Origin of the sequence: Cloacibacillus sp. An23 (assembly GCF_002159945.1) — a bacterium.
Taxonomy (GTDB): Bacteria; Synergistota; Synergistia; order Synergistales; family Synergistaceae; genus Caccocola.
Genome location: NZ_NFJQ01000006.1, coordinates 171,393 through 213,006, shown reverse-complemented (window position 1 = coordinate 213,006; position 41,614 = coordinate 171,393). Strand labels below are relative to the sequence as shown.

The 41,614-nt window shown below is 53.4% G+C and carries 32 protein-coding genes (1 of these 32 running past the window's edge); 21 read left to right on the top strand and 11 right to left on the bottom strand.

The features are described 5' to 3' along the window. The 10 genes from B5F39_RS14425 to aepY all read left to right on the top strand — a co-directional run. Positions 1–294: glycosyltransferase (locus B5F39_RS14425; RefSeq protein ID WP_143330690.1), on the top strand; the 294-nt coding region annotated here is incomplete at its 5' end. A gap of 29 nt (positions 295–323) precedes the next feature. Beyond that, entirely contained in the window at positions 324–1,313 is a 990-nt protein-coding gene (locus B5F39_RS07710; protein WP_239391169.1) for a glycosyltransferase family 2 protein, read from the top strand. Continuing rightward, positions 1,310–2,734, top strand: coding sequence for an O-antigen polysaccharide polymerase Wzy (gene wzy / locus B5F39_RS07705; RefSeq protein ID WP_087365582.1), 1,425 nt, complete (start codon positions 1,310–1,312; stop codon positions 2,732–2,734). Before B5F39_RS07710 ends, wzy begins: the two co-directional genes overlap by 4 nt. A 27-nt stretch (positions 2,735–2,761) precedes the next feature. Continuing rightward, the gene (locus tag B5F39_RS07700) at positions 2,762–3,772 is read left to right on the top strand and encodes a hypothetical protein (RefSeq protein ID WP_087365581.1); all 1,011 of its coding nucleotides are present in this window, start codon (positions 2,762–2,764) and stop codon (positions 3,770–3,772) included. A 28-nt stretch (positions 3,773–3,800) separates the two neighbouring features. Next, the gene (locus B5F39_RS07695) at positions 3,801–4,982 is read left to right on the top strand and encodes a glycosyltransferase (RefSeq protein WP_087365579.1); all 1,182 of its coding nucleotides are present in this window, start codon (positions 3,801–3,803) and stop codon (positions 4,980–4,982) included. A gap of 68 nt (positions 4,983–5,050) precedes the next feature. After that, positions 5,051–6,079 carry a hypothetical protein gene (locus B5F39_RS14040; RefSeq protein WP_143330689.1) on the top strand — a complete coding sequence of 343 codons (1,029 nt, stop codon included), beginning with the start codon at positions 5,051–5,053 and terminating at the stop codon, positions 6,077–6,079. Between the two features lie 5 nt (positions 6,080–6,084). Then, the gene (locus B5F39_RS07690; protein WP_158095982.1) at positions 6,085–7,515 is read left to right on the top strand and encodes an oligosaccharide flippase family protein; all 1,431 of its coding nucleotides are present in this window, start codon (positions 6,085–6,087) and stop codon (positions 7,513–7,515) included. A gap of 53 nt (positions 7,516–7,568) precedes the next feature. Next, positions 7,569–9,578, top strand: a complete 2,010-nt coding sequence (gene aepX, locus B5F39_RS14590) for a phosphoenolpyruvate mutase (RefSeq protein WP_087365575.1) — start codon at positions 7,569–7,571, stop codon at positions 9,576–9,578. Positions 9,579–9,581: 3 nt separating this feature from the next. Beyond that, positions 9,582–10,697 carry a phosphonoacetaldehyde reductase gene (locus tag B5F39_RS07680; protein WP_087365573.1) on the top strand — a complete coding sequence of 372 codons (1,116 nt, stop codon included), beginning with the start codon at positions 9,582–9,584 and terminating at the stop codon, positions 10,695–10,697. Between the two features lie 3 nt (positions 10,698–10,700). Continuing rightward, positions 10,701–11,810: a phosphonopyruvate decarboxylase gene (gene aepY / locus B5F39_RS07675; protein WP_087365571.1), complete on the top strand. Its 1,110-nt coding sequence runs from the start codon at positions 10,701–10,703 to the stop codon at positions 11,808–11,810. A gap of 505 nt (positions 11,811–12,315) precedes the next feature. Here aepY and B5F39_RS07670 read toward each other — a convergent pair. Further along, entirely contained in the window at positions 12,316–13,593 is a 1,278-nt protein-coding gene (locus tag B5F39_RS07670; RefSeq protein WP_087365569.1) for a DUF4143 domain-containing protein, read from the bottom strand. 561 nt (positions 13,594–14,154) lie between these two features. Then, positions 14,155–14,958, bottom strand: coding sequence for an integrase arm-type DNA-binding domain-containing protein (locus B5F39_RS07660; protein WP_087365565.1), 804 nt, complete (start codon positions 14,956–14,958; stop codon positions 14,155–14,157). Between the two features lie 348 nt (positions 14,959–15,306). Here B5F39_RS07660 and B5F39_RS07655 point away from each other — a divergent pair, with 348 nt between their 5' ends. Next, positions 15,307–15,708 carry a (deoxy)nucleoside triphosphate pyrophosphohydrolase gene (locus tag B5F39_RS07655; RefSeq protein WP_087365564.1) on the top strand — a complete coding sequence of 134 codons (402 nt, stop codon included), beginning with the start codon at positions 15,307–15,309 and terminating at the stop codon, positions 15,706–15,708. A gap of 94 nt (positions 15,709–15,802) precedes the next feature. On the opposite strand, the gene argH is transcribed toward B5F39_RS07655, so the two are convergent. The 4 genes from argH to cls all read right to left on the bottom strand — a co-directional run bounded on the left by argH (position 15,803) and on the right by cls (position 21,811). Then, entirely contained in the window at positions 15,803–17,218 is a 1,416-nt protein-coding gene (argH, locus tag B5F39_RS07650) for an argininosuccinate lyase (RefSeq protein ID WP_087365562.1), read from the bottom strand. A 610-nt stretch (positions 17,219–17,828) separates the two neighbouring features. Then, positions 17,829–19,076, bottom strand: coding sequence for a ribonuclease H-like domain-containing protein (locus tag B5F39_RS07645; RefSeq protein WP_087365560.1), 1,248 nt, complete (start codon positions 19,074–19,076; stop codon positions 17,829–17,831). Next, a complete protein-coding gene (locus B5F39_RS07640) occupies positions 19,057–20,229 on the bottom strand; it encodes a metallophosphoesterase (RefSeq protein ID WP_087365558.1) in 1,173 nt (390 codons plus the stop codon). The genes B5F39_RS07645 and B5F39_RS07640 overlap by 20 nt, the downstream gene beginning before the upstream one ends. Position 20,230: 1 nt before the next feature. Beyond that, entirely contained in the window at positions 20,231–21,811 is a 1,581-nt protein-coding gene (gene cls, locus B5F39_RS07635; protein ID WP_087365557.1) for a cardiolipin synthase, read from the bottom strand. A 244-nt stretch (positions 21,812–22,055) separates the two neighbouring features. Between cls and B5F39_RS07630 the strand changes: the two genes are divergently transcribed. Next, positions 22,056–24,242, top strand: a complete 2,187-nt coding sequence (locus B5F39_RS07630; protein ID WP_087365555.1) for a patatin-like phospholipase family protein — start codon at positions 22,056–22,058, stop codon at positions 24,240–24,242. Positions 24,243–24,285: 43 nt separating this feature from the next. Beyond that, positions 24,286–24,660, top strand: coding sequence for a hypothetical protein (locus tag B5F39_RS07625; protein ID WP_143330688.1), 375 nt, complete (start codon positions 24,286–24,288; stop codon positions 24,658–24,660). 101 nt (positions 24,661–24,761) lie between these two features. Here the strand turns inward: B5F39_RS07625 and B5F39_RS07620 are convergent, their stop codons facing one another. Continuing rightward, the gene (locus B5F39_RS07620; RefSeq protein ID WP_087365552.1) at positions 24,762–25,196 is read right to left on the bottom strand and encodes a hypothetical protein; all 435 of its coding nucleotides are present in this window, start codon (positions 25,194–25,196) and stop codon (positions 24,762–24,764) included. A gap of 166 nt (positions 25,197–25,362) precedes the next feature. Between B5F39_RS07620 and B5F39_RS07615 the strand changes: the two genes are divergently transcribed. The 7 genes from B5F39_RS07615 to B5F39_RS07580 all read left to right on the top strand — a co-directional run bounded on the left by B5F39_RS07615 (position 25,363) and on the right by B5F39_RS07580 (position 32,782). Continuing rightward, positions 25,363–26,274 carry a YitT family protein gene (locus B5F39_RS07615; RefSeq protein ID WP_087365551.1) on the top strand — a complete coding sequence of 304 codons (912 nt, stop codon included), beginning with the start codon at positions 25,363–25,365 and terminating at the stop codon, positions 26,272–26,274. A 276-nt stretch (positions 26,275–26,550) separates the two neighbouring features. Then, the gene (locus B5F39_RS07605; RefSeq protein ID WP_087365548.1) at positions 26,551–27,291 is read left to right on the top strand and encodes a 2-phosphosulfolactate phosphatase; all 741 of its coding nucleotides are present in this window, start codon (positions 26,551–26,553) and stop codon (positions 27,289–27,291) included. Between the two features lie 22 nt (positions 27,292–27,313). Beyond that, positions 27,314–27,997, top strand: coding sequence for a DUF1638 domain-containing protein (locus tag B5F39_RS07600; protein WP_087365546.1), 684 nt, complete (start codon positions 27,314–27,316; stop codon positions 27,995–27,997). A gap of 24 nt (positions 27,998–28,021) precedes the next feature. Then, positions 28,022–29,182, top strand: coding sequence for an iron-containing alcohol dehydrogenase (locus B5F39_RS07595; protein ID WP_158095981.1), 1,161 nt, complete (start codon positions 28,022–28,024; stop codon positions 29,180–29,182). 233 nt (positions 29,183–29,415) lie between these two features. After that, a complete protein-coding gene (locus B5F39_RS07590) occupies positions 29,416–29,736 on the top strand; it encodes a multidrug efflux SMR transporter (protein WP_087365543.1) in 321 nt (106 codons plus the stop codon). Between the two features lie 160 nt (positions 29,737–29,896). Beyond that, positions 29,897–31,267, top strand: a complete 1,371-nt coding sequence (gene rpoN / locus B5F39_RS07585) for an RNA polymerase factor sigma-54 (RefSeq protein ID WP_087365541.1) — start codon at positions 29,897–29,899, stop codon at positions 31,265–31,267. Positions 31,268–31,411: 144 nt separating this feature from the next. Further along, the gene (locus tag B5F39_RS07580; RefSeq protein WP_087365539.1) at positions 31,412–32,782 is read left to right on the top strand and encodes an SAF domain-containing protein; all 1,371 of its coding nucleotides are present in this window, start codon (positions 31,412–31,414) and stop codon (positions 32,780–32,782) included. A gap of 147 nt (positions 32,783–32,929) precedes the next feature. Here B5F39_RS07580 and B5F39_RS07575 read toward each other — a convergent pair whose 3' ends face one another. The 4 genes from B5F39_RS07575 to B5F39_RS07560 form a co-directional block, all read right to left on the bottom strand. Then, positions 32,930–35,575 (bottom strand): Ig-like domain-containing protein, encoded by a 2,646-nt coding sequence (locus tag B5F39_RS07575; RefSeq protein ID WP_158095980.1) that lies wholly within the window; start codon positions 35,573–35,575, stop codon positions 32,930–32,932. A gap of 657 nt (positions 35,576–36,232) precedes the next feature. Further along, entirely contained in the window at positions 36,233–37,222 is a 990-nt protein-coding gene (locus B5F39_RS07570; RefSeq protein ID WP_087365536.1) for a zinc-binding dehydrogenase, read from the bottom strand. A gap of 92 nt (positions 37,223–37,314) precedes the next feature. Next, on the bottom strand, positions 37,315–38,640 hold the full coding sequence (locus B5F39_RS07565; RefSeq protein WP_087365535.1) for an SLC13 family permease: 1,326 nt from the start codon (positions 38,638–38,640) through the stop codon (positions 37,315–37,317). Between the two features lie 78 nt (positions 38,641–38,718). Next, complete coding sequence (locus B5F39_RS07560; RefSeq protein ID WP_087365532.1) at positions 38,719–40,626, bottom strand: sigma 54-interacting transcriptional regulator; 1,908 nt, start codon at positions 40,624–40,626, stop codon at positions 38,719–38,721. 208 nt (positions 40,627–40,834) lie between these two features. Between B5F39_RS07560 and otnK the strand changes: the two genes are divergently transcribed. Further along, on the top strand, positions 40,835–41,614 hold the 5' portion of the coding sequence (gene otnK / locus B5F39_RS07555; protein ID WP_087365530.1) for a 3-oxo-tetronate kinase. It continues 477 nt past the right edge of the window; the window shows 780 of its 1,257 coding nt (coding positions 1–780); its start codon is at positions 40,835–40,837; its stop codon lies beyond the right edge, outside the window.

Below are 41,614 nucleotides of genomic sequence, written 5' to 3'. Positions count from 1 at the left end.
CGCAGAGAAGGATTAGGTCTTGCGGCTTTAGAAGCTATGACTTCTGGCTTGCCTTTAATTACTACATATGTTGGTGGAATCAAAGACTATACACAAGATGGTGTTACCGGATGCTGTTTGAGTAATCCATTAGATGTTAAAGCGATGCTTCTCGCTATATTGAAAATGTACAATGACGTTATTTTTTGTGAGCAATGTGCATGTAAAAACGTCTGTATCGCTGAACGTTTTGATGTACATAAAAGCATTTCTTTAACTATGCAGATATACCAGATAATTGAGTGTCACGCATGAACGGGAATTCCTCATTGTTCAGTGTAATAGTGCCTGTCTATAAAACAGAGAAATATTTAGAGCAATGTGTGCAAAGTATCATAGCACAGAGCTTTAAAGATTTTGAACTTATATTGGTAGACGATGGCTCTCCAGATAATTGCCCGCATATTTGTGATAAATATGCAGAAAGTGACTCTAGGATATATGTTATACACAAAATAAATGGTGGATTAGTCAGTGCAAGGCAAGCTGGTGTTGCAATCGCAACCGGCAAATATGTTGTGTGTGTTGATAGTGATGATTGGATTGATAACAACTATTTAGAAAAATTTGCAGAGATAATATATACATATGGAGTAGATATAGTATGTTGTGGCGCCACTTGGATTTATAACAATAGAAAAGTGCAACGCCCTATACCCATGCAAATAGGATTATATGATCAAACAGATATAGAGAAAAAGATATATCCGCAGTTAATAGAAAGTAAGCGAGGTGTATATTTTGCTCCAAGTTTATGGGCGAAAGCATTTCGCCGGACGATTTATCAGCAGCAGCAGTTATTAGTAGATTCCTATGTAAGCGTAGGAGAAGATCACGCTTGCGTTAAACCGTGTATTTACCGTGCTCAGTCGCTATATATACTACCTGATTGTTTATACAATTATCGCCAAAATATGACTTCGATGACGAAAAATAAAAAACCGTTTGATTGGAATGGACCACGAATTATAGGCCAGCATTTTGAACGACAAATAGATATGAATCAATACGATTTTCAATCACAGGTATATAGAAATGTGGTTCATAATTTATTCAATGTATGTGTGTCACAGTTTAATCGAGATGATAAATATACAATAATTGCGCTGGATATAAGAAAACAAATCAGCAGTCCATATTATAGACATGCTATCATAAAAAGCTCATTCAAGCGTTATTGGAAAGGTACTTTTGTGCGCTTTGTTCTTCTATTTAAAATAACAGAGATAATTTGGTTATATCATAAATATATATGTAAAAGGCATTGCTTATGATCTGCACTTCTTATAATAAGCTCATTATTACTAACATAGTTTGTATAGTTTCATTTATACTAATGATTTTGTGGAAATATCTACATACGTATATGTTTGTTCGCTGGGGAGTCCTTATCACATTGGCTATATTTATATTTGAGATTTATCATATATATAGGGTAACTAATACTATATTTCATCCTATTATAATTTTTCTAATGTCATTTTATTGTTTTCAAAATGGCCAACTATTATTGTTAGCCTTAGATATAAATTTTAATACATTTTACATTAATACTTTCCCATTATTGCAAAAAAAAGTTGTTTTATTCAGTTGTCTTAGTAATATCATTGCTGGGCTTGCAGGAGTATGGTGTGTAAGAAAACATAAACTGCAAACATATCAACCACAATCATGCATAGATAGATATCCTGCCTCAATGGTCTTTATCGCTGTATCTGTTGGTGCGATAATAAGCGGCATTATTACCATACCAATACTCTTAATAAAATTCTTTTATTATGGTTTGACTGGAGGGTACTATGCTGTTAGAGCATTTGAACAAAGTCTACCAGCAATTGTGCCATTATTGGAATATTTTTTTGTTGCATTTTGTTTTTTAACTATTATTTTTTCTTCAACAAGTCATATAAGAACTTTAGTTTATATAGTTCTCTTTTGTTGGTTTGTTATAACAGCATTATGTGGCGATAGGACAACCGGTGCTGCCGGGATACTAGTTCTGATATATATTAAATATACGATGAGATCTCGAAAGAATAAAATCATCTTGCCAGTCATAAGTATATTATTGATTTGTTTTATCAGATTTTCTTATATTTTCAGGAATAAATTAGATTGGATGGTATTATTAACTGGACATAATATATTTATATCTTTTTTAACAGAGCTTGGTTTTAGTTGTTTTCCGCTATTTTTGATGATGGATATTGTTCCACGAACGGAACCCTTTCTAATAGGAACGCAATATTTGTCATCTATTCTGGCTGGAATATTTCCCTCTAGTCTTGATTTCAGTGGCTATATAAAGCGTTTGGTATCCAATTGGAATATATATGATGATTGGATAAAGACATATTATGGACAATATACATTTGGTATTGGTTTTTCTTTAAATGCAGAAGCATATATAAATTTTGGATGGTTTGGTATTTGTGCAATATTTATAATTTGTATAATAGTTATAAAAAATTTAACATATAATACAACATTAAATAAAAACAATAGATATAGTTTTTATAAAGTTGTTATGCTTTTATTTATGTGGATCACTCTTCCACGACGTTGTTCGTATTATATATGGAATGCTTTGTTCTGGTATATTTTTATGATGGGATTCTATATCCATAGTTTTGTATACGTTTTATCTTGTATATATGTGCACAAAAAGAAAATATCGCCATTATTTAGAAAATAAGTGTCTAATAGAAATGAGGATAATGAAATGCGCATAATCACAACAACTGGATATTACGCGACAGGATCGAGTGCGATTACCGACTTTTTGTCTGAATTTGATAATTGCAAATCGCTGACCAATTATGAATTTCGTTTTGTTCAAGACCCAGGCGGAATCTCTGATTTGGAATTTGCCTTAGTAGAAAATCATCATAGGCATAATTCTGGTTATGCTCTAAAGCGCTATAAACAATTAGTCGATTTTCTCGCTGGTAATATGTTTATAAAAAAGTATGAATATTTTTTTCATGGACAATGGAAAAAACTTTCTTATGAATATATAGAAGCTCTGACAGATTTTCGGTTCAGGGGATATTGGGCTTATGATGTAAAAGAACGTGGTCTGCTCTTTTATTACAGAAAAAGATTAATTAGCAAATTATTACAGAAAACATTATATAGAAATAATGAAGAAAGGCATTACAATGAGATGCCCAATGAAATTACCTATTGTAGCCGTCCTACTGAAGAATATTTTCTGGATTGTACTAGAAAGTATATAGATAAGCTGTTTTCTAGTGTGAATGAGAAGCATAAGCCTGATGTTATGGTCGATCAGATCGTGGCTTCTTCAAACGTTAATAGGTATATACGGTATTTTAATGATATCAGGGTTTTTGTTGTAGAACGGGACCCAAGAGATTTGTACCTGTTAGCTAGATATAAATGGCATTTATCCATTTTGCCTACAGATCTTGAATTATTTTGTAAATGGTATAAATATACGCGCGCACATAGAAAGGAAGAAAATTACGATCAACGATTTGTAATGTTTTTGTATTTTGAAGATATGATTTACAAATATCAAGAAACATCTCTTAAGATTATGTCGTTTTTGGATTATTCAAGCGATCATCATATAAAGCCACGAACAATGTTTATCCCTGAAATATCCATTAACGGAACAAGACTTTGGAAGACAGATTTAGGTCACAATCATTATCAAGAAATTGCCTATATTGAAAAAGAACTATCTGAATATCTTTATAGGTATTAATGAAGAATAAGGCAGGTGATAATTCTACATGAAAATAGCTATGGTTTTTGATGGACTAGGTTGGGGCGGCATAGAGCGAGTCGGCATAGATTATTGTAAATTGATGCTGGAACTGGGACATGAGGTGGATGTGTATAACTTAAATCCTAGTTTGAACGCGATGGAAGTTGAAATCTCGTCGCTATGTAATGTCAATCATATAGTGTTTACACAACTAATGTCCCCTGAAGTGTACAGCTATGGTACGAAGAGATGGTGGTGGGGAAAATACGCCTACCCTCTATGTTACATTTGTATATCAATTTTTGATTTTATCTATAGAGCATTTTATCGAAATTCAAAAGTTCAATATGATATTGCGATAGCGTTTTCAGGGCACTTCCCTGATTTAACGTTTATAACTAAAGATTTTATTAAAAGTAAGAAGAAACTTTGTTGGCTACACGGCGCTCTATATAAATATATTATTATGACACAAGGGTATTTAAATTTATATACTAAAATCAAAAATCTTGTTGTTTTGGTATCTGATGGAGAAGAAGAAGTTTTCCATTATAATAAATGGCTGCATTTAAATATTACAAAATTATACAATCCGACGTTTATAGCTCAGCGCATAGTGCATCAACAAAAAGTTTTAGAACTAAGAGAAAAATATGGGAATTTTATCTTGATGGTAGCGAGGTTTTCTTATCCACACAAAGACCATCGCACAGTTATCGATGCTATAAAAATATTAAATGAGCAATACCAAAGAGATATTAATGTCGTGTTCGTTGGGAACGGTGAATCTGAAGACACAATGAAGACATATGCACAGCATCAAGGAATAGCATCTAAGATTGTCTTTGCTGGTGCCCAGAGGGATGTTCAAGATTATTATGCAGCTTCTCATATGCTTGTACACGCGAGTGTAGCTGGTGAAGGGTTGCCAACTGTGATGATAGAAGCAATGGCCTATGGTAAGCCTGTCGTAGCAACAGATTCTAAAGTCGGGCCTAGGGAAATCTTAGGTAACGATGAGTTTGGCTTATTATGTAAAATCAAAGATCCTTATGATATGGCTGAAAAAATCAATAAATTACTATCATCAGAATTATTATATAAACACTACGTTATGCAAGGATATCTTAGGATAAATTCTTTCAAACCAGAAACTATAAAAACTCAATTAGATAAATTATTAATAACTACTATGGATATCGCATAAGCATAAGATGAATTGCCATGTTACGCGTTTGTGACGCATTGTTTATTGTGTGGTAAGAAGGAGACAAAATGATTATTGGAGTGTGCGGTTTTGGGTATACGGGGTCAGGGGCTGTTATTGACTTGCTGAAAGAATATTGCGATGTTCAAGTGTTAGACTACGAAGAATTTGGTATTGCATATAGACCAGATGGTCTTGAAGATTTAAAATACCACTTATTTTCTCCTTCACGTTATATGGCATGTGATGTCGCAATATCACGTTTCCTGCAGTTCATAGATTATACTTTTCGTCCAACATCAAGATATGGTAATGTTTCTACTCAGATACATGAATTAACAAAAGAATATATTGCTTCTATAGTTCAAGTCCAATGGAAAGGATGTTGGTCATGGGATGTCTATAATTCGACTTCTATAGAGAAAATATTTAAATGGCATATATTACCATCAATAGATAAAATACTGAATCACTGTTGTGATACATATATTTCGAAGTTTTTTACTCGGCAAATGTATCTTTCTAGCTGTCCACAATTTTTTGATGAATTAACCAGAAAATATGTGACATCAATTTTAGCTATTTTAGGATATGATGATAAAAAGATGCTTGTTATAAATCAGGCGTTCTCAGCTGATAATCCTTTAAAGAGTTTTGCTTTTTTCGAATCACCGAAGGCCATTGTTGTGGACAAAGATCCACGTGATTTATATTTTTTATGCAAGAAAGAATTAATAGCAGACTGTATGTGGGTGCCAACTGATAATGTTGATGATTTTATTGATTACTATGCTTGTATGCGTCATGATTATTATTATTTAAACGCCCCCAATATCTTATTGATCAATTTTGAGTCTTTAATATATGAGTATGAATCTACAATAAATAAAATAGAATCTTTTATCGGGCTTAAATCGCAACAACATATATTGCCCAAACATTATTTTGTACCTAATATCTCAGAAAACAATACACAGTTGTTTAGAAAATATAAAGACTATAAAAATGATATAGAAAAAATAAAACAGAGGCTTCAGCGATTTCTATATCCATATAACAAATATGCTTCTAAAACGACATGGGGGAAAGCGTTTTAGTTCCAATGAAAGGTCTGTGTATGTTACGCTTTGGCCTTCCTAAGGCAGTCATTGCTTCTTTTGCATTTCTTATAATGCGTGTAATAGAAAAGAGTTTGATATTTATCACAAGCCCTATTTACACGCGTATGCTTTCTCAGGACGAATATGGACAAGTTTCCGTGTTCCTATCTTGGCAAAGTATGCTCGGTATAGTAGCCATGTTTTGTTTATCGTATGGTGTCTTTAATAACGGCATGATAGATTATGAGCAAGATAGAGATGTCTACTCATTTTCCATGCTCATTTTGTCGAACGTTATTACTCTAGTATGTGGGATTATTTTATTCTTAACGTATCCTTATATCCAACCAGTTCTTGGAATAGATATACCACTGCTAAGCTTAATGTTTTTTATATTCCTCACACAGCCTGCCTTTAATTTCTGGATGTCCCGTCAAAGATTTGAGTATAAGTATAAGGCTATGTCTGTAATAGTTATCATGTCGGCGATATTGTCTTCTGTTTCTGCAATTGCGCTCATACAGTATTGGCCTGGGCACGGAGTATATGCACGCTTATTTGGCGGATTCAGTATCTTTATTATAGTATATTGCTTTTTCTATGTTTATATTGCGTTTAAAGCAAAATGGCATCTTAATATTAACTACTGGAAAGGTGCGTTGCTGTTTAATCTTCCCCTTATACCGCACTATCTTTCTGGGCATATACTGAATAACTCAAACCGTATAATTATTGCTTCTCTTGTTGGGAATGCAGCTGCTGCTAAGTACAGTCTTGCATATACTATAGGGCTGGCTGTGACGATCGTATGGAGTTCAATAAATTCCTCTTTGATTCCATATACATATGAAAAATGCAGAAATAGGGACTTTGTTTCATTAGCCTCCACAACAAATGCAATAGTGCTTCTTTACAGCATAGCATGCGGCATCTTGATATTGTTCGCCCCAGAAATGCTTATGATAATGGCTCCATCTAGTTATGCTGAATGCGTTTATATAATTCCTCCAATAGTCGGCGGAGTTTTCTTTATGTCGATGTACTTTATTTTTGCTAACGTAATTTATTATTATAAACGGCCTAAATATGTCATGTATGCCAGCGTTACATCGGCTGTTTTAAATATTTGGCTGAACTATATACTGATACCTCAGTATGGCTATTTCGCTGCCGGTTATACTACGTTAGCCTGCTTTATTCTTCAGTCTGTTCTTGACTATTATGCTATGAGAAAAGTGACCGGCATAAGTATTTACAATATGCGTTTTTTGCTGATGTTAGGTATATGTGTCCTATGTGTCTCCTTACTCTCCAGTTTTCTTTATTACAACGATTTTATGCGATATGCACTGATAGCAGCTTTATGCATTGCATTATGCATATTTAGAAAAAAAGTAATGTCGGTGATATTGAAACTTCGTGTATCGCGTTGATTGGTTCGCCGATCGTAATAACGTAAAAAATAAAATGACAAGGAGCAGATATAATGAAAGCGTTGATATTGAATTCCGGAATAGGTAAGCGCATGGGAATACTCACGAGCGAGCAGCCTAAATGTATGACGGAGATTTCACATACCGAGACTATTCTCAGCCGTCAATTGAAACAACTGGCTGAGATTGGTATAACGGATGTCGTTATGACTACGGGGCCGTACAGCGATGTTCTTATGGAATATTGCCGTTCTCTTGACCTACCGCTGCGGATCAGCTTCATCAACAACCCAGATTATGCTAAAACCAACTATATTTATTCCATTTATTGCGCGAGAAGTTATCTCAAAGACGACGATATACTTCTTATGCATGGCGACCTAGTTTTTGAAAATCATGTGCTGGATATGGTTCTAGACTCTCAGGACAGTTGTATGGCGGTCTCATCTTGTCTTGAACTTCCGGAAAAAGATTTCAAGGCGGTAATCAGCGATGGGCGTATTATGAAGGTGGGGGTTGAATTTTTCGATTCAGCCGTGACAGCGCAGCCTTTATATAAGCTTTTGCATAAAGATTGGATAAAGTGGCTTGATGAGATAGAGCGTTTCTGTGAGAACGGGCAAACTCAATGCTATGCAGAGAATGCTTTGAATGCCGTCTCTGCTGAGTGCCATATTAAACCGGTTGATTTCCGAGATGCCTTATGTGCTGAAATAGATACGCCGGAAGATCTTGCCGTAGTTTCTTCAAGGCTTCATGACGTTGAGAATCGTACTGTGTATATGTGCTTTTCGACCGATATGATTCATAGCGGGCATATATCAATAATACGCAAGGCCCAGCGGCTTGGAAGGCTTATCGTCGGTGTGCTATCTGACGAAGCTGTCGCAAGCTACAAACGTTTCCCGCTGGTGCCATTTGAAGAACGCAAAGCTCTGTTCGAAAATATTGCTGGCGTTTATAAAGTTGTAGAGCAAAAAGCACTCAGTTACGCCGATATCTTAAAGACACTAAGGCCAGCTTACGTAGTTCATGGTGACGACTGGAGGCAAGGCTTTCAAAAACCTATACGTGACGAAGTCGTTTCTATACTTGCAGAATACGGCGGAAGGTTAGTGGAATTTCCATACTCTCAAGATAAACGTTATGCAGAAATAGAACGGGATTTCAGCAACCAGCTAGCTCTGCCAGATATGCGCCGAGCGCGTCTTCGCAGACTTTTAGCGATTAAGCCATTAGTCCGTATCATCGAAGCACACAGCGGCATTACAGGATTGATAGCAGAGAAAACTGTGGTCTATCAGGACGGTAAATCATATCAGTTTGATGGAATGTGGGTTTCGTCCCTTTGTGATTCTACTGCAAAAGGCAAGCCGGATATTGAACTTGTAGACATGTCAAGCCGTCTGCGGACGATAGATGATATTATGGAGGTTACTACTAAGCCCATTATTCTAGATGGAGATACCGGCGGACTTATAGAGCATTTTGTATATAACGTAAGGACTCTGGAAAGAATGGGAGTCTCAGCTGTAATAATAGAAGATAAAACCGGATTGAAGAAGAATTCGCTCTTCGGAACTGAAGTGGAGCAGACGCAAGACAGCATAGAGCATTTTTCTGAGAAAATAGCGGCCGGTAAAAGGGCTCAGAAGACAAAAGATTTTATGATAATTGCTCGCATAGAGAGTCTTATTCTGGAACGCGGAATGGACGACGCATTAACTCGCGCTCATGCGTTTGCTTCTGCCGGAGCCGATGCAATTATGATCCACAGCCGTAAAAAAGATCCTGCCGAAGTCTTTGAATTCTTACAAAAGTTCCGTGCTTCGGATTCAATTACCCCTGTTGTCGTAGTACCGACTTCGTATAATACGGTGACGGAAGATGAATTTGCGGAACGCGGAGCCAATATAGTAATATACGCTAATCAGCTGACAAGAAGCGGTTTCCCTGCAATGCAAAAAGTCGCCCAAACTATACTTGCTAACCACAGGGCTAAAGAAGCCGACGATATGTGTATGCCGATTAAAGAAATATTGACGCTTATACCGGAGGAGTAGACTGTGAAACAGAGGATACTTAACGGTACAGATATTAGGGCACAAATCCCATCTATCTTAGAGGATATTGGCGCTGCAAGGCCGTTACTTATATGCGGACATGTCGCAGATGAGCATGAGCTTGATAAAATATTCTCTGATGCAAACATTCCATTTGCGTATTTTAGAGGTTATACCTCAAATCCGTTATATGAGGATGTTTGTCATGCGGTGGAAGTATTTAATAACGGAGGATTTGATTCGCTCATAGCTGTCGGCGGAGGCAGCGCTATTGATGTGGCGAAATGCATAAAGCTGTTCTGTAAAATGGATAATACGAAAAATTATATCCAGCAAGAATATAAAGAAAACGATCTTCCTCTGATAGCGATTCCTACGACAGCAGGTACTGGCAGCGAGTCTACACGGTTTGCGGTGATTTATTACAATGGAGAAAAACAGTCAATAACACACGATAGTATCCTGCCAAATATAGCTTTACTTGATGCAAGGTTTTTGAAAACGTTACCTGTTTATCAGAAGAAATGCACCATGTTGGACGCACTGTGCCAGGGGATAGAATCATGGTGGTCTGTCAATTCAACTGAAGAAAGCAAGGAATATTCCCGCATCGCTGTAGAGCTGATATTTAGAAATATGAAAGCATATATTGACGGCGGGAATGAGTATGGACATGCAGCCGGACAAATAATGTCGGCGTCAAATTATGCCGGGCGTGCTATCAACATCACGCAGACTACGGCTCCACATGCAATGAGCTATAAATTAACGTCGATTTATAATATTCCCCATGGGCATGCTGTTGCAATATGTCTGCCTAAAGTATGGCGTTATATGTTAGTGAATAAAACTAATACTGTAGATCCAAGAGGTGTGGAGTATCTCAGATCTATATTCAATGACATTGCATCATCTTTAGATTGCGATTCTGCAGAACAGGCAGTTGAATGGTTTGAAGAACTTTTATCATCGCTCAATATAACATATCCGCATGGAGATGAGATGGAAATAGAGGCTCTATCGCAATCAGTAAATCCTGTTAGATTAAAAAATAATCCTGTTGGCATATCTCATAATGCATTTAGAATGTTGTATAAACAAATAGTGAGGGTGAATTAGGAAATGAATTTATCGTTTTTAAAAGACTACGACTTTTTTACAGGCGTCCCAGATTCACAGCTGAAACCGCTTTGCAGTTATCTTATAAATGAATATGGAATATCAGATAAACATATCATTGCGGCAAACGAGGGCAATGCTGTCGGTCTTGCAGCCGGATATTATCTTGCGACTGGCAAAACTCCGGTAGTGTATCTTCAGAACAGCGGAATAGGAAATATAGTGAATCCTGTTGCGTCTTTATTAAATGAAAAAGTATACGGCATTCCATGCATATTCATTATTGGATGGCGTGGGGAACCGGGGGTACATGACGAACCTCAGCATATGTTTCAGGGAGAGATTACGTTAAAGTTATTGTCAGACTTAGGCATATCATCATTTGTTATCAATAAGCATACAACAGAGGATGAACTTATAAGACATATGAAAGAAGTTTTTTCTCCATTGCTCGCTTCCGGTAAAAGCGTTGCGTTTGTTGTAAAAAAGGGTGCGCTGGATTTTGATGGTAAGGCTGAATATAAAAATACAAACACCATGTTGAGAGAAAAAATCATTGAGCATATTGTTAATGCTGCCGGTAATGATTTAATAGTCTCAACAACGGGGAAAGCTTCACGAGAACTGTTCGAAATACGAGAGGCTAAGCACCAGGGGCATGAACATGATTTTCTGACAGTAGGCTCAATGGGACACAGCTCATCCATCGCTCTTGGAATTGCTCTCAAAAGACCAGAAAGAAAAGTTTGGTGTATCGATGGAGATGGCGCTGTACTTATGCATATGGGGGCAATGGCGGTAATAGGGGCAAACAAACCTAACAATATGGTCCATGTCGTCATTAATAATAATGCGCACGAGAGCGTTGGTGGAATGCCTACCGTCGCCGGTGCGATAGATCTGATAAAAATAGCTGAAGGGTGCGGGTATCCATTCTGCAAAATAGTGAGTAGTTATGATGAACTCGATGCTGCACTTGAAGAAGCTAAAAAAGCTGAAAAGTTGGCATTTATAGAGGCTAAGGCTGCTATCGGAGCTCGGGCTGATCTTGGGCGGCCAACGACAAGCCCGGCTGAAAATATGAGGGCTTTTATGCAAAATATCCGATGCTAGCGTCTCGACAAAAATCATCAGCGTAGTAAAAGTTACACACTATACTGCCGCATACTTTTAGATACATGCGAATAGGAAACGGTTTAGAATCATTAATATTACCTATTTTTGCTTATAGCTTCGATGACAGAAAATGGTATATAGTCTTAAAAACGACAAGTCTTTATTAATAAGATTTGTCGTTTTGTGTGCGGATGCCATGGAAAAATGCCGGAACTTGATCTGGCATCGCTTGACGACATCAGAGACCATAATCTGAAATTCCGATAGATTACGGCCTTGTTGCCTCGCATAACGGCATCAAGCAGATATATGTGCTTAAGTGGCTGACCGAACAAGTGTCGCAACAGAGAAACTCGCCGATATTGCGCAATGAAAATGCACTGGATTCGGCAGTATCGGGCATAAAAATAAAAGGTATCATGACTATTGCGTCACGTATGGTGATAAGTCGAATGTGGAGAACATTCAGCGCTCGGCATAGTCAATTGTCAAATTACTACCGCTAATTTTTCAGCGCTGTCGGAGGCGCCACGAACACGCCGTCCGGGCGCTTATATGCGGCGTTTGCCATGCCGCAGATGACGCATAGGACGGACGGCGGCTTGCTGCCCGGAGATTCCGCAGTTTGCTTTTGTATTTTAAGCAGGCTCGCGGCAGCCGCGTCGATTTGGTTGGCGCCAAGTTTGATTTCAAAGGCGCACCAGTTCCCGTCCGGCATTTCTATGACGGCGTCGATCTCGTTGTTTTTATAGTCCTGATAATGGTAGAGACTGCCGCCGAAAGATTCCGCGTAAATGCGCAGGTCGCGCTCACACAGCGCCTCGAATAAAAAGCCCAGAGTTTCAAGGTCGTTCAATAACCCATCCGGCGTCGCTTTCAGCAAAGCACAGGCAAGAGACGGGTCTGCGAGATGTCTTTTTTCGGATTGCTTGACGCGGACTGACGAGCGGATGTTAGACGCGAACGGCGGCTGATTGTCAGTGATGAACAGTCTTTTTAGTATATCGAGATAAGAGGCGACCGTATCGGCGTCTATATCTTCGTCGTCAATCGCTTTTATGTCTCGAACAAGAGTTTTATTGCTTACGGTCGTGCTTTCGTTGCGCGCGAGCGAACGCAGCAGCAAACGCATTTTTGACGTATCCCGCCGCACTCCGTCTATACGATAAACGTCGTCGTCGATTACGGCGTTGAGGTATTCGGATGGAAGCAGCGCAGCCTGCTCCAAAAGCAACCCCAAGCTGCCGGGCCAGCCTCCGCGTATAATCAGCTTTATCAGTTCTCTGAGATCTACAGTTCCCGTCATGGACGGCGTGATTTCGCCGCTGCAAAGCTTTTCAAGCGACACGCATCCACTTGAATCTCCGGATTCGTAAAGCGACATCGGGCGCATTCGCAGCCGTCCGATACGTCCCGCGCCGCTGTGCAAAATCCCCTTGTGGTTTGGCGTGGCTGAGCCTGTGAGGATAAATTGCCCCCTTTGATGCGTTTCGTCGACTTTATAACGAACCGCGTCCCACAGTGGCGGCACCTCCTGCCACTCGTCGATCAGCCTGGGAGTTTCGCCCTCAAGTACCAGCTCGGGCGCGATCTCGGCTAAATGCCGGTTCTGAAAGTTCCCAGCCGGATCGCCGATATAAATCTCACTATTGCAGTGATATGATGACGTCCATGTCTTGCCGCACCATTTCGGCCCTTCGATACAGACGGCTCCAAAAGCTGCGAGGTATTCGTCGACTTTCTTATCGATTATGCGTTCTTTATATTCCTGACGCTTCATTCGGCTCTCACATCCGGCATTTTTTATAATTTCATTCGGTCATATTTTATATCACTAACCTGACATAATTATATATTATATTCCGTTCTTTGGTGAATCACCAATGCGCACAATAAACGACATCTATAAACGCATCATAGGGCGTTCAGCTTATTGGCCGCGTCCTGCAATATATTCTGCGCAAAATGGGCATAGCGTAACGTCATGGATATCGTTTCATGCGTCATAAGCTTCTGGACTTGTTCGAGCGGCACGCCATTCATAACGAGCTGAGAAGCGAAGTCGTGTCTTAGGTCGTGCCACCTGAAGTCCGTTATTTGCGCTCGCCTCAAAACAGAAAGCCAAGATCTTTTTATTTCTGTCAGTGGAGCACCGATTTTGCCATATCTGATGACATAGTCGCTTGGCTTAACGTTTCTCCACTCTTTTTCTGAATATTGTTTCCAGCTTTTCAAGGAGTTTACGACACGATCAGACAACGGAAGATCGTAATCTTTTACAGATTTTGACTACATCGGAGATAAGTGCATCGTCCACTTGCCGTTTGTGTGTTCGGTCAGGTCACCCTATGTCATAAGCCAGCAGGGCGTTCTGACGTATGCCGGTGTAGTTGGAGACGATGACCGCCGTCTTAAGATAGTCGATTCCGCGCTCTTTTTCTCGTTCGTCCAATGCTCGGTACAGTCGTTCGCGCTCTTCGGGAGTAAGATAGCGTACACGTTTTGTGCTGTCCTTTTCTTGCAGCTTATAATTTTCCGGTGGTTGATATCTGTCAGAAATTAGTTTATTTTTTATGCCCCAGTTCCACATGACGCAAAAATGGCGCAGCCTTCCGTTGATCGTTATTTCTCTATTTCTGCGTGCAGATTTAGCGAAAGTGACGTATTGCTGGATAACGGAATAGTCGATCTGAGAAAAATGTTTGTCGAAGAATCCAGTAAAAAGCCGCATCGCGTCAATCTGACCTATTGTTTTCGAACCGTTCTTTAACGGCGGAATGATACTGTCATCATCCGGCATCAGATAAGCTTTATAAGCGTTACGCACATCGCGCACGGTAGGATCTTTCACAACTTCGATTTTCGGGCGGTCATTTGGCCCCGGTTTAAACTTTTTTTGCGGATCGCTCCCTCGCGCGGCCGTACCTTTCCACATTTGCGCCAGCCCTCGTGCTTCTTGCAGCGACGATCCGCCATCCGCTATTTTTATCTCTCTTTTCTTGCCGTTTGGATCCTTGTACAGCAGATAGTACGATTTCACCCCGGAGGGCTGTACGAGCAAATAAAGCCCTCCTTCATCCCACAATTTATATTTCGTATCGCGCGGCTTAGCTTTGTTGACATCGCTTTGTCTTAATTTCGCCATATTACGCCTCTTTTATAATATAATAGACTAGATTTTATATATTCCTTATATAGTTTTATGTCAATTTCAACCCCACTTAAAACCCACCCAAAATTACATTATAGTGTTTGCAAGTTTTTTATAGATTATTTTTGATATGTCTATAAATCAGCTAATATCAACATTTTCGCCGGCTCCAGAAAATACAGACTCCCCGAGAAATGCTTCGGGGAGTTTTTTTGTTACAATAGCTCAGTTCAAACGCCTGTGACGGCGCATATTGGGGGAGTTTCCGATGAAAATCGCGTTACGAGTGGAATTTTATATTTTTGACAAATTTACGGCAAACGCCGAAAGAGGCGCATGGTCATGACCGCAGAGGTGGTCGCGGCGCTCATACGCGACGGGGGCAGATTTATGATATGCAGGCGTCCCGCGCACAAGGCGCGCGGGACGCTGTGGGAGTTTCCCGGCGGCAAGGTCGAGCCCGGCGAGACGAAGGAACAGGCTCTCGCGCGGGAATGCCGCGAGGAGCTCGGCGTCGGCCTCACCGTAGGCACTCTTTTCGCTGAAACGTCGCACAGCTATACAGATCTGACCGTCCATCTTATGCTCTTCAACGCCGAGATAATCAAGGGCGAGCCGCGCGCGCTCGAACACAGCGACATAAAATGGATAACGGCGAAAGAGATATCTCAATACGACTTTTGTCCGGCAGACGTGTCCTTTCTGGAAAAGCTGCGAGACGAAGACGCTTCGCGCGAAGAGTAGACATCCGTTCAGCGCAGGCGCGCAATGACGAGGGCAGCCGCGTTCGGGGATAGACGACTGTCGCGGCTGCCTTTTCGTATTTTTTGTTCCCGCCTTACAGCATATCCGGCAGGCGGTCTTTGTATGCGTTCATCTCGCGCCCGTAGGCGGCGAGTTTTTCTTTCGCGCGGGCTATCTGTCCGCGCACCTGTTCGGGCGAGGCGCCGCCGTAGGTGTTGCGGCGCTCCATAGAGCGGCGCGGCGTCAGCAGCGGGAGGAGGTCTTCGCCTACTTCGGGGATTACGGCCTGCCATTCGGCGAGCGTCAGCTTGTCCATCGGACGGTCGTGCTCGATGCACCAGCGGACGGCGTGGCCGACTTTTTCATGCGCGCTGCGGAAGGGCACGCCGCGCAGCACCAGGTATTCCGCGACGTCGGTGGCGAGGATGAGGCCGTCGGCGAAGCCGCGGTTCGCCTTTTCTTCGTCGATTTCGACGTGGGCGAGAAGCGGCGGCAGCACGGAGAAGATGAGTCCGAGGCATTCGAGCGTGCGGAATAGGCCGCGTTTGTCGTCCTGAAGGTCGCGGTTGTAGGTGAGCGGGATTCCTTTCATCATTGTGAGAAGGTCTACTAGCGCGCCGGTGATCTGTCCCGTTTTGCCGCGCAGCAGCTCGAGCACGTCGGGGTTCTTCTTCTGCGGCATGATGCTCGAGCCGGTGCAGAAGGAGTCCGGCAGCCTGACCCAGCCGAATTCCGTCGTGAAGTATATGATGAGGTCTTCCGACAGGCGGCTTACGTGGTCGCCGAAGACGGCGGCGAAGTAGAGGATGTCGAGGAAGTGGTCGCGGTGCGCTACCGTGTCCATGCTGTTTTCCGTCATGCGCGAGAAGCCCATGTCGCGCATGGTGAATTCGCGGTCGAGCGGCAGCGTGGAGCCGGCGAGCGCGCCGCATCCGAGCGGAGATTCGTCCACGGCGTCGTAGGCCGCGAGCAGGCGCCGCGCGTCGCGCATGAAGGCCTGCGCGTGCGCCGCCCAGAAGTGCCCCATCGAGACCGGCTGCGCCTGCTGGAGGTGGGTGTAGCCCGGGACGACTACGTCCGCGTGTTCCTCGGCTTTCACAAGCAGCACGTTTATCAGAGTTTCGAGCCCTTCCCATATCCCGAGCAGCTCTTTGCGCAGGTAGAGGCGCACGGTCGTGTTGACCTGGTCGTTGCGGCTGCGCCCCATGTGGAGGCGCGCGCCGGTCGCGCCGCATTTTTCTATGAGGCGCGATTCGATGTTCATGTGGACGTCCTCGAGCTCGACCTTCGGTTTGAAAGTCCCGTCCTTTATCTCCTGCGCTATCTCGCGGAGGTTTTTCTCTATCGTCTCGGCTTCGTCGCCTGCGAGCAGCCCCGTGTGCGCGAGCATGCGCACGTGCGCGATGCTGCCGCGTATGTCGGCCTGCGCCATGCGCCAGTCGAGGTCAAGCGACTGAGTAAAACCGAGCACCGCCGCGTCCATGTCCTGCGAGAATCGTCCTTTCCACATTTTATGTTTTCTCCTTTCAACTGATAAGCCGGTATAAATTTTACACATTCGTCGCAATTATAGCATTTTTCTGCGGCGCTCAGCCTTTTTCGAACGTTTTATACAACGGCGGAAAACGCCGCGGCGTCGCGGTTCTTTGTGGCGTCCGCGAAAATTCCGCGTACGTGACGAAACGTGGCCGCCCATGCAAAACCTCAGTTCCCAAAGCCGAGGCCGAACGAAGCGATACGGCGGCGAAGGCGGCTATTGGATACGGGGCGGAGGCCCAGCGGGGGGGCCGCCCGGCTTCGCCGCGCGCCGGACATTCGCGGGACGGCATGATTTTTTTATTCTATTGTACCGTCCAGGCGGTCTAACGGCCGGGACATCCGGCAACACGCTGATACTGAACGGAATTAGCCGCGGCGTCCGATAGGGCGCAAAACGTTTGCGGAACGACGGCGTTTTCTGAAAAAGTCAAAACATTATATAAGTGCGGAGGCGGCGGAACGGCCAGTAAGTTTTGCGCTCTTCCGGCGGCATTTCGGAAGTTTCCGGACAGGGGCGCGGCGGCGCGGCCTTGGGAAAATTTCCAGAAGCCGCTGCGTTTTCCCGCGTTTCGGCGAGCGGCTCAGATTTCCTCGCCGCCTGACAGGATTTCGCCTTGTCTTTCACCCGGGACGCGCGCGGTTTTTCTTTCGAGGCGCTCTATTCTGTGGAGCAGCGAGGCGCGGTCGGCCTCCCAGTTTTTGTCCTTGAATATCCTGTGGCGTTCGAGCCAGCGCAGCGCCTCCCGCGCATGGGCGAGCGCGTCGGCCGGGCGGCGGAAGCGGTGTTCTTCTATCTTCGCCATCGTTTCTAGCGTGCGCACCGGGCGGCGCTCGGTCGCGAGCGATTCTTTGTAGTAGCCGTACGCGGCGCGGTAGTTCCCCGCCGCTCGTTCGGTTTCCGCGAGGCGCAGCAGCGCGGCGTGGCGGTCGCGCGTGAAGCCGAGCGCGGCGCGCCACGTCTCGCGCGCCCTCTCCTCGAAGCCCTTCGCAAGCCACAGGTCGCCCGCGCGCACCATGTCCGCGGCGCAGTCGCAGTCGCCGGAGGCCATAGCCGCGATGCGGCGCTGAAGGACGGCAAGCGACACTATGTCGAGCGTGTTGTGGTAGAAGACGCCGCGCAGCGGCGAAGCGTCGGAGTCGCGCAGGAACCGCGTGTACATCCACGGGATCTGGCTGCCGGGCACGTCTTCGCCGCTGCGGCGCAGGCCGAGGACGTTTTTTTCCATCGACGAGAGCGAGCATGATTCGAGCCGCCCGCGGTAAAAGTGGCGCGCGAGCATGAGCAGGTCCATGTGCGGCGCGTATCTCCACGACGGCACGCTGCGGGCGAGGGTGTAGCGCGTCAGCAGCAGCGGCAGATCGAAGGCGCGCCCGTTGTAGGTGACGAGGCCGCAGCCATGCGGCAGCTCGTTCTCCACTGCCTCGAGCCATGACCGTTCCCACGCGGGGCCGGCGAGAAAGAGCTGGACGACGCGCAGGCAGTCCTCGGCGCATATCCCGAGGCCGATGAGGAAGGCGTAGGTCCCCGTGCCGCCCGAGAGGCCGGTCGTCTCCGTGTCGAGGAATACAGGCCGTTCGCTGCCGCCCCAGAGCTTCAGAGCCGCTCCGCTTTCGCCGGGCGGCGTCAGCACGTTCCTGCCGTAGGCCGAGCCGTAGCGGAACCGCCGCTCCATGCGGTAGACGCCGCGCGCTATCCATTCTCCATCGGGCAGCCCCGCGACGTCGAGCTCCTTCGGCAGCGCCGCTTCGCGCGGCGCGGGATTGCGCTCCGGCGCGCCTCCAGTTTTTTCAAATTTTTCAGAGTCGAACCTACCGCGCGGACGCGGCACCCGGCGCGCCTCCTTTTTTCACTATGTCTATAACGACTATCTCCGGCGGCGCGAAGAGGCGCACCGGCGGGCCGACGTAGCCCGAGCCGTTGCTGGTGTAGAGCATGCTGCCGTGCTTAAGCTTTTTCAGTCCGCGAGAATGTCCCCGAATGAACAGCCGCGACGAAAGGAACGGTATGACCTGCCCGCCGTGAGTGTGCCCCGAAAGCTGAAGGTCGAAGAAGCCCTCCGTGCCGATTTCGACGACGGGGCGGTGGCGCAGCAGCAGGATGAATTTATCCGGGAAGCGGCTCTTCGTGTTGACGATGAGCGTCTCTGAGCGCGTCAGCCCCCATTTGTCCTCTATCAGGTGGTCGCGGTCGTCCACGCCCTCTACGACGATCCCGCCGGCCTCGGCCGCCTCGCCGCGCAGCACCCGCATCCCCGACATCCGCATAAATTTAAGGGATTCTTCGACATCGTCGTAAAAATCGTGATTTCCCGTCACGGCGAAAAATCCGTACTTCGGCTTTATGCGGCGGAACATCGCCGTCTCGCGCGAGCGTCCCTCAAGGCGCCCGTCCGTCACGTCGCCCGTGACGACGACCATATCGGGCGCGGCCTCGCGCACGAGACGCAGCACGCGCGCGAGCTGGCGCGCGCCGGACGACGGGCCGAGATGCAGGTCGGTGAGCTGGACGACGCGCAGCCTCTCCGTCTCAGGCGGCAGCTTGTCCGTCTCTATCTTTATGAATGTCGCGCATGGCGTCAGCGCGCAGCGCACGCTGCAGGCTATGAGACAAAACGCAGACAGGAACGACGACGCGAGCGAAAAGGCCGCGCCCGCTCCGAAGCCGAAAATTCTGTCCGCAGCCCCTATCACAGCTAGCAGCGCGAACGACCACGTCACGAAGATGAACCACAGCCCGCCGCCCCAGTCGGCCAGGAGCCGCAGCTTCGGCGAACGCGACAGCAGCTTCGTGCGCCGCGCGGCGAACGACATCAGAGCTGCCGCCGCGCACAGGAACGCCCACGCCGCGCCGGCAGCGGACCACAGGCTGGTCTCGTGTATTTTTATAAATATGTAAAGGCAGATCACGCAGAGCGCCGCCGCGCAGGCGCCCCATACGGCCCTGCGTTCGGAAAAACGTTTTTCGTACATTCTGTCGGTCATGCTATATCTGCGCCGAATAGAGGCGGCCGAAGGACTCCAGGAACTTCTGCCACACAGGGCGCTCCTCCCACTCTGAGACGTTCAGCTCGCGGCAGCTCTCCATGTCGCGCTCGAACTGCGCGGCGAATATCTCGGTTATCCGCCTGTCGTAAAAAAAGAGCTGGTTCTCGAAATTTATGTCGAGGCTGCGCACGTCCATATTACATGTGCCGACCGAGGCGCAGCAACAGTCCGAGAGCACCGACTTCGTATGGATGAAGCCGCCGCGGTACATAAAGACGCGCACCCCCGCGCGCAGAAGCGGCTCGATATAGCTGCGGCTGCCCCAGAACGAAAGGAAGTGGTCTTTCTTTTCGGGGATCATGACGCGCACGTCCACGCCGGCGAGCGAGGCCGCTATCATCGCGTTCATAAGCTCCGGCCCCGGCACGAGATATGGCGAAGTTATCCATGCGCGTTCACGGGCGCGGGAGATCATACCGTAATACCCCTTCGCTATCGAATGCCAGGCGCTGTCTACGCCGCTTGCGACGACCTGCATCGGCAGGACCGGCAGGCCGCGGACGTCCGGCGGCGCAGCCCGGAATACATCGCCGCGTTCGCACGCGCCGCGCGGCCTCTTCCCGGAACCCACGCGCCAGTCGTTGAGGAAAATCTTGTGCAGCTCCCCGACGGCCTCCCCCTCAAGCCGCACGAAGGTATCCCGCCAGAAGCCGAGCGGCCCATTCCCCTCGTACTCCACCCCGACGTTTAGCCCGCCCGTAAAACCTACGGCTCCGTCTACAACGACGATTTTACGATGGTTGCGGTAATTCATCTGGCGGCGGAAGATAGGCAGAGCCACAGGCATAAAAGAGCGGCAGTCAACGCCGGCGTCCTCTAGCTCCTTGACGAACGTCCTCCTGATATTCCAGCTCCCGACAGCGTCGTAAAGCAGGCGCACGTCAACGCCGCGCTTCGCGGCGTCCTTGAGCAGCGCGCCGATCCGCTCGCCGAGCTCGTCGCTGCGCACTATGAAAAATTCCATGTGGATATAGCTCTTAGCGGCGCGCAGAGCCTCCTCCATCGCGGGGAAAGCTTCGTCTCCGTTTATGAGTATATCGGCGCGGTTGCGCGTCAGCAGGTCAGCGCCGCTGCACGCATGAAGCATGCGCCCGATGAGAAACGTATCCTCCATCTCGCGCGGGAAAGGCGTCTCATCGACGCCGTAATCCTTCGGCGGACGGAAGCGCCGCCTGTTGCGTATACTGTGGAAGTCAGGACCTATGACGAGGTACAGCACGACGCCGAGCACCGGGACGAACACGAGGGCCAGCATCCACAATATAGTGCGGTCTGGGTTCTGCCCCTCCATGAAGATGACGAAAGCAATAATGGCGGCGTAGATTATCGTGATATGCCACGCGTAATCCTTGAGCGCCAGAAAGAACGCGTCCACCGTATGTGTGAAATGGCGCGTGACGCCTAACCCCTCTTCCGTAAAGACGAAAAATCTGCCGAACATATCGAAGATCGTAGGGAGCAGTCCGGCGAGAAAAGCGAGCAAAAGCGCGAGAAGAATCCACCGTCCGACCTTGTGCATAAAGCCTCCGCCTTTCGTATCGTATGAGCGGGGCGCGCGGCGCGCCCCGGTACCCTATTATATTCCAAACGGGGGCGGCGCGCGACGAAGCGCGGCGAATGCCTAATAGCGGACGCTCTGTTCCGCTTTTTCCGCGCAAAATGGTATAATCGTTGTCATATCAAGAAAGGGCGTAACCCCTTGGGCTTTTGTATTCGTATCATGCGGGCCGGAGAATGTCCGGCGTCATGTGAGAGGTGTGTGTATGTCCGTATTCGCCAAGCTAACAGCGGCCCTCTGCGCCGCGCTCGTCATATTCGCGCCGCTGCCGGCGCGCGCCGCCCAGTTCCCCGCGCACAGCAGGGAGACGCGCGAGCATTTCAGAAGCTGGGGCTTCCCGCATGACGACGGCGTCGTTCTCGTCCTCTGCGGCGGAGGCATGAAGGGGCTCGCGCATATCGGCGTATTCGAGGTGCTTGAACGCGAGAACATCCCTATAGCCGCCGTCGTCGGCACCAGCATGGGCGCGATAATGGGCGGCCTATACAGCGCCGGCTACACTCCGGCGGAGATGCGCGAGATACTCTCCAAGGTCAACCTTATGGAGATAATGTCCGGACGCGCCGGGGCTGACAACGGCAAGTCCTCGTTCAACGCGCCGCCCGCGCCTAACGACGCGCTGCTCTCCGTGACTATCAACGAGAACAACCAGACGCAGGGACGGCGCGCCGTGCTGAACGCGAAGAACCTCTACGCCTTCCTCAGCGAGCTGACGGCGGACGTCACCTCGACAGACTTCGACTACCTCAAATACCCCTTCGCCGCCGTCGCGACGAACCTTCTGAACGGCGACACGGTCGTGCTGCGCAACGGCAACCTCGCGTCGGCGCTTCGCGCCTCGATGTCGATACCCATAGTCTTCGACCCGTGGCCGATGGACGGGATGCTGCTCGTCGACGGCGGGCTGAAGGCGAACCTTCCCGTGCTCGAGGCGAAGAAGATATTCCCAGGGCATCCGATAGTCGCAGTCAACCTCTCGCCCGAGGACATAACGAAGAAGGACACCGACATGAGGTCGATGTTCGACGTGGCTGGGCAGACTCTCGACATAATGATGATAGACCAGATGCGGGCGAACGCCGCGGCCGCGGACCTGATAATCGCGCCCGACGTGAAGGGTTTCAGCACCTTCGAGTCGGGCGGCTACGACAGGATAATCGACGCTGGAACGAGGGCCGCCGGCGCAAGCGTCGCGGAGCTCCACAGGCTCGTGGAGGAAAAGTGCGGCGTGTGGGACCACCGGCTCGAGCGCAGAAGACGCCACGAGCCTCCCAAGGTGGTTGAAATACGCTTCGAGGGCGTGCCCGAGGGTATTTCCGAAAGGCTCTACGAAAAGTACGACCACTGGCTGGACAAGCCGCTCGACATGAAGCTTGTCTCACAGGCGGTGGAAGAGATGTCGAAGTACGAGGACGTGAAGGCCGTAGACGGGCACACCGAGCGTCTGTCGCGCGGCACTGTCGCCGTGGTCTTCCGCGTAGAGCGTCCGGCGAAATACGAGATAGGCGTAGACGGCTACGCGAGCAACCTGCACGGAAACCGATGGTTCGCCGTGACCGCGACGGCGCGCGACACGTTCCTAGACGGCGACGCCGCGGCGCTCGACCTGCGGCTCGGAACGACGTGGGGGAGCATGCTTCGCTATTTCACGCCTATGAGCATAAACAACGACCAGTGGGGGCTGACGCTCGCCGCGCGGCGCGAGAAGTACGAGCCGCTTTATATGAGCGGCGAGACTGAGCTTGAGCGCTATACGGCGAAGCTCGCATGGTACAAGCGCCTATCCGACCGTATGCGCGTCGGCGTCGGCTACGCCGGCGAGCTCGTGACCTCCTACGATGACGGCGACGACGAGCACGGCCCGTATCTGACCTTCAGCTTCAACAATCTCGACGATCCGATACTGCCGACGCGCGGCTTCGAGGTCGTGAGCGACTTCTGGTTCCCGATAGGGCATGACGTGGTGTCGAGCACGCGGTTCACGAGCTATATTCCGATAATGAAGGACAACAAGGTCGTATTCGGCGGCGGACTGAAGACCGGCGACGGAGACTCTCTCGCCTACGCCGCGACGCTCGGCACGCATAACGAGCTATACAGCCTCGGGCAGCATCCGCTCGTCGGCGACCAGGCGTATTGGCTGCACCTCGGCATCGAGCGCGCTTTCATGCGCTCATGGTGGGGAGGGCTCAACGTCGAGATATTCGGCAACTACGGCCGCGTGATGGGAGGCCCGGACGACGAAGAGAGCCGCTGGGAAGCGGGGCTCGCATTCTCCGCGCCGACGAACAATTTCAACTCGAAGCTGATTTTCGTCTACGACCAGGACGGCGGCTTCACTGTCGGATACTCCGTCGGAATTCCGCGCTTCTGGGACGGCCCGCTGCCGTAGCGCGCGGCGCGCCGCAGCATAGACCGCGATGAAGCCGCGCGGCATGGATTATATAGAGAAGGCGTCGCGCAAATACGGCGGCGCACTGTCGCTCCACCCTCCATACGAAGGCCCGGAAGACGGACGCGTCCCGGAGGAGCTTTACTCCGTGCTGCGCGTCAGCGACGGCGTTTCAGAAACGATGAACGCCCCAGGCGGTGGAGAAACGGAAATCGCGTGGATAATATACACTCACGAGATGATACTGCGGTGGTCGTCTTTCTATAACGAGAACTACGGGGTATGCGGCGCAGTATTTTCGGACGACGGCGCTGATTGCGTCTATATACTGAAGTACGACGGGACGGTCGCCTGCTTCGACTGCGCGTATAACGAAGAATTCAAGACGGCGGAATCTCTGTCCGACTTTTTTCTCTGACGCCTTCGGGCGGCTTCCCGAGCGTCAGACGCGGCTGACGAAGAAATCCCCGTCCTCAAGCCGGCGGGGATTTCTTCGCGCGAGCCTGCGCGTTGTTTCTGTTAGATGATGAGTTTGCCGCCCTTGTTCGCCGCGGCGTCGAGCTGGTTTAAGACGTTCGCGCCTGCGACTTCGATCTTCGGCTTCTTCGCGGCCTCTTCGCGCGCGAATTCGCGCAGCTTCTGCTCGTACTCTGCCATCGACTTCTTGATGCCCTCGACGTCGCCCTTTATCCACTGAAGTATTCCGTCGGTGATGGTCTTGTACATCTCCTCGCTCGGCTCGTCCTGTATCGCGCCGAGCTCCTTGAGCATACGGTACTCCTCCTTCACCGAGTCGAGTATGTCAGCGTCGGTGAGAAGCCCCTTCTTGTAAAGGACCCTGTAGATTATATTCTGCTTCGTCTTGCTGTTCTCGTCGCTCGCGGAGAGCGCCTCGACGCGCTGGAGCAGCATGGATATTATCTCTTCAAGACTTATCTGCATTGGTGCCGGCATTGTGATTCCTCCCGAACATAAATTTTCAGGCTACATTTTATCACAGCTTGGCCCAGGCAAAAGATAATTACGGCAAAAATGACGGTTTGTGCTAAAATCGCGCGTGGGCGCGGAGAGTTTTCCGCCGCGCGAGATATGAAAAAAATCTTACGGGGAGAACGAGGCAATGGAACATTCCGGGCATCCGTCTGGCGAGCTGAAGTGGAAGCATTTGTATAAAAAGGCCGAGGTCATATTCTTTTCCGAGTGGCGAACGCTCGTCACGTCGGTCGCCGCCATCATTATATATTCGATAGGGGTCGCCGGTTTCACTCTGCCCTACCGCTTCGCCGACCAGGGAGTCATGGGCGTCTCGGTGCTGGTGAAGTACGCGATAGGCATAAACCCTGCGTACACGGTGCTGGCGCTGAACGTCGCCCTGCTGCTGTTCGGCGCGCGGACGCTCTCTAAGCGCTTTCTCGTATGGACGGTGATAAACGCCTTCCTGGTGTCCTTCATTCTCGACTTTATGCAGACCGTGCCGTTCCCCGTAATAGAGGACAGGTTTCTCGCGGCGGTCGTCGGCAGCGCGATCAAGGGCTCCGGCGCTGGGCTGCTCTACCGCGCCGGCGTGAGCCTCGGCGGCCTCGACATACCGATCTTCGTCATACGCAAGAAATACGGCCTGGAGGTCGGCAAGATAAGCATTTATTTCAACACGACGCTGCTCATTATCTCAATCGGCATCATCGGGCTGACGAACGCGCTCTACGGCTTCATCGCCTGCTACGTCAACGGAATGGCGATGGACCGCGTGCTCTCGTCGTTCGAGAAGCGCAAGCTGGTGTTCGTCATAGCCTCGCACACGCAGGATGTAGTGGACTTCATCACGCATCGCCTAGACAGGAGCTGCACGCTGCTGACATGCGAGGGCGGCTACAAGCATCACGAGGGCTTCACAATAATGACTCTGCTGCGCACGCGCGAGGCGGTGGAGCTGAAAGGCTTCCTGCGCGAGCACTACCCAGGCGCGTTCATGGTCCTCGCAGAGGCCGACGAAGTCGTGGGACGCGGCTTCAAGCGCTGGAGGAACGTATGACGCGGGCGGACGGGCGCGAAGGACGTATAATATTGAGGACTGAGCGGACGTTTCTGCGCAAGATGAGCGGCGGCGGCTGCGAAGCCCCGCCGCTATACTGCGCGACGAATCCGCGATGCCGGCGCTGCGTCGCGCCGCGTAGCCGGGCGGCTCGGCATGAAAGAGACCGGCAGATGGACGATATAAGATACAGAGGCTCGGATATGCCGCACATTCTTTATACGGCGGAACGTCCGCGCAATTTCAAATGAAATATTAAATATTCGGAGGTGTCATATGAAATACACATTCGACGTAGCATACCTTCCATGCGAAGCTCTAAAAAAGCACGACGCGCGCATAGTGGTCGATCTGCTTCGCGCGACGACGCAGATAACGACCTTCTTCGACGTGGGCGGCGAGGTGCTCGTGCCCGTGACCGAGGTGGACGAGGCCTTCGCGATGAAAGCGAAGCTCGGAGACGACTGGAAGATCATGGGCGAGCGCGGCGGACTGCCGGCGCCAGGCTTCGATTTCGGCAATTCGCCGCTCGAGCTTAAGGCCGCGGGCGCGCCGCAGCACGCGATAATAACGACCTCGAACGGCACGCGCGCGATAATGCGCGCCGTTAGGGACTGCGCGCACGTGATAGCCGGCTGCGCCCGCAACGCGGAGGCCGCGGCGTGGGACGCGCTCTGCGCCGGGCCGTCGGTCGGCGTGATATGCGCCGGGCGCAACGGCGAATTTTCGCTTGAGGATTCGGTATGCGCCGGTATGCTCGTCGAGAAGCTGCTGGCGCTCGCGCCGTCGAACGGCGCCGGGGAGATGGAACTGACGGACGGCGCTTTCGCAGCGCTCTCGCTGTGGCAGAGCCTCGGCCCGGACGTCACGGCGATATGCCGCGAGTCTACTCACGGCAAGATACTCTCCGGCCTCGGCTTCGACAACGACCTTTTCTTCTGCGGAGAGATAGACGCGAGCTCGACCGTGCCGGTCGTCAAAGAGATTTCCGGCGTCCCGGCGATAGTCGGGCGCTGACGGCGCGTCCGGAGAAGTTTCGATGAAGGCGGTAATTTTAGCGTGCAGCTCGCTCGCGGGGGCAGTCGCCGCCGCGCAGAAAAAGATGTGCACGAATTGGCCCGTCCGCTGCGTAGACCGGCGCTTCCACGCCGAGCCGAAGGAGATGCGCCTGCAGCTCGTCAGGGCGCTCGGCGAAATGAGCGAAGAGACGGACACCGTGCTCGTCGCCATGGGCTTCTGCGGAGGCTCGTGGGATTCCGTGAGCGTTTCGCGGCGCGTCGTCGTGCCGCGCGCCGACGACTGCATCACGATGCTGCTGAACACCGGCGGAGCGCCGCACGAAAACCTCAAAGAGCCGGGACACTTCTACATCAGGGACTCCGACAGAGGGCGTTACTCTCTTGAAGGGCTGCGCGAAAGCGTAATGGAAAAGTACGGCGAAGCGGAAGGGCGCGCGCTCTTCGAAAGCTGGTTCAAGAATTACACCCACGCGGACATAATCGACACGGGAACCTACGACAGCCGCGACAGGGATTTTCTCGCGGAGGCTGAACGCGGCGCGCGAATCGCGGGCTGCGAACTGCGCCATGTGCCGGGGAGCAACGTCGTGCTGGAAAAGCTCGTCTCGGGCCGCTGGGACGATCTGTTCGTGGTCGCAGAGCCCGGAGAGACTCTGACGTGCGCGAAATTTTTCGGCTCACCCGCGCGTCCCGGCGAAAATTAGGAGGCGGCGGAAATGGCGGATATCATGGAAAGTCCCTTTAATTTCAGAATGCCACGCGAAGTCGTGTTCGGGGCGGGAACGTCGGCGCTCGCGGCAGAAAAAGCTGCGGCCCTCGGCGCAAGGCGGCCTGTATTCATAACGGGGCGCAGCATGGCGAAAAGCGCGGCGCTCGCGCGCCTTATGGACGCGGCGAAGGCCCGCGGCATGGAGCCGTCGCTGTGGCCCGAGGTCGAGCCGGAGCCGCCCGCCGCGCTGCTTTACAAGGCCGCCGCCGATATACGCGCATCTCGCGGCGACTGCCTCATAGCTCTCGGCGGCGGCAGCTCGATGGACTTCGCGAAAATGACGGCGGTGCTGGCGAAGTTCCCGGAGCTCGACGCGGCGGACATGGTCGGCTCGGAGAAGGTTCCGGCGCGCGGGCTGCCGACGATAATGATACCGACGACGGCTGGCAGCGGCTCGGAGGTCTCGGCGGTCGCGGTGTTCTCATTCCCTGAGGAAAAGACCAAAAAGGGCGTCGCGAGCGGCAGCATCGTCGCCGACATCGCGCTCGTCGATCCGGAGCTGACGCTCGGCCTGCCTCCCGCGACAACGGCGGCCTCCGGCATGGACGCGCTCGTCCACGCCGTCGAGTCGTACCTAGCGCTCGGCACGAACCCGCTGACGCAGGACCTCGCGCTCTCAGCGATACGCAAAATAGCGCCGAACCTCGCCATCTGCGTCAAAGAGCCGGAAAACGCCGAGGCGCGCGCCGCGCAGGCATACGGCAGCCTGACCGCCGGCATGGCCTTCGCGATGTCCGGCACGGCCGGCGTACACGCGCTCGCCTATCCGCTAGGCGGCGAATTCCACGTGCCGCACGGCGAGGCGAACACCGCGATGCTGCGCTGGGTGATGGAATACAACCTCGAAGGCTGTCCCGAAAAATTCGTCCCGATAGCGGAGGCAATGGGGATAAACACTGCGGGCATGAGCGCCGGGCGCGCGGCGGAAGCGGCTCTCGACGCGATGATCGCGCTCGGCGAAGAATGCGGCGTCAAGACGCGGCTGCGCGACTTCGGAATCCCGAAAGACGCCGCGGCGCGCATGGCCGGGGCCGCGATGAAGGAGACCCGGCTGATAAACAACAATCCGCGCAGACTTACCGAAGAGGCCGTGAAAGCGATATACGAGCGCGCGTGGTAGAAGCGGCGGAAAATAACGCGCAGCGAAAAAGGCGGGGCCGCGGTTCCGCCTTTTGTCGTTCATGCGGCTGCGCGAAAAACGCCGAAGCTCCGCCGTTGCCAAAGCGCGCGCGCTGCGCTATACTTCGCCGCGTAGCGTCCGCCGCCGGGTGGGCGCGTATGCCTTTGCCGCCGCGTCGTTAGGCCTTGGAAGACGCGCGGGCGAAGGCGTTTATTTTTTAGGGGGACTGCGTCATGGCATGGATCGAGCTTTTCATTGCGGGAATATTCGAAGTGGTATGGTCTACGTGCATGAAATATTCGCACGGCTTCACCAATCTGAAATTCACCTTCTTCACCTTCGCGGGTATGGCGGTCAGCGTCTACTTCCTCGCTCAGGCGATAAAGGCGCTGCCGATGGGGACGGCCTACGCGATATGGACGGGCATCGGCGCTCTCGGCGCGGTCGTCGTCGGGATAATACTCTTCAAGGAGCCTGCGACGGCCTCTCGCCTTTTCTTCGCCGCGCTGCTCGTCGCCGGCATCGTCGGCCTGAAATTCAGCTCGGGACACTAGCGCGCCGAACGCTGTACGAAGGCCGCGCCGTCGGCCGCGCATACGCGCGATGGACGGCGCGGCTTGACTTTTGCCCGCGTTTGCCTTAGTTTGGTGGAAAGCGGCGCGCCGCGCGTAACCGCCGCGCCGCCTCAGCCCGTTCGCGCGAAGGTGGGCCGTAATGCTGAATCTCGAACAGAAACAGATACAGGCGCTTTCCGGCAAAATGATAGAGTCGCTCCGCGTGCTTCAGATGCCGCGCGGAGAGCTTGAAGAACGCATAGAGGAGCTTTACGCGGAAAACCCGCTCCTCGAACTGGATTCGCGCGGCGGCGAAAGCCAGCCCGCCCCTGCCGAGGGCAGCCTGAAAAAACTCGAGTGGCTGGCAAGCTTCGACGAGCAGAACTCCGCCTACCGCGCGGCGGACTCGGACGAAGAGGACGACTGGCTCGAAAACATAGCGGCCCCGCGCGAAGAGACCCTCGCCGATTCGCTCATGGAACAGCTCGCCGGACGCGGCTTCAGCGACGCCGATATGAAAATTTTCCGCTGCGTCGCGGAGAGCCTCGACGAACGCGGCTACTTCACCGAGAGCGCGGCGGAGCTCGCCTCCCGCTTCGGCATAACGGAGGATGAGGCCGAGCGCAGTCTCGGCGTGATGAAGCGGCTCGACCCTCCCGGGATATGCGCCTCGTCCCTCGCGGAATGTCTCGCCATCCAGCTCGAACGAAGCGGCGGAAGCGAAATCGAGCGTGAAATCGTAACCCGCCATCTTGAAGCTCTCGCAAAGCGACAGTTCAAAACCATAGCCCAGAAGATGAAAATCACTCCCGAGCGCGTGCTCGAGGCGTTCGACAGAATAAAAACGCTGAACCCGAAGCCGGCCAACGGATTCGCCGGCGGCGAGCCCGCGGGGTACGTGAGGCCAGACGTCACGGTCTCGCTGCGCGGCGGCGGCGTTGCGGCGGAGCTATGCTTCGACGCGGGAGAGTCGCTCTCGCTCAACCACCGCTATCTCGAGCTCGCGCGCAGCGACGACTGTCCCGAGGACGTGCGAAGCTACATCGAGGGAAAGGCCAGGGAAATAGAGCAGATCTCGCTGAACATCAGACGGCGCAACAAAACCCTGACGGAGCTCGCGGCCTGCATCGCGGAGGAACAGCGCGGATTTTTCCAACGCGGGCGCTCCGCCCTGCGCCCGCTGCGGATGAAAGACGTCGCGGAAAAGCTCGGCCTGCACGAATCGACGGTGAGCCGCGCCGTCAGCGGAAAATACCTCCAGTGCCGCTGGGGCGTATTCAGCATGAGCTATTTCTTCTCTAAGGGCTACGGCTCGGAGGGCGGCGGAGCGGAGATAGCGACGCAGCAGGTCAAGGAAAAGCTGAAAGCCGTCATCTCGCAGGAGGATAGGGCGGCCCCATACAGCGACCAGAAGCTCTCAGAGATGCTCGGCCTCATGGGCATAGAGATATCGCGCCGCACCGTCGCGAAATACCGCGGCGAGCTCGGCATAGCCGACTGCCGCGCCAGAAAGGCCGTCCTCCGGCGCTGAGTGTTGCATGATGCGGCGCCTGATGCAACACCACAGCGCCGCAGGCGGGCAAAAGCGCGCGCCCCTGCGCAAAAACTTTGGCACGGCGTTTGCTATAACTATAGGCGGTAGGTTTCATACAAATTTTCATAAGGAGATGGGCTTATGGACTACACCAATCTGCTGAAGAACGCCGGCGGCAAGAAGTCGCGTGTTGGGATAATAGGAGCGACTAAGGGCTACGGCTACACGCTGCTCGCGCAGATACCGAAGGTCAAGCTGATGGAGCTGCGCCTCATATCCTCGCGCCACACCGACGAATGCGAGAAGGTCCTCATCGAGCTCGGATGGCCTAAAGAGAAGCTCGCCGTCTGCTCGACCAAGGAAGAGATACAGGCCGCGCCGAAGGACGCGGTGCTCATCGTCGGCGACTACCGCCTCGTCCCCGAGAGCGACATCACCGCGCTCGTCGAATGCACCGGCAACTCCCTCGTCAGCTCCGAGGTCTGCATAGAAGCTCTTCGGAGGGGCATAAACGTCTATATGTGCTCGAAGGAGACCGACAGCGTCTGCGGCACGATGCTGAACCAGATAGCCGCCGAGAACAACGCGATATACGCGCTCGTCAACGGCGACCAGCCGCGCAACCTCGTCGATCTCTGGTCGTGGGGCACGCTGCTCGGCTTCGAGATAATCGCGGCGGGCAAGGCGAGCGAGTACGACTTCGTATGGGATCCCGAGACCGGCGAAATGACGATGACCGAAGGCCCGCACTTCCCGCACGAGAACATCCCCGGCCTCAAAGAGTTCTGGCACTACAAGGACCGCTCGACGCTCGAGGGACGCCGCAAACTGCTTGAAAAATACATGAACGTCATCTCCGCCGACCTCTGCGAGATGAACCTCGTCTCCAACATCACGGGCCTCGTCCCCGCCGCGAAGCGCCTCAGCTATCCCGTAGCGAAGGCGAGCGAGCTCGCCGACATCTTCATCCCCGAGGAGGACGGCGGCGTGCTTAAGAAGACCGGCGTCGTGGACGTCTTCTGCTGCCTGCGCGCGCCCGACGAGGCGAGCTTCGGCGGCGGCGAATTCATCATCGTCAAATGCGAGAACGACGCGGTGTGGGAGCTTCTCGCGGGCAAAGGCCACGTCGTAAGCCGCAACAAAAAATACGCCTGCCTCTTCCTGCCCTACCACATCATGGGCACAGAGACGCCGGCTTCGATAATCCTCGGCGACTTCATGGGAATCGGCGCGCACCCCGAGTGCCGTCAGGTCTCCGTCATGGCGGGCGTCGCGAGCCGCGACCTCCCCGCCGGGACTGTGCTTGAAGTCAAGGGGCACCACCACTCGATAGACGGCCTCGTCCCCGAGCTCTGGGAGAAGGCCGAAGCTGCGGAGATCGCCCCGTTCTATCTGCTGAACGGCCTCACGCTGAAGCACGACATAAAGAAGGGCGAGCCCGTCACGAAAGACTCCGTGGACCTCGGCAGCGGCGTCCCCGTGGAGCTCTACGAAAAAGGCTTCGCGCTGTAAGCCGCGCGAAATCCGCGAAAGAACACAGCAGTACGAAATCCCCGTCCGCGCGGCGGGGATTTTTTGTACGGCGCGCAAGAGAAGAGAGAGGCGCGCGGCCTCTCTCTCGTCTTGTGGATTGCGCTTCGCGCCGGCGCGCGGCGCGCGTTATTTCCTTCTCTTCATCGCGAGCGGGACTATCGCAAGCAGAGCGAGCGCTCCCCATCCCGCGGAGCATCCGCCTCCGCCGCCGCCCGAGGGCTGCGGTGCCGGCGCCGGCTCGGCGGCGGCTACAGTCACAGTCACGCTCGCGGCTACGCTTCCGTCTATGCTCGTCGCGGTTATCGTCGCCGTGCCCTCGCCTCTTGCCGTGACAAGCCCTTCGGCGTCCACCGTCGCGACAGATTCATCGGAACTCGCCCACGTTACGGCGGGGTTGGTCGCGTTCGGCGGCGTCACCGTCGCGGTAAATTTGACCGTGCCGCCCACCGTCAGCGCAGTGCTTCCACTCGCGTCTATGTCTATGTCCTCGACCGGCACAGGCGGCAGAGTCACTGTTACGATACAGCGCGCCGTGAGCTCCGCTCCTTCGCGCGCGCCGTTCGCCGTCGCCGTTATAGTCGCGCTTCCCGCGTCGTGCGCGCTGACCGTGCCGTTTTCGTCTACCGACGCCACAGCCGCGTCGCTCGTCGTCCACGTTACGCTCCTGTCCGTCGCGTTATCCGGCGTCACGGCCGCAGTGAGCGCCGCCGTCGTACCGGACTCGAGCGAGAGCGAGCCGCTCGACAGCGTCAGCCCAGTCGCGTAGATAGGCGTGACCGTCAGAGCACACGTGTCGGAATACCCGCCGACCGAGGCCGTCACCGTCGCCGTGCCGCCCTTCGACGGAGTTATCGTCACCTTCGTCTGTTTGTCGCCGTCGTATGAAATGCTCGCAATCGGCGGCTCTACGCTCCACGTCACGGCGCTGAACTGGGCGTTCGAGGGCGAGACCTTCGCTTCAAGCTCGCCGTATGCCGCGACATTCAGGTCGATGTCGAGCGTCTCCGCGTTAAGCGCAAGCCCGCTCACGTTCGGCAGCGCGAAGTCGAGCGTCAGTTCGCCGCTCGGCTGTCCGCTCTGCGGGTCGCCGCCAGCCGCCGTCGCGGTCAGCTTCACGCTTCCGGCGGAAGCCGCGTTCTTCGTCGATACCGTCACGGGGTTGTCCGTCGCGCCGCCCGATATGCTCACGTCCCCGTTCTGTACCAGAGTGCCGCTCACGTCCGTCAGGCTCCACGTTACGTTCCGGTTCGCCGCGTTTGCGGGCGAGACCGTGGCCGTGAATGTGTGCGAGCTTCCGTCGAGGTAGAGCGTCTCCGTCACGTCGGGCGATATCGTTACGTTCTCGGCGTAGACGGGCGTTACTGTTATCCTGCAGGTGTCGGTGAGCGCGGAGTTTGCCTGCGACGTTACCGTGAGCGTCGTCTCGCCCGCGGCGACGGCTGCGACCGTAGCCGCGCCGTTTCCGCTGTCCGTGATGCTCACGACGCCGCTTGGCGAGGCGCTCCACGTTACGGATTTGTTCGTCGCGTTGGTCGGTTTGTATGATACGGAGAATGTCTGCGTCTCGCCTATTTTCATCGACACGTCGTCGGAGGCCGGCGAGAGCGTGATTTGCGTCAGTTCGATATCCGAGACTATGACGTTCAGTGTGAATGTGTACTGCGTATATTCCGTACCGGAGTACGACGAGGATGCAAAATCATACTTATAGAGGTCTGCCGTCACCGTTATCTGCGCCGAGCCGGACGCCGCGCCCGTGGGCGTGACAGTGAACGTGCCATTGCCGTTGTCGGTTATATTGATGATACCGCTGTTGGTCGTCGCGCCTGCATCCTTCACGCCCGTGCCGTAGACGTCCGCGAGCTTGCCGGGAAAGGGAACGAGGCTGATCGTCGCACTGTAATCGGCGTCGCCCGTCGCGGCGTTCGGGTTTATCGCGGTCTTGTCGATAGAGGCCGAGAGCGTCGTCGCGATGCCGCTAACATCTGCGCTTGTTCCTATCATTGTAACTCCGCCAGGTTGGGTTCCCCCCCCTACGCCTTTGCCCGCCGTGCCTTCGAGCCACGCGCAGTTCCCCAGCGTCGCCCCTCCTGTGTGTCCGATGATGCCGCCTACATAGCTGCTGCCATTCCCGGACACCTCTCCTGTGCTGACGCAGTTCGTTATTTTGTCGCCGCCGGAGCTTTGGCCCATGATGCCGCCGACAAAGTCGGACGACCCGGATACCTTTCCACTGTTGACGCAGTTCGTTACGGAACCTGCCCCGCCGTACCCGACGATGCCGCCGATGTTCTGGGGTCTGCTGTCGGCGACGGACGCGCCGGACACAGAGCCTTCATTGGCGCAGTTAGTTATTTTGTAATCGCCTCTTCCGTATCCTGCGATACCGCCGATGTAAAAATAGATTCCGGTAATCGTGCCATAATTCCGGCAATTCTCGACTGTTCCGCCGTTGTTGCTTCCAACGACGCCGCCTAAGAAGTCATAGCCGTACACATCGGCGCGGTTGACGCAGTTGGTTATCTTTCCGCTGCTTTCGTTCTGCCCCGCTATCCCGCCGAGATAACTAGCGTTGGAATAGCCCTCTTCGGAGGTAGTCGTTATTCCGCCGGAGACGGTGCAGTTTTCTATATCGCCAGTGTTTACACCCGCTATTATGCCCATGGAATTTCCGCTGGAGGCAGTTATGTCCGCCTCCGCCACCGTCAGGTTTTTGATTATTCCGCCGGTTCCGATATATCCGAATAGCCCGCTGTAGGTGCGGCCCGTCATCGTCATTCCTCTTATCGAGTGTCCGCCGCCGTCGAATGTCCCGGCGTAATCGTTGCCGGCTGCCCCTATCGGCGTCCAGTTACTTTCTCCGGAAATGTCTATGTCGCTCGCAAGTACGGCGCTCGCGCTCGTGTTCCGAGTTTGTCCGTTCGTGCCGTTGACGACGTCGCGGAAGAATACGAGATGTCCCGCAGTGGAGAGCTGATAGACGCCGTCAACGAGCGGCGGCTCTTCGGCAGTTATCGCGGCGCGCGCGGGAGAGGCGAAGGCCGTCGCAAAGAGCGTGAAAACGAATATCGAGATGAAAAATGTTGAAAAGCGTGAGATTAACCGAAAGTTTAATTTTTCGGGGGGGGGGGAGTATCGTTCCTCTTAAATGAAGTTTCGTTTTGTTTCATGTATTCCTTCCTCCTTTTCAGGCTATTGCAGTTCTCCATTCTACAGCATAACCGCCGCAAATGTTCGCCGTTCCCGCCGCGTGTGCGAAATTTTTTCACTTTTCCGTTTCGCCTCGCGCGTATGCTCCTTCCCCTGCGCTTATCACCGCGGCACGCGCAAGGCGGCGCGGGTTATGACCGCGCGCAAAAGAGCCGCCTCGCGCTGATTTTCCGCGAGGGGCGGCTCTTTACGTTTACTCTCTTAAATCACGCCGCGCCGTTACGGGCGGAAGACTATCTTTATCGCGGCGTCGTTCTTGTCGGCCATTTCGAAGCCGGCCTTGATGTCGTCGAGCTTGAACTCGTGCGTGATGAGCGGCTTTATCTTGACTAGGCCCTGCGCTATCGGGCGCATGGTGTCTGGCACCCAGACGTAGCGCTGCTGCCACGTGTGGTGGACGAGGCATGTGTTGACGAACTCGAGGCCGTCGTCGTGCCAGCGGCTGATGTTGAGCTTCACGGGGGTCGTCACCCAGCTGTAGAAGACGAACTTGCCGTTGTGCTTGATGAGCGCGCTCGCGGCGTTGAAGGATTCCTCGGTGCCGGCGGCCTCCACCACAACGTCGGCTCCCCTGCCGTTCGTGATTTCCTTGACCTTGGCGACGGGGTCTTCCTCTTTGCTGTTGATGGTGATGTCCACGCCGAGGCTCTTGGCGAGCTCGAGCTTGCCCTCGAGCACGTCCACCATGATGACCTTGTATGCTCCCTTGAGCTTCGAGCACTGCGCGATTATCTGTCCCGCGTAGCCCGCGCCCATGACTACGACGTAGTCGCCGAGCTGCACGCCGCTGTTGAGGCCCGAGTACATGGCGCAGGCGGTCGGCTCCCCGAGGCCGGCGATGTCCATGTCGAGATCGTAGGGCACCGGCTGGAGCTGGAAGGACTTGGCCTTGAAGTATTCGGCGAAGTTGTTGTTCCAGCCGAAGGCCATGACCTTGTCGCCTACCTTGTAGTCGCTGACGCGGCTGCCCACCGCGACGACGGTGCCGCCGCTCTCGTGGCCCAGCAGGAACGGGAACTCCGGCGGCTGGCGGAACTCCGCCGTCTGAGGCGGCATGTGTCCGCGGTAGAAGCTCTTGTCGGAGCCGCAGATGCCCATGAGGTGGTTCTTGACTATTATGTCGTCCTCCCCGCAGACGAGCTCTCTTTCAATAAGCTCGATGTCGTAGGGGCCGTTGAGGCGCGCGGCCTTTGTTACGAATTTTTCCATTGTTTCCGCTCCTTTGCAAAATTTCCGTGATTCGTCTCAACTGAAAAAGACCGCCGCCCCGAGACGTGCCGGAGCGGCGGAGCCTGAGTGGTTTAGATGATTCCGAGCATGTAGAGCACGCAGGTCACGAGCGCGCCCGTGAAGCCGGCAACGGTCGAGCCGCCGCCGACGGCGCGGATGCCCTGGTTGACGTCCATGTTGGACATAGAGACCGTGACCCAGAATCCGCTCGAGTTCGCGTGCTTGAACATGAGCGCGCCGGTGCCGCAGGCGAGGAAGGCCGCGACCGGCGAGACGCCGAGCGAGTCAAGCATCGGCTGGACGAGCGCCGCCGCCGTCATGACGCCGAGAGCGTTGGAGCCGGTGACCATGTGGATGATGGCCGCGAGTATCACCGGGACGATGATGGGCGGGAATGGCGAAGCGACTATGAGCTGGCCTATCTGGTCGGCGACGCCGGAGTTCTTGACGAATACCGCGAGCGCGCCGCCCATACCGGTGACGATTATCGGCATAGCCGCGGCGTTGATGCCTTCGTCTACCCAGTTGCTGAGGACTTTCTTAGTCTTCCACTCTTTGCCCGTGAGGACGAGCGAGAGGATGCATCCGGTGAGGAGCGCCGCGAGCGGGCTGCCTATGAAGGACATGAAGTTCGCGACCGGCGTCTTGGGTGCTATGACGGAGGTTACCGTGTTGCAGAGTATGAGGAAGAGCGGGAAGAGTATAGGCATGAGCGACGTGCCGAGCGAAGGCAGCTCCATGTGCTCGGAATCGCGCGCGGATTTGATGAACTCTTCCTTAGGCGCGACGGGGGTCTTGAGCGTGATGCAGTAGAGCGTCGCGGCGATGGTGCTCGGGATGGCTACGATGATGCCCCAGATTATCGCTTCGCCGATGGGCACGCCGAGAAGCGCCGCGGCGGAAACGGGGCCGGGCGTGGGCGGAACGAGCGAGGCGGTGATGAGCGCGCCCATGTAAAGCGCGGTACCGTAGCTCATCATGGATTTCTTCGTCTCATAGGCGAGCAGGGAGACTATCGGTATAAGAAGTATGACTACGGTGTCGGCCCAGATAGGAATACCGAGGATGAAGGACGCGAGCGCGATTCCCCATATGATATTCTTTTCGCCGCAGATTTTGATGGCCCACTTCGTGATGCGTACGGCGGCTCCCGTCTTTTCAAGAACGGTGCCCATCGTGCAGCCTAGGAAGATGACTATCGCGACGCTTTTAATCGTGCCAGCGAACCCGCTGTTGATGGTCCCTTCGATTTTCTCCCACGGCGTTCCGAGACCGATGGCGAGGACTATCGCCGCGATCAGGATGCCGAATCCCGCGTGCAGCTTGTACTTGGAGATAAGCACAATCATCAGCACGATAACGATCGCAAAAACCGCTAATACATAACCAGTTGCCATAAACAGGCCCTCCTACTGTGAATTAAAAAACCCGTTTATCTTAAAAGCAAATTGCGTGCCAATCTCCTCATAAAAATTTTATTTTATCCCGTATTTTTTGATTTTCCGCCAGAGCGTAGAGCGGTCTATGCCGAGCTGCTTCGCGGCGCGGCTCCTGTTGCCGCCGCACTCGGCGAGCGCGCGCTCCACCTCGGCCCTTTCCCCGCGGGCTCCGTCCTCCGCCTCCGGCGCGGCGTGAATGGGGCGCGCCGGCTCAGGCTCCATGTCCTTCGGGTAGAGCGCGCTCAGCACGCCGGCCTTCGTTATCACGCCGTCAGCGCAGAGGACGGCCGCGCGCTCGACTATGTTGCGCAGCTCGCGTATGTTGCCGGCGAAGGGGTAGCCGCCAAGCGCTTCGAGCGCCGACGGCGCTATCTCGGGGCAGCGCGCGCCGGAGACAGCGCCGAGGCGCTTCAGCAGGTGCGCGAAGACTACCTCCGCGTCGCGCCCGCGCTCGCGCAGCGGCGGAAGGAAGAGGCGCAGCACGTCGAGCCTGTACATGAGGTCGCTGCGGAAGAGCCCTTCCTTGGCGAGCCGAGATATGCTCTTGTTGGTCGCGGAGATTATGCGCACGTTGACGGAGATGACCTTCGTGTCGCCGACGCGCCGCACTTCGCGCTCCTGGAGCACGCGCAGCAGCTTGCTCTGCAATGAGAGCGAGATTTCGCTTATTTCGTCGAGAAACAGCGTCCCTTCGTGCGCAAGCTCGAAGAGCCCCATCTTGCCGCCCTTTTTGGTGCCGGTGAAAGCGCCTTCGACGTAGCCGAAGAGCTCGCTCTCGAGCAGGTTTTCAGGAAGCGCCGCGCAGTTGACTGCGACGAAGGGCCCCTTGCGGCGCGCGCTCGCGTTGTGGATGCTCTGCGCGAAAAGCTCCTTGCCCGTGCCGGTCTCGCCGACGATGATGATGTTCGAGTCGGACGCCGCGTAGCGTTGCGCCGTCGCTATGGCGCGCTCTATTACTTCGCTCTCGTGTACGATGTCGCCGAAGTTGTACTTCGCGACGAGCCCCTTCTCGTTGAGGCTGCGGCGTATCTGGCTCTCTAGGCGCTGTATGTCGGTGATGTCGGACAGCGTTATCACGACGCCCGATATGAGGCCGCCCACCCTGACCGGCGCGAGAGACGCCGATACGGTTATCCCCGTCGAGGGAATCGTGATGACGCGCCCCTCTATGCCCTGCCCGCTGAGCAGAACGTCCATGAACGGGGCGCAGAGGTACGGCAGCGACGGCTTGAGCTGCCGGTGCAGCAGGCTCGCGCCGCGGTTCATGTCCTTAACGACGTGGTTGCGCACCTGGATGACGCCGTCCGCGTCCACGTAGAGCACGCCGTCCTTCGACGTATATATGACGGTTTTGTAGAGCTCCGCGACCACGCGCTCGTGCTTTATCTGTTCCACGGTCTCGACCGCGACGTTTATCGCGTGGACTATGGCGTCCTCGCCCGCGCGTATCAGACGGCATTTTATGCCGCGGGCGCTTGCGAGTCCTACCGCGGAGAATCCTCCTATGAGCGCGTCGCATCCGTCCGCCTCCGCCCTGTCTATACTTTTTTCAAGCTCCGCGTAAGTCTCTGCGGGGTAGAAAAATATATCGCAGTCCAGCAGCTTGCAGATGTTCGCGGTCTCGCGTATCTTCTCGTAGAAGCCGCATATAGCGACGCGCTTCGCGCCGAAGTCGCGGCGGCACTCGGCGAGAGTGCGTATCACGTCGTAGCCCGAGATGGTGAGGTCTACGAACGGGAGCTGCGGCAGTATGGAGCGCACGCGCTTCGCCGTCAGGCCGCGCGCGATGACGACGTCGTATGCGTCCACGTCCTTCGCTGAGACCTGATCGACGGTCATTATACGCACCTCCATGTCTATCTCGCGCCGCTTCGGGTGATTCATAAAGACGCGTTCCACCGTGTCTCGCAGTTCGGGGTACGGGGAGATGAAAAGTATGCGCATGACGGTTCTCTCCTTAACTTTAAGTCTCTGTATCGCTAACTGATGCGCCGATGTTACAACATTGCAACATACGTGTCAATCAAATGCAACACTTACGCCGGCGAACCGTAAATTTCCGCCGCGGCCGTGCGCGGACGCGCGGGCGCGGTGGCATTCAATTTGCTATTATTAAAAGCAGAAAGGGAAATTTTACGGAGGAGTGATCATCATGCCGACCTTAGGATGCGTCGCGGACGACTTCACGGGAGCGAGCGACGCCGCGTCGTTCCTCGCGAAGGGCGGGATGTCCGTGCTGCTCACGAACGGCGTGCCGGAACATGAGCCGCGCGAGACGGAGGCCGTCGTCATAGCGCTCAAGTCGCGCACTCAGGAGAAGGAGGCCGCCGTGAGCGATTCTCTCGCCGCGCTGAAATGGCTCGAGGCCCGCGGCGCGAAACAGTTCTATATAAAATACTGCTCGACATTCGACTCGACACCGCAGGGCAACATCGGGCCGATAGCCGACGCCGCGATGGAATATCTAGGCACGCGCTACACAGTGCTCTGCCCCGGCCTGCCCGCGAACGGCAGGACTGTCTCGCAGGGGCGTCTTTACGTGAACGGCGTGCCGCTCGACGAAAGCCACATGAAGAACCACCCGCTGACCCCGATGTGGGACAGCCGCATAGCGGAGCTGATGCGCCCGCAGAGCCGCTACGGGTGCATGGAGCTGCACAAAGACGAGCTCGCGCTGCCGGACGCTGAGATTTACGAGAAAATCAAAAAATTCGGCGAAGGGCGCGAACATTTCTACGTCATACCGGACCACGAGACGGACGAGGACGGCGAGCGTATCGCCGGGCTTTTCGGCGGGCTTGCGCTTCTCACGGGCGGCAGCGGGATTCTCGAGCCGCTCGCGAAGATAGCCTCGAAGGACGGCCGTTACGCGCCGTCGCACGTCCACGGCACGGACGGGCGCGCGATACTTTTAGCGGGAAGCTGCTCGAAG

Coding starts and splice junctions, on each gene's coding strand:
- rpoN (WP_087365541.1), top strand. CDS start 29,897: ATGCTGAATCTCGAACAGAAACAGATACAGGCGCTTTCCGGCAAAATG.
- B5F39_RS07630 (WP_087365555.1), top strand. CDS start 22,056: ATGTCCGTATTCGCCAAGCTAACAGCGGCCCTCTGCGCCGCGCTCGTC.
- B5F39_RS07600 (WP_087365546.1), top strand. CDS start 27,314: ATGAAGGCGGTAATTTTAGCGTGCAGCTCGCTCGCGGGGGCAGTCGCC.
- aepX (WP_087365575.1), top strand. CDS start 7,569: ATGAAAGCGTTGATATTGAATTCCGGAATAGGTAAGCGCATGGGAATA.
- B5F39_RS07615 (WP_087365551.1), top strand. CDS start 25,363: ATGGAACATTCCGGGCATCCGTCTGGCGAGCTGAAGTGGAAGCATTTG.
- B5F39_RS07655 (WP_087365564.1), top strand. CDS start 15,307: ATGACCGCAGAGGTGGTCGCGGCGCTCATACGCGACGGGGGCAGATTT.
- aepY (WP_087365571.1), top strand. CDS start 10,701: ATGAATTTATCGTTTTTAAAAGACTACGACTTTTTTACAGGCGTCCCA.
- B5F39_RS07625 (WP_143330688.1), top strand. CDS start 24,286: ATGGATTATATAGAGAAGGCGTCGCGCAAATACGGCGGCGCACTGTCG.
- B5F39_RS07700 (WP_087365581.1), top strand. CDS start 2,762: ATGCGCATAATCACAACAACTGGATATTACGCGACAGGATCGAGTGCG.
- cls (WP_087365557.1), bottom strand. CDS start 21,811: ATGCACAAGGTCGGACGGTGGATTCTTCTCGCGCTTTTGCTCGCTTTT.
- B5F39_RS07690 (WP_158095982.1), top strand. CDS start 6,085: ATGAAAGGTCTGTGTATGTTACGCTTTGGCCTTCCTAAGGCAGTCATT.
- B5F39_RS07620 (WP_087365552.1), bottom strand. CDS start 25,196: ATGCCGGCACCAATGCAGATAAGTCTTGAAGAGATAATATCCATGCTG.
- argH (WP_087365562.1), bottom strand. CDS start 17,218: ATGTGGAAAGGACGATTCTCGCAGGACATGGACGCGGCGGTGCTCGGT.
- B5F39_RS07570 (WP_087365536.1), bottom strand. CDS start 37,222: ATGGAAAAATTCGTAACAAAGGCCGCGCGCCTCAACGGCCCCTACGAC.
- B5F39_RS07560 (WP_087365532.1), bottom strand. CDS start 40,626: ATGCGCATACTTTTCATCTCCCCGTACCCCGAACTGCGAGACACGGTG.
- B5F39_RS07580 (WP_087365539.1), top strand. CDS start 31,412: ATGGACTACACCAATCTGCTGAAGAACGCCGGCGGCAAGAAGTCGCGT.
- B5F39_RS14040 (WP_143330689.1), top strand. CDS start 5,051: ATGATTATTGGAGTGTGCGGTTTTGGGTATACGGGGTCAGGGGCTGTT.
- B5F39_RS07575 (WP_158095980.1), bottom strand. CDS start 35,575: ATGACGGGCCGCACCTACAGCGGGCTATTCGGATATATCGGAACCGGC.
- B5F39_RS07640 (WP_087365558.1), bottom strand. CDS start 20,229: ATGACCGACAGAATGTACGAAAAACGTTTTTCCGAACGCAGGGCCGTA.
- B5F39_RS07595 (WP_158095981.1), top strand. CDS start 28,022: ATGGAAAGTCCCTTTAATTTCAGAATGCCACGCGAAGTCGTGTTCGGG.
- B5F39_RS07660 (WP_087365565.1), bottom strand. CDS start 14,958: ATGGCGAAATTAAGACAAAGCGATGTCAACAAAGCTAAGCCGCGCGAT.
- B5F39_RS07670 (WP_087365569.1), bottom strand. CDS start 13,593: ATGAAGCGTCAGGAATATAAAGAACGCATAATCGATAAGAAAGTCGAC.
- wzy (WP_087365582.1), top strand. CDS start 1,310: ATGATCTGCACTTCTTATAATAAGCTCATTATTACTAACATAGTTTGT.
- B5F39_RS07695 (WP_087365579.1), top strand. CDS start 3,801: ATGAAAATAGCTATGGTTTTTGATGGACTAGGTTGGGGCGGCATAGAG.
- B5F39_RS07605 (WP_087365548.1), top strand. CDS start 26,551: ATGAAATACACATTCGACGTAGCATACCTTCCATGCGAAGCTCTAAAA.
- B5F39_RS07590 (WP_087365543.1), top strand. CDS start 29,416: ATGGCATGGATCGAGCTTTTCATTGCGGGAATATTCGAAGTGGTATGG.
- B5F39_RS07565 (WP_087365535.1), bottom strand. CDS start 38,640: ATGGCAACTGGTTATGTATTAGCGGTTTTTGCGATCGTTATCGTGCTG.